Source organism: Streptomyces sp. NPDC056883 (assembly GCF_042788835.1).
Classification (GTDB): Bacteria; Actinomycetota; Actinomycetes; order Streptomycetales; family Streptomycetaceae; genus Streptomyces; species Streptomyces stoeckheimensis.
Genome location: NZ_JBHUBS010000001.1, coordinates 290390 through 344068, shown reverse-complemented (window position 1 = coordinate 344068; position 53679 = coordinate 290390). Strand labels below are relative to the sequence as shown.

At 69.2% G+C, this 53679-nt stretch carries 64 protein-coding genes and 1 pseudogene (2 of these 65 only partly in view); 17 read left to right on the top strand and 48 right to left on the bottom strand.

Annotation, left to right across the window (positions count from 1 at the left end; all coding sequences use genetic code 11):
- A protein-coding gene (locus ACFRU2_RS01725; protein ID WP_382966589.1) for an ATP-binding protein crosses the window boundary here: on the bottom strand, nt 1-260 show its 5' end (the start). Its footprint begins 1435 nt before the window's first position; 260 of the gene's 1695 nt are visible here — the first part of the coding sequence; it begins with the start codon at nt 258-260; its stop codon lies off the left edge, out of view.
- Between the two features lie 127 nt (nt 261-387).
- Here ACFRU2_RS01725 and ACFRU2_RS01720 point away from each other — a divergent pair, with 127 nt between their 5' ends.
- Both ACFRU2_RS01720 and ACFRU2_RS01715 read left to right on the top strand, forming a co-directional pair.
- Nucleotides 388-1740: a cation:dicarboxylate symporter family transporter gene (locus tag ACFRU2_RS01720; protein WP_382966588.1), complete on the top strand. Its 1353-nt coding sequence runs from the start codon at nt 388-390 to the stop codon at nt 1738-1740.
- Between the two features lie 228 nt (nt 1741-1968).
- Nucleotides 1969-3774 (top strand): S8 family serine peptidase, encoded by a 1806-nt coding sequence (locus ACFRU2_RS01715; protein WP_382966587.1) that lies wholly within the window; start codon nt 1969-1971, stop codon nt 3772-3774.
- Nucleotides 3775-3865: 91 nt separating this feature from the next.
- Here the strand turns inward: ACFRU2_RS01715 and ACFRU2_RS01710 are convergent, their stop codons facing one another.
- From ACFRU2_RS01710 to ACFRU2_RS01700, 3 genes are all read right to left on the bottom strand, one after another.
- A complete protein-coding gene (locus tag ACFRU2_RS01710) occupies nt 3866-4546 on the bottom strand; it encodes a (2Fe-2S)-binding protein (protein WP_382966586.1) in 681 nt (226 codons plus the stop codon).
- A gap of 89 nt (nt 4547-4635) precedes the next feature.
- The gene (locus tag ACFRU2_RS01705) at nt 4636-5688 is read right to left on the bottom strand and encodes an SIS domain-containing protein (RefSeq protein ID WP_382966585.1); all 1053 of its coding nucleotides are present in this window, start codon (nt 5686-5688) and stop codon (nt 4636-4638) included.
- Nucleotides 5689-5814: 126 nt separating this feature from the next.
- Nucleotides 5815-7065 (bottom strand): PTS transporter subunit EIIC, encoded by a 1251-nt coding sequence (locus tag ACFRU2_RS01700; RefSeq protein ID WP_382966584.1) that lies wholly within the window; start codon nt 7063-7065, stop codon nt 5815-5817.
- 175 nt (nt 7066-7240) lie between these two features.
- Between ACFRU2_RS01700 and ACFRU2_RS01695 the strand changes: the two genes are divergently transcribed.
- The gene (locus ACFRU2_RS01695; RefSeq protein WP_382966583.1) at nt 7241-8011 is read left to right on the top strand and encodes a GntR family transcriptional regulator; all 771 of its coding nucleotides are present in this window, start codon (nt 7241-7243) and stop codon (nt 8009-8011) included.
- 148 nt (nt 8012-8159) lie between these two features.
- Here ACFRU2_RS01695 and ACFRU2_RS01690 read toward each other — a convergent pair whose 3' ends face one another.
- Nucleotides 8160-8966, bottom strand: coding sequence for an alpha/beta fold hydrolase (locus ACFRU2_RS01690; protein WP_382966582.1), 807 nt, complete (start codon nt 8964-8966; stop codon nt 8160-8162).
- Between the two features lie 140 nt (nt 8967-9106).
- On the opposite strand from ACFRU2_RS01690, the gene ACFRU2_RS01685 reads away from it, so the two are divergent.
- Entirely contained in the window at nt 9107-9793 is a 687-nt protein-coding gene (locus ACFRU2_RS01685; RefSeq protein ID WP_243332231.1) for a GNAT family N-acetyltransferase, read from the top strand.
- Between the two features lie 76 nt (nt 9794-9869).
- Here ACFRU2_RS01685 and ACFRU2_RS01680 read toward each other — a convergent pair whose 3' ends face one another.
- Nucleotides 9870-10898: a TolB family protein gene (locus tag ACFRU2_RS01680; protein ID WP_382966581.1), complete on the bottom strand. Its 1029-nt coding sequence runs from the start codon at nt 10896-10898 to the stop codon at nt 9870-9872.
- A gap of 53 nt (nt 10899-10951) precedes the next feature.
- The gene (locus ACFRU2_RS01675) at nt 10952-11833 is read right to left on the bottom strand and encodes an alkaline phosphatase family protein (protein ID WP_382966580.1); all 882 of its coding nucleotides are present in this window, start codon (nt 11831-11833) and stop codon (nt 10952-10954) included.
- Nucleotides 11834-12095: 262 nt separating this feature from the next.
- Here ACFRU2_RS01675 and ACFRU2_RS01670 point away from each other — a divergent pair, with 262 nt between their 5' ends.
- A complete protein-coding gene (locus tag ACFRU2_RS01670; RefSeq protein WP_382966579.1) occupies nt 12096-13292 on the top strand; it encodes an alpha/beta hydrolase in 1197 nt (398 codons plus the stop codon).
- Here ACFRU2_RS01670 and ACFRU2_RS01665 read toward each other — a convergent pair.
- Entirely contained in the window at nt 13270-14769 is a 1500-nt protein-coding gene (locus ACFRU2_RS01665; RefSeq protein WP_382966578.1) for a carboxylesterase/lipase family protein, read from the bottom strand. The two genes, ACFRU2_RS01670 and ACFRU2_RS01665, sit on opposite strands and share 23 nt — an antisense overlap.
- Nucleotides 14770-14946: 177 nt before the next feature.
- Between ACFRU2_RS01665 and ACFRU2_RS01660 the strand changes: the two genes are divergently transcribed.
- Nucleotides 14947-15345, top strand: coding sequence for a hypothetical protein (locus tag ACFRU2_RS01660; RefSeq protein WP_382966577.1), 399 nt, complete (start codon nt 14947-14949; stop codon nt 15343-15345).
- A gap of 121 nt (nt 15346-15466) precedes the next feature.
- Entirely contained in the window at nt 15467-15751 is a 285-nt protein-coding gene (locus ACFRU2_RS01655; protein WP_382966576.1) for a chaplin, read from the top strand.
- 116 nt (nt 15752-15867) lie between these two features.
- On the opposite strand, the gene ACFRU2_RS01650 is transcribed toward ACFRU2_RS01655, so the two are convergent.
- The 5 genes from ACFRU2_RS01650 to ACFRU2_RS01630 all read right to left on the bottom strand — a co-directional run bounded on the left by ACFRU2_RS01650 (nt 15868) and on the right by ACFRU2_RS01630 (nt 19228).
- Nucleotides 15868-16731: a tyrosinase family protein gene (locus ACFRU2_RS01650; protein WP_382966575.1), complete on the bottom strand. Its 864-nt coding sequence runs from the start codon at nt 16729-16731 to the stop codon at nt 15868-15870.
- Nucleotides 16732-16737: 6 nt separating this feature from the next.
- A complete protein-coding gene (locus ACFRU2_RS01645) occupies nt 16738-17124 on the bottom strand; it encodes a tyrosinase cofactor (RefSeq protein ID WP_250738109.1) in 387 nt (128 codons plus the stop codon).
- Between the two features lie 72 nt (nt 17125-17196).
- Entirely contained in the window at nt 17197-17748 is a 552-nt protein-coding gene (locus ACFRU2_RS01640; RefSeq protein WP_382966574.1) for a GNAT family N-acetyltransferase, read from the bottom strand.
- A gap of 17 nt (nt 17749-17765) precedes the next feature.
- Complete coding sequence (locus ACFRU2_RS01635) at nt 17766-18377, bottom strand: trimeric intracellular cation channel family protein (protein WP_382966573.1); 612 nt, start codon at nt 18375-18377, stop codon at nt 17766-17768.
- Nucleotides 18378-18625: 248 nt separating this feature from the next.
- Complete coding sequence (locus ACFRU2_RS01630; RefSeq protein WP_382966572.1) at nt 18626-19228, bottom strand: sigma-70 family RNA polymerase sigma factor; 603 nt, start codon at nt 19226-19228, stop codon at nt 18626-18628.
- 87 nt (nt 19229-19315) lie between these two features.
- Here ACFRU2_RS01630 and ACFRU2_RS01625 point away from each other — a divergent pair, with 87 nt between their 5' ends.
- Entirely contained in the window at nt 19316-20143 is an 828-nt protein-coding gene (locus ACFRU2_RS01625; protein ID WP_382966571.1) for an alpha/beta fold hydrolase, read from the top strand.
- A gap of 30 nt (nt 20144-20173) precedes the next feature.
- Here the strand turns inward: ACFRU2_RS01625 and ACFRU2_RS01620 are convergent, their stop codons facing one another.
- Genes ACFRU2_RS01620 through ACFRU2_RS01610 form a run of 3 tightly spaced genes read right to left on the bottom strand, consistent with a single transcriptional unit; the run spans nt 20174 to nt 23522 of the window.
- Nucleotides 20174-21298, bottom strand: coding sequence for an acyl-CoA dehydrogenase family protein (locus tag ACFRU2_RS01620; RefSeq protein WP_382966570.1), 1125 nt, complete (start codon nt 21296-21298; stop codon nt 20174-20176).
- Nucleotides 21295-22527, bottom strand: a complete 1233-nt coding sequence (locus ACFRU2_RS01615) for an acyl-CoA dehydrogenase family protein (protein ID WP_382966569.1) — start codon at nt 22525-22527, stop codon at nt 21295-21297. Before ACFRU2_RS01615 ends, ACFRU2_RS01620 begins: the two co-directional genes overlap by 4 nt.
- Complete coding sequence (locus ACFRU2_RS01610; protein WP_382966568.1) at nt 22524-23522, bottom strand: NADPH:quinone oxidoreductase family protein; 999 nt, start codon at nt 23520-23522, stop codon at nt 22524-22526. Before ACFRU2_RS01610 ends, ACFRU2_RS01615 begins: the two co-directional genes overlap by 4 nt.
- A gap of 246 nt (nt 23523-23768) precedes the next feature.
- On the opposite strand from ACFRU2_RS01610, the gene ACFRU2_RS01605 reads away from it, so the two are divergent.
- The 4 genes from ACFRU2_RS01605 to ACFRU2_RS01590 all read left to right on the top strand — a co-directional run bounded on the left by ACFRU2_RS01605 (nt 23769) and on the right by ACFRU2_RS01590 (nt 27535).
- Nucleotides 23769-24926 carry a hypothetical protein gene (locus ACFRU2_RS01605; RefSeq protein WP_382966567.1) on the top strand — a complete coding sequence of 386 codons (1158 nt, stop codon included), beginning with the start codon at nt 23769-23771 and terminating at the stop codon, nt 24924-24926.
- Between the two features lie 63 nt (nt 24927-24989).
- Entirely contained in the window at nt 24990-25910 is a 921-nt protein-coding gene (locus tag ACFRU2_RS01600; protein ID WP_382966566.1) for an SDR family oxidoreductase, read from the top strand.
- A gap of 140 nt (nt 25911-26050) precedes the next feature.
- Nucleotides 26051-26653 (top strand): TetR family transcriptional regulator, encoded by a 603-nt coding sequence (locus ACFRU2_RS01595; protein ID WP_382966565.1) that lies wholly within the window; start codon nt 26051-26053, stop codon nt 26651-26653.
- Between the two features lie 78 nt (nt 26654-26731).
- Complete coding sequence (locus tag ACFRU2_RS01590) at nt 26732-27535, top strand: hypothetical protein (RefSeq protein ID WP_382966564.1); 804 nt, start codon at nt 26732-26734, stop codon at nt 27533-27535.
- Here the strand turns inward: ACFRU2_RS01590 and ACFRU2_RS01585 are convergent.
- The gene (locus ACFRU2_RS01585) at nt 27522-28355 is read right to left on the bottom strand and encodes an enoyl-CoA hydratase/isomerase family protein (RefSeq protein ID WP_382966563.1); all 834 of its coding nucleotides are present in this window, start codon (nt 28353-28355) and stop codon (nt 27522-27524) included. The genes ACFRU2_RS01590 and ACFRU2_RS01585 overlap by 14 nt on opposite strands.
- Nucleotides 28356-28378: 23 nt before the next feature.
- Entirely contained in the window at nt 28379-29143 is a 765-nt protein-coding gene (locus ACFRU2_RS01580; protein ID WP_382966562.1) for a PIG-L deacetylase family protein, read from the bottom strand.
- A gap of 18 nt (nt 29144-29161) precedes the next feature.
- Between ACFRU2_RS01580 and ACFRU2_RS01575 the strand changes: the two genes are divergently transcribed.
- Both ACFRU2_RS01575 and ACFRU2_RS01570 read left to right on the top strand, forming a co-directional pair.
- Nucleotides 29162-30055: an MBL fold metallo-hydrolase gene (locus ACFRU2_RS01575; protein ID WP_382966561.1), complete on the top strand. Its 894-nt coding sequence runs from the start codon at nt 29162-29164 to the stop codon at nt 30053-30055.
- An 8-nt stretch (nt 30056-30063) separates the two neighbouring features.
- Nucleotides 30064-30534, top strand: a complete 471-nt coding sequence (locus tag ACFRU2_RS01570) for a DUF3887 domain-containing protein (RefSeq protein ID WP_382966560.1) — start codon at nt 30064-30066, stop codon at nt 30532-30534.
- Nucleotides 30535-30556: 22 nt separating this feature from the next.
- Here ACFRU2_RS01570 and ACFRU2_RS01565 read toward each other — a convergent pair.
- Nucleotides 30557-31315, bottom strand: a pseudogene (locus ACFRU2_RS01565) (alpha/beta hydrolase); the annotation flags it as partial.
- Nucleotides 31316-31356: 41 nt separating this feature from the next.
- On the opposite strand from ACFRU2_RS01565, the gene ACFRU2_RS01560 reads away from it, so the two are divergent.
- Nucleotides 31357-32976 (top strand): recombinase family protein, encoded by a 1620-nt coding sequence (locus tag ACFRU2_RS01560; RefSeq protein ID WP_382966559.1) that lies wholly within the window; start codon nt 31357-31359, stop codon nt 32974-32976.
- A 52-nt stretch (nt 32977-33028) separates the two neighbouring features.
- Here the strand turns inward: ACFRU2_RS01560 and ACFRU2_RS01555 are convergent, their stop codons facing one another.
- From ACFRU2_RS01555 to ACFRU2_RS01515, 9 genes are all read right to left on the bottom strand, one after another.
- Nucleotides 33029-33868 carry an aminoglycoside phosphotransferase gene (locus ACFRU2_RS01555; RefSeq protein WP_382966558.1) on the bottom strand — a complete coding sequence of 280 codons (840 nt, stop codon included), beginning with the start codon at nt 33866-33868 and terminating at the stop codon, nt 33029-33031.
- A gap of 94 nt (nt 33869-33962) precedes the next feature.
- The gene (locus ACFRU2_RS01550; protein WP_382966557.1) at nt 33963-34388 is read right to left on the bottom strand and encodes an NUDIX hydrolase; all 426 of its coding nucleotides are present in this window, start codon (nt 34386-34388) and stop codon (nt 33963-33965) included.
- A 22-nt stretch (nt 34389-34410) separates the two neighbouring features.
- Nucleotides 34411-35202: an STM4013/SEN3800 family hydrolase gene (locus tag ACFRU2_RS01545; RefSeq protein ID WP_382966556.1), complete on the bottom strand. Its 792-nt coding sequence runs from the start codon at nt 35200-35202 to the stop codon at nt 34411-34413.
- Between the two features lie 2 nt (nt 35203-35204).
- Entirely contained in the window at nt 35205-35702 is a 498-nt protein-coding gene (locus ACFRU2_RS01540; protein WP_382966555.1) for a hypothetical protein, read from the bottom strand.
- Nucleotides 35695-36342 carry a dTMP kinase gene (locus ACFRU2_RS01535; RefSeq protein WP_382966554.1) on the bottom strand — a complete coding sequence of 216 codons (648 nt, stop codon included), beginning with the start codon at nt 36340-36342 and terminating at the stop codon, nt 35695-35697. Before ACFRU2_RS01535 ends, ACFRU2_RS01540 begins: the two co-directional genes overlap by 8 nt.
- Nucleotides 36339-37364, bottom strand: a complete 1026-nt coding sequence (locus tag ACFRU2_RS01530) for a radical SAM protein (RefSeq protein WP_382966553.1) — start codon at nt 37362-37364, stop codon at nt 36339-36341. The genes ACFRU2_RS01535 and ACFRU2_RS01530 overlap by 4 nt, the downstream gene beginning before the upstream one ends.
- Before the next feature lie 710 nt (nt 37365-38074).
- Nucleotides 38075-38518: a hypothetical protein gene (locus ACFRU2_RS01525; protein ID WP_382966552.1), complete on the bottom strand. Its 444-nt coding sequence runs from the start codon at nt 38516-38518 to the stop codon at nt 38075-38077.
- Nucleotides 38519-38523: 5 nt separating this feature from the next.
- Complete coding sequence (locus tag ACFRU2_RS01520; RefSeq protein ID WP_382966551.1) at nt 38524-38751, bottom strand: hypothetical protein; 228 nt, start codon at nt 38749-38751, stop codon at nt 38524-38526.
- Nucleotides 38748-38951, bottom strand: coding sequence for a hypothetical protein (locus tag ACFRU2_RS01515; RefSeq protein WP_382966550.1), 204 nt, complete (start codon nt 38949-38951; stop codon nt 38748-38750). Before ACFRU2_RS01515 ends, ACFRU2_RS01520 begins: the two co-directional genes overlap by 4 nt.
- A 170-nt stretch (nt 38952-39121) precedes the next feature.
- On the opposite strand from ACFRU2_RS01515, the gene ACFRU2_RS01510 reads away from it, so the two are divergent.
- Nucleotides 39122-40387: an XRE family transcriptional regulator gene (locus tag ACFRU2_RS01510; RefSeq protein WP_382966549.1), complete on the top strand. Its 1266-nt coding sequence runs from the start codon at nt 39122-39124 to the stop codon at nt 40385-40387.
- On the top strand, nt 40384-40917 hold the full coding sequence (locus ACFRU2_RS01505) for a GNAT family N-acetyltransferase (RefSeq protein WP_382966548.1): 534 nt from the start codon (nt 40384-40386) through the stop codon (nt 40915-40917). The genes ACFRU2_RS01510 and ACFRU2_RS01505 overlap by 4 nt, the downstream gene beginning before the upstream one ends.
- Before the next feature lie 154 nt (nt 40918-41071).
- On the opposite strand, the gene ACFRU2_RS01500 is transcribed toward ACFRU2_RS01505, so the two are convergent.
- From ACFRU2_RS01500 to ACFRU2_RS01405, 20 genes are all read right to left on the bottom strand, one after another.
- Entirely contained in the window at nt 41072-41260 is a 189-nt protein-coding gene (locus ACFRU2_RS01500) for a hypothetical protein (RefSeq protein ID WP_382966547.1), read from the bottom strand.
- Nucleotides 41261-41289: 29 nt separating this feature from the next.
- On the bottom strand, nt 41290-41508 hold the full coding sequence (locus ACFRU2_RS01495) for a hypothetical protein (protein ID WP_382966546.1): 219 nt from the start codon (nt 41506-41508) through the stop codon (nt 41290-41292).
- An 82-nt stretch (nt 41509-41590) separates the two neighbouring features.
- A complete protein-coding gene (locus tag ACFRU2_RS01490) occupies nt 41591-42478 on the bottom strand; it encodes an HNH endonuclease signature motif containing protein (RefSeq protein ID WP_382966545.1) in 888 nt (295 codons plus the stop codon).
- 159 nt (nt 42479-42637) lie between these two features.
- Nucleotides 42638-43006, bottom strand: a complete 369-nt coding sequence (locus ACFRU2_RS01485) for a histone-like nucleoid-structuring protein Lsr2 (protein WP_382966544.1) — start codon at nt 43004-43006, stop codon at nt 42638-42640.
- Between the two features lie 134 nt (nt 43007-43140).
- Nucleotides 43141-44073: an Ig-like domain-containing protein gene (locus ACFRU2_RS01480; RefSeq protein WP_382966543.1), complete on the bottom strand. Its 933-nt coding sequence runs from the start codon at nt 44071-44073 to the stop codon at nt 43141-43143.
- Nucleotides 44063-44488, bottom strand: coding sequence for a deoxycytidylate deaminase (locus ACFRU2_RS01475; protein ID WP_382966542.1), 426 nt, complete (start codon nt 44486-44488; stop codon nt 44063-44065). Before ACFRU2_RS01475 ends, ACFRU2_RS01480 begins: the two co-directional genes overlap by 11 nt.
- The gene (locus ACFRU2_RS01470; RefSeq protein ID WP_382966541.1) at nt 44485-44637 is read right to left on the bottom strand and encodes a hypothetical protein; all 153 of its coding nucleotides are present in this window, start codon (nt 44635-44637) and stop codon (nt 44485-44487) included. The genes ACFRU2_RS01475 and ACFRU2_RS01470 overlap by 4 nt, the downstream gene beginning before the upstream one ends.
- Nucleotides 44634-44900: a thioredoxin family protein gene (locus tag ACFRU2_RS01465; protein WP_382966540.1), complete on the bottom strand. Its 267-nt coding sequence runs from the start codon at nt 44898-44900 to the stop codon at nt 44634-44636. Before ACFRU2_RS01465 ends, ACFRU2_RS01470 begins: the two co-directional genes overlap by 4 nt.
- Before the next feature lie 12 nt (nt 44901-44912).
- A complete protein-coding gene (locus tag ACFRU2_RS01460; protein WP_382966539.1) occupies nt 44913-46667 on the bottom strand; it encodes a DNA polymerase in 1755 nt (584 codons plus the stop codon).
- 44 nt (nt 46668-46711) lie between these two features.
- Nucleotides 46712-46990, bottom strand: coding sequence for an endonuclease domain-containing protein (locus tag ACFRU2_RS01455; protein WP_382966538.1), 279 nt, complete (start codon nt 46988-46990; stop codon nt 46712-46714).
- A 396-nt stretch (nt 46991-47386) separates the two neighbouring features.
- Nucleotides 47387-47611, bottom strand: coding sequence for a hypothetical protein (locus ACFRU2_RS01450; protein ID WP_382966537.1), 225 nt, complete (start codon nt 47609-47611; stop codon nt 47387-47389).
- 2 nt (nt 47612-47613) lie between these two features.
- Nucleotides 47614-47790 carry a hypothetical protein gene (locus ACFRU2_RS01445; RefSeq protein WP_382966536.1) on the bottom strand — a complete coding sequence of 59 codons (177 nt, stop codon included), beginning with the start codon at nt 47788-47790 and terminating at the stop codon, nt 47614-47616.
- Entirely contained in the window at nt 47787-48011 is a 225-nt protein-coding gene (locus ACFRU2_RS01440; protein WP_382966535.1) for a hypothetical protein, read from the bottom strand. The genes ACFRU2_RS01445 and ACFRU2_RS01440 overlap by 4 nt, the downstream gene beginning before the upstream one ends.
- A 97-nt stretch (nt 48012-48108) precedes the next feature.
- Nucleotides 48109-48996 (bottom strand): LCP family protein, encoded by an 888-nt coding sequence (locus tag ACFRU2_RS01435; protein WP_382966534.1) that lies wholly within the window; start codon nt 48994-48996, stop codon nt 48109-48111.
- 35 nt (nt 48997-49031) lie between these two features.
- Entirely contained in the window at nt 49032-49166 is a 135-nt protein-coding gene (locus ACFRU2_RS01430; protein WP_382966533.1) for a hypothetical protein, read from the bottom strand.
- A 79-nt stretch (nt 49167-49245) separates the two neighbouring features.
- A complete protein-coding gene (gene thyX, locus ACFRU2_RS01425; RefSeq protein ID WP_382966532.1) occupies nt 49246-49941 on the bottom strand; it encodes an FAD-dependent thymidylate synthase in 696 nt (231 codons plus the stop codon).
- 65 nt (nt 49942-50006) lie between these two features.
- The gene (locus tag ACFRU2_RS01420) at nt 50007-50531 is read right to left on the bottom strand and encodes a hypothetical protein (protein WP_382966531.1); all 525 of its coding nucleotides are present in this window, start codon (nt 50529-50531) and stop codon (nt 50007-50009) included.
- A gap of 221 nt (nt 50532-50752) precedes the next feature.
- Nucleotides 50753-52774, bottom strand: a complete 2022-nt coding sequence (gene nrdJ / locus ACFRU2_RS01415) for a ribonucleoside-triphosphate reductase, adenosylcobalamin-dependent (protein ID WP_382966530.1) — start codon at nt 52772-52774, stop codon at nt 50753-50755.
- Nucleotides 52775-52858: 84 nt separating this feature from the next.
- On the bottom strand, nt 52859-53545 hold the full coding sequence (locus tag ACFRU2_RS01410; RefSeq protein ID WP_382966529.1) for a hypothetical protein: 687 nt from the start codon (nt 53543-53545) through the stop codon (nt 52859-52861).
- Nucleotides 53546-53647: 102 nt separating this feature from the next.
- Nucleotides 53648-53679: the 3' portion of a hypothetical protein gene (locus ACFRU2_RS01405; RefSeq protein ID WP_382966528.1), read on the bottom strand. 775 nt of this gene lie beyond the right edge of the window; 32 of the gene's 807 nt are visible here — the last part of the coding sequence; the start codon falls outside the window, past its right edge — the gene reads right to left on this strand; its stop codon occupies nt 53648-53650.

Below are 53679 nucleotides of genomic sequence, written 5' to 3'. Positions count from 1 at the left end.
TCGGGGACGGGCTCCCCTCCGGCTGCCCGCGCCCCCTCCTCCTCCTGCCGCTGTGCACGCGCCGCGTCCCGTACCGACGGGGAGTCCGCGACCGCGCGGGCCACTGCTCCGGCCTGGCGCCGGGCGGCCTCTTCGGCCTGGTCGCGGGCGGTCGCGTACGCGAAGACGGCGCAGCCGGCGACGACCGCGGCGACCAGCACCACCTGCATGGCGAAGAGCTGGCCGGCGAGGCTGCGCGGCGGCCGGGGAAAGCGGAACATGGCGCTCAGTGTGCACCCGGGCGTGAACTCAATGAACGCAAGGGTGACCGGGGTCACAGCGGCGGGCGATGGTCCTCCCGGGACGCCTTCGCCATCAGGGAGGCGAAGGGCACTACCAGGAGGCATCGTGGCCGCCAGGCGCGACAAGACGCATTATCTGTACATCGCCGTGATCGGCGCGGTGCTGCTCGGCATCGCCGTCGGGTTCGCCGCACCCGGGACGGCCGTGGAGCTCAAGCCGCTGGGCACCGGGTTCGTCAACCTCATCAAGATGATGATCTCGCCGGTCATCTTCTGCACGATCGTGCTGGGCATCGGCTCGGTGCGCAAGGCCGCCAAGGTCGGCGCGGTGGGCGGGCTCGCGCTCGGCTACTTCATGGTGATGTCCACGGTGGCACTGGCCATCGGGCTGCTGGTGGGCAACCTGCTGGAGCCGGGCAGCGGGCTGCACCTGACCGAGGCGGCCCGGCACGCGGGCGAGGCACAGGCCAAGGCCGGCGGCGCGGAGAGCACGCCGGAGTTCCTGCTGGGGATCATCCCGACCACGCTGGTGTCGGCCTTCACCGGGGGCGAGGTGCTGCAGACGCTGCTGGTGGCACTGCTCTGCGGGTTCGCGCTGCAGGCCATGGGCGCGGCGGGCGAGCCGGTGCTGCGCGGGGTCGGGCACCTGCAGAAGCTGGTGTTCCGCGTGCTCGCGATGATCATGTGGGTAGCGCCGGTGGGCGCGTTCGGCGCGATCGCGGCGGTGGTCGGGGCGACCGGGATGGACGCACTGAAGTCCCTCGCGGTCATCATGATCGGCTTCTACACGACCTGCCTGCTCTTCGTCTTCGTGATCCTGGGCACGCTGCTGCGGCTCTGTACGGGGATCAGCGTGTTCGCCCTGCTGCGCTACCTGGGCCGGGAGTTCCTGCTGATCCTGTCCACCTCCTCCTCGGAGTCGGCGCTGCCCCGGCTGATCGCGAAGATGGAACACGTGGGCGTCTCGCGGCCGGTGGCCGGCATCACGGTCCCCACGGGCTACTCCTTCAACCTGGACGGGACCGCGATCTATCTGACGATGTCCTCGCTCTTCGTCGCGGAGGCGATGGGCAAGCCCCTCGCCCTGGGCGAGCAGATCTCCCTGCTGCTGTTCATGATCATCGCCTCGAAGGGCGCGGCCGGGGTCACGGGTGCGGGCCTCGCCACGCTCGCCGGAGGACTCCAGTCGCACCGGCCTGAACTCGTCGACGGCGTCGGCCTGATCGTGGGCATCGACCGGTTCATGAGCGAGGCGCGGGCGCTGACGAACTTCGCGGGCAACGCGATCGCGACCGTGCTGATCGGCACCTGGACCAAGGAGTTCGACCGGGCCCGGGCCACCGAAGTGCTCGCGGGACGGCTGCCGTTCGACGAGAGCACGCTCACGGACGACGCGTACGAGCAGGCCGCGGCCGTACCGGCCCAGCCGGGCGTCACCAAGGACGGCGTACCCGTCTGACGGGAACGCTCCGCGGACCGGCCGGGCAGGGCTCGCCCCCACGGTGCCCAGCCCGGCCGGTCCCAACACCTCGGGCGGTAGTTGTTTTTCAGCCAAGATCAGTTGAACCGTCTAGCTGTAAAAGGTACTTCCATATCGGGGCACGCTTCTGACATCTTGCGTCCACCACTCGTTTCGTACGGCCCGGTAGGTGCCACCCGCACCGCAGGGCCGTCTTCGGAGGACGCATTGATACCCCACATATCCAGCCGACCTCGACGCACCCTCGTACTGGCGGCCGCCCTGGCCGCCCTGGCCTTCGGGGCACCGGCCGCGCTCGCCGGCACGGCGCCGGTCTCCCCGGCCGGTATCCCCGGCACCTCCGCCCCCGCCAAGGGCCAGGCCCCGGCGCCGACTTCCCAGAGTGCGACCTGGGCTGCCGGCACCCGCGCCTACGTGGTGATCACCGCTGCCGGTGACAGCTCCGCGGTCCGTTCCGCCGTCGCGGCGAACGGCGGCACGGTCTTCTCGTACTACGACCAGATCGGCGTGATCGTCGCCCACTCGACCTCCTCGACCTTCGCCGCCACCATGCGCGGTGTCAGCGGGGTCCAGCAGGTCGGCGCGACGCGCACCTCGGACGTACCGGCCGACGCCTACAACCCGGCGCTGCCCGCCAACCCGTCCCAGTCGACGACGCCCGCGGGCGAGCCCGTGCGCGCCGACATGAGCCAGATCAAGGCCGACCAGGCCTGGGCCGTGACCACCGGCTCCGCCTCCGTCAAGGTCGGCATCCTGGACACCGGCGTCGACGACCAGCACCAGGACCTGGCGCCGAACTTCAACGCCGCCGACTCCGCCTCCTGCGCCTACGGCAAGGCGGACACCCGGGTCGGTGCCTGGCGCGACGTGGACACCCACGGCACGCACGTGGCCGGCAGCGTGGCCGCCGCCAAGAACGGCAAGGGCGTCGTCGGCGTGGCCCCGGGCGTGAAGATCTCCTCGGTCCGCGTGGCCGAGCCGGGCACCTCGCTGTTCTTCGCCGAGAACACCATCTGCGCCTTCGTGTGGTCGGGCGACCACGGGTTCAAGGTCACCAACAACAGCTATTACACGGACCCGTGGCAGTTCAACTGCCCGGACAACATCGACCAGGCCGCGATCATCGAGGGCGTCAAGCGCGCCCAGGAGTACGCGGAGAGCAAGGGCTCGCTCCAGGTCGCCGCGGCGGGCAACGAGAACTACGACCTCGCCAACAAGACCACGGACTCGGCGAGCCCCAACGACTCGACGCCGACCACCCGGACCATCACCAACGCCTGCCTCGACATCCCGACCGAGCTCCCGGGCGTGGTCACGGTCGCCGCCAACGGCACCGGAACCACCAAGGCCTCGTTCTCCAACTTCGGCCAGGGCGTCATCGACGTCGCGGCGCCGGGCAGCAACGTCTACTCCACCGCTCCGGGCGGCGGTTACAGCACCAAGAGCGGTACCTCGATGGCCACCCCGCACGTCGCGGGCGTCGCGGCGCTGATCGCCAGTGCCAACCCGACCTTCACCCCGGCGCAGATCCGCACCGCGCTGGCCACCCAGGCCAACGACACCGCCTGCCCGTCGGACACCCGCTGCAAGGGGACCACGGCCAACAACGGGTTCTTCGGCGAGGGCCAGGTCGACGCGCTGAAGGCGGTCGGCGGCTCGACCCCGCCTCCCGGCAAGTACTTCGAGAACCTCACCGATGTCGCGATCGCCGACAACGCGACCGTGAACAGCTCCATCACCGTCAGCGGAGTGACCGGCAACGCGCCGGCCACCCTCAAGGTGGGCGTGGACATCAAGCACACCTACATCGGTGACCTCAAGGTCGACCTCGTGGCTCCGGACGGTTCCGTCTACGTCCTGAGCAACCGGGCCGGCGGCGGTACGGACAACATCATCCAGACCTTCACCGTCAACGCCTCCACCGAGGTCGCCAACGGTGTCTGGACGCTGCGCGTGAACGACAACGCCAACCAGGACACCGGCAAGATCGACGCCTGGAACCTGACCTTCTGATCTCCGGGCCCTCCGGCCTTCCGATCAGTGGCGCCACGGGGGCCATCGGGGAGCGGTACGCCGCACCCCGGTGGCCCCTGGTCCCGTCCGCCTACTTGGTCCGCAGTACGCAGTCCCCGCAGAGCCCGCCGCCCGGCACCTTGTAGTACAGGCAGCAGCTGCGGCGCACGAAGGCCACCCCGAGGCCGGGTTCGTGGACGAAGGTGCCGCTCCCGCCGAGCGGGCCGCCGTCGGCGAGCAGCCCGGCGGCTAGCTCGGCCGCCGCCTCCCCCGGCACCCGGTCCGTGAGCACCCGGACGGCGCCGACCAGCCCCGAGGCGGCATTGCCGCGCAGCACCAGCGGTGAGACGCCGAACCGCTCGCGCAGCGCCGTGTCGAGCACCGCGAGGTGGCCGAGCACGCTGTCCGCGAGGGCCCGCGCCGGGGTTTCCCCGGGGAATTCGGCGGGCTCGGGCAGCCACAGCTCCAGGGACCCCGCCCCAAGCAGCCGCCACCACAGGCGGCCGGGGCCGAGGTCCGGCACCCGCCCGGCGAGCACGGCGCAGCCGAGCCCGAGCGACCAGAGCCGCGAGGCGATCCCGAACTGCGCGGTCGAAGCCGCCACCCGGCCGGGTCCGCTCCCGATGCGCCGGCCGACTTCGCCGACGTAGGACCCGAGCCCCTCCCCGTAGAGCTCCTCGAGCGGGCGGAAGCCGGGCCCGGGCGGCTCTTTCCCGTAGGCCACGGTGAAGAAGGGGCCGACGGAGCCCAACTGCCGCAGTACGTCGTCCACCCCTGGCTCCGTCCCTCGTGAAGGGCCCCTCGTGCGAGGGGCCCTTCCGGTGATGATCTCAGGGTGGCCGGGGTGCCGGTGGCCCGGGCTCAGGCCTGGGTGAAGGCCGCGACCTCGAAGTCGGACATGTCGAGGCCGCCCTGCTTGGTGTCGTCGTTGGCGAAGACGAAGGACTCGATCGGAACGCCCCGCTCGGCGCTGAGCTGGGCCACCAGCTCCTGCAGGACCACCGTCTCCAGGACCACCCGGACCGCGTCAGCGACCTCGGGCAGGCGGACGACCGACAGGCTGTCCGCCGGCTCCACCTCGGCCGTGGTCATCAGCAGCGTGAGGTGGCCGGCGCCCGCCAGCGAGCGGGCCAGCTCGATCTCGCGGCCGTCGCCGTAGACGAGGTGCAGGGTGTTGCCCGCCGACTCCATCTCACCGTGGAGGTAGTTGCGGGTCGCCGAGTGGGCCGCGGTCATCCGCACCACCTCGCGCAGCAGCAGCGCGCCCTCCTCGGCGGAGGCCCGGGAGGCTCCGGCCGCCACGCCGTCGGAGGCGATGCAGCGGGCGCCGCGCTCCCGCAGGCCCGCCACGACGGCAGTGGCCTGCGAGTGGACCGCGGTGGTCTGCTCGGCGATCTCGCCCCACGGGTCGCCGTCACGGCCCGCGACGGCCCCGGCGATCAGGTCGAGGGCGACGAGGGTGCCGGTGTAGCCGATGGTCGAGGCGTACGAGTCGGGCTCGTTGCCGAGATCCACGGTGAGGTCGGCGAGGTCGCCGAGCGGCGAGGGGACCACGTTGAGCAGCGCGGTCTTCGTGATGCCGGGGGCGGCGCACTCGAAGGCGGCGATCGTCTCGGAGCTGCGGCCGCCCTGGGAGACGGCGATCAGGCAGTCGGTGTCGAAGCCGGCGGTGCCGGTCTCGATCTCGCTGGACAGCACGCGCTGGGTGACGATCCCGGCTTCGCGGAGCTGCTGTACGGGGACGGCGAGGGCGGCGTACGAGGCTCCGATGCCGGTGAACAGGGGGCGCTCGGCGCCGCGCAGTCCGGCGAGCTCCGGGGAGGCGAGCTGGGTGCGGACGCGGTCGGCGATCCGGGCGAGGGCTGCGCCCTGGTCGGCCTGGCCTTCGAGGAACGTGATGCGGGATCCGGACATGGTGGGGGTCCTTAGCGAAGTCTGGGGGTCGCGGGCCCCCGCCGGTACGGGCGGGCGGGGGCGGGCGATCGTGCGGGGCGGTCGGGCGGAACGGGGGCCGGCCTGCGGGAGCCGCCGGCCGGGGGCTCAGGAGGCGTCGGCCTTGGTGAGCGGCTTGCCTTCCTCGTCGCGTTCGCGGCCCGGGGTGGGGAGGTCGAACTTCACGATCGCCCAGCGGAAGAGCACGTAGTAGATGGCGGCGAAGGCCAGGCCGATCGGGATGAGCATCCAGGGCTTGGTGGCGATGCCGTAGTTCACGATGTAGTCGATGGCGCCGGAGGAGAAGCCGAAGCCGTCGCGGATGCCGAGGGCGTAGCAGACGGCCATCGAGACGCCGAAGAGGAAGGCGTGGATCGCGTAGAGCAGCGGGGCCACGAACATGAAGGCGAACTCGATGGGCTCGGTCACGCCGGTGACGAAGGAGGTCAGGGCGACGGAGATCATCATGCCCTTGACCATGGTCCGGTTCTCGGGGCGTGCGGCGTGCGCGATGGCCATGGCGGCGGCCGGGAGCGCGAACATGTAGATCGGGAAGCCGCCGGTCATGAACTGGCCCGCGGTCGGGTCGCCGGCGAGGAAGCGGGCGATGTCTCCGTGCACCTCGGTGCCGGTGGCCGGGTTGACGAAGCTGCCCGCCTCGAACCAGGGGAAGACCGAGAAGAAGTGGTGCATCCCGATCGGGATGAGGGCCCGGACGACGAGGCCGAAGAGGCCCGCGCCCCAGGCGCCGGTGCCGACGAGCCACTCGCCGAAGTGGAAGAACCAGCCGCCGACGGTCGGCCAGACCACTCCGAATACCACTCCCATGCCGACGCCCGCGAAGGCGCTGAGGATGGGCACGAGCCGGCGGCCGCCGAAGAAGCCGAGCCACTCGGGCAGCTTGGTCCGGCTGAAGCGCTGGTAGAGGAGGGCCGCGACCAGGCCCATCACGATGCCGCCGAGGACCTTGGCGTCGAGGGGCTCGCCGTCCACGCCCTTGGGGAAGGCGGGGCTGGCGAGTACGGCCTTGAAGACCAGGTAGCCGACCACGGCCGCCAGTGCGGTGGAGCCGTCCGACTTCTTGGCGAAGCCGACGGCCACGCCGATCGCGAAGAGCAGCGGCAGGTTGGCGAAGACGGTGTCACCGGCCGCCGCCAGGACCATCGCGAACTTCTGGATGAGCAGGGGGAAGTTCTCCCGGCCCAGCAGGTCGGCGCCGCCGAGCCGGGTCAGCAGGGCCGCGGCCGGCAGCGTGGCCACGGGCAGCATCAGGCTGCGGCCGATGCGCTGCATGACCGGCATGATCCGGCCCGGCTTCTTTCCGGCGGCCGGTGTGACCGCGGCGGTGGCCGTACTCATCTGGTGCTCCTCGTCGAGCGGGGTGGTGGGGACGACTCGAAGGTAACCAGTGGTTTTGGATTGGTCAACAGTGGTCCGCAGTGGTCTTTCACAAAACATCAACATGGGGCCTTAGGTCCCGTGAACACGCGGCCAGAAGCCCGATCGAGTGGTAGCGAGTGGTATTCTCGCTCCCATGACCGACGACGCTGCCATCGCCGACGCCACCTCCTCGCACACCCGCGCCGCGGACCCCCTCTGGGCCCAGGCCGCGGACCGCATCCGCGAGGAGATCGCCCGACGCGGCCTGTCCGAGGGCAGCAAGCTGCCGCCCGAGCGCGAGCTGTGCACCCGGCTGGACGTTTCCCGCGTCACCCTGCGCCGCGCGCTCGCGCGCCTGGTCGAACAGGGTCTGGTCACCGCCTCCCACGGGCGCGGCTGGTTCGTCGCGGCGCCGGTGGCTCCCGCGCCCGCCCGCGAATGGCCCAAGGACCTGGAGTCCTTCACCGCCACCGCTCGGCGCAAGCACATGCGCGCCAGCTCGGTGGTCCTGCGCCACGACACCGTCACCGCGTCCCTGGACGACGCCGACCGCCTCGACGTGCCCGCCGGCACCCCGCTGCTGCGCCTGGAGCGGGTCCGGCTGCTCAACGACGTCCGGATCGCCGTCGACCGGACCCTGGTCGTCGCCGAACTCGCGCCGGGCCTCGCCCGCACCGACTTCCGCGAGACCTCCCTCTTCGAGGAACTGCGCCGCTGGGGCGTCGAACCCGACCGCGCCGAGGCCACCATCGAAGCGCGCAACGCCGACGGGGAGCTGGCCGGCCACCTGGGCATCGCCGAGGGCGCGCCCGTACTCGTACTCGACCAGACGGTGTACACCAAGCAGCAGCGGCCGCTGCTGCTGTCCACGGTGGAGTACAGCGGGGACCGCTACCGGCTGCGCACCACCCTGCAGACAGACTGACACCGCCCGTCCGGGGCGCGGTAGCCCCGTTCGGCACCCTCCGGAGCCTCGTTCGGCACCCTCCGGGAACCCCGTTCGGCACCCGTCGGACAGCCGAAAGCCCCGGCCCGGGCGGTCGCCCGCCCGGGCCGGGGCTTTCGGGCGCCGGTCAGATTCCCGCGAGGAACTCCAGCAGTGCCCGGTTGAAGGCCTCCGGCTGTTCCACGCCCGGCAGGTGCCCGGCCCGCTCCACCACGGCGAGCACCGAGTGCGGGACCAGTGCGTGCAGGGACTCGGCCTCGGCGACCGGGGTGTAGACGTCGTCGCGGCCGACCACGATCAGGCAGGGCACCTCGGCCGGCAGCGCCGCGAGCACGGGGGCGTAGTCGGGCCGCTCGGCCCGCCCGCGCAGGGCGGCGGCCGCACCCTCGGGGTCGGTGGCGTACATCATCCCGGTGACCTCGGCCGCGGCCTCCGGCATCCCGGTCACGTTGTACGGCGCGAGCATCTTGTCGATGACCTCGTCGGTATAGGGCTTCATTCCCTCCGCGAGGAGCCGCTCGGCAAGGTTCCGGCGGAAGGTTTTGCCGTCTTCCGTTTCCGGCGGAGCGGAAGTGTCGGAGAGGACGAGGGCCCGCACCCGGCCCGGGTGGCGCAACCGCATCTCCATGGCGATCTGGCCGCCCATGGACACTCCGCCGACGACCGCCTGTTCGACGCCCAGACGGTCGAGCAGACCGGCGAGATCATCGGCGAAGTCCGCGAGCAGCGTTTTGCCCGGCAGCACCGGACTTTTCCCGTATCCCCGCAGGTCAGGGGTGATCACCCGGTAACCGGCCGTGGTCAGTGCGGCCGTCTGGGGGGCCCACATCGAGTGGCTGAACGGATGTCCGTGGATCAGGATTACGGGGGCTCCGTCGCGGGGACCCAAGTCCTCGAAAAAGAGTGTCACGCCATTGCCAATTTGGGGGTTCATGAGAGGACCCTAAGGGGCTACATTGAGCCACTCGCGTTCACCTGACAGCCCGTTGCCTTTCACCCGTGTTTTGCACGGGGGGCGACGTCAGGGACGCAGACTGTGCAACCACCCCACCGCCCAGAAGGACCGAAGGCTCCGTGCCCGTACCCGTACTCCTCGCCGGCCGCTCCGTGCGGCTTGAGCCCCTCGCCCCCCACCACACCGAGGCCTTGGCCCTGGCCGGGGCCGAGGATCGTACGACTTACGCCTTCACTCCCGTACCTCACGGGTTGCAGGCGTCACACGAGTACATCGACCGTGCCCTCGCCGATCAGGCGGCGGGTCGATCGCTCCCGTTCGCGGTGGTCAGAGCCACCGACGATCGGGTGGTCGGTTCGACCCGGTTCCTGGAACTCGATTACTGGCAGGGGCCGCTGGTGTGGCCCGCCGTGCCGGGGGTCCCGTTCGGCGATCCGGCTACGGCGATCCCCGATGCCGCCGAGATCGGCAATACCTGGCTGTCCCCCGCGGCCCAGGGCACCGGCATCAACACCGAGGCGAAGCTGCTCATGCTCCGCCATGCCTTCGAGACCTGGGGGGTCCGGCGGATCTCGCTGCGCGCGGACGCCCGCAACGGACGCTCGCGCGCCGCGATGGAACGGCTCGGGTTCACCAGCGAGGGGGTCCGCCGGGCCCATTCGCGGGGCCTGGACGGCGCCGTGCGCAGTACGGCCTTCTACTCGATCCTCGACGAGGAGTGGCCGACCGTGCGGTCGGTCATCGAGCTGCGGCTGTCGGCCGCGGCGCAGCGCAAGCGGCGCCGCAAGACGCTCATCCCGGCGTAACGGTCCTGCTCCGAGGTCCCGCAGGCCCCGGCCCCGGCCCCGGCCCCGCCCCCTGCCCCGCCCCCTCTTCCCGGTGTCAGCCGAGGAAGGCGGGGGCGAGGGCCGAGGTCATCAGCCGGGCCGGGGCCCCGCCGCCGTCGGCGGGCAGGGAGTACAGGTCGGCGCCGAAGTCCCCGGGCAGCGAGTAGACGACGGTCTTGTCGTCGGTCCACACCACCTGGTCGTCGACGCTGCGCTCCTCGGCGAGCGGAGCCTCGGCCATCGTGGCGAGGTCCAGGACGTACAGCCGCCACGGCGCGTCCGGCGACAGGCCCGGCACCCGCTTCTTGAACACCAGCCGGGTCCCGTCGGGTGACAGGGACGGGCATTCCAGGTTCTCGCGCAGCGTGGTCACCGTGCGCGCCGCGAGGTCGCCGCGGACCAGGTGGGTCTGGCCGCCGGTGGCCAGCGTCGCGTAGAAGGTCCGTTCGTCGGCGGCGAAGGTGACCCCCCAGAAGTTGACGTCCGCGTTGCGGTAGGTCTTGCCGTCCTTCTGGATGGTGAAGTCCTCCAGCGAGGCGTCGTACGTCCCGCTGCGCAGGTCCAGCAGGGAGGTCCGGGTCGAGAAGTTCGTACCGGCGTACGAATCCCCGCCCACGAAGACCGTCCAGGCGACCAGGTGACCGCCGGGCGAGACCCTGGCGCGGGTCGGGATGCCCGCCAGCGGGCGGGTGGCGACCTCCTTCAGCCGGGCGTCGAGGACCACCGCCTTGTAGCCGTCCTGCACCCCGCCCTTGTCGGCCTGGAGGCAGACCCCCGTGCCGGCGGCCGCGTGGAAACGCAGGCAGCTGACCCCGGAGGCGGTACGCGGACCTTCGGGCGCGCCGGCCGCCGCCGTGGCGAGCTCGTCGCGGTGCGGCCCCCAGGCCATGTTCCGGAAGACGATCCGCCGGCCGCCGTCACCCGCGGCGAGGGAGACCTCGCCGCGGGTGATGGGCGGCCCGCCGGCCTGGACCCGGTTCTTCTCCTCGGCGCGCGAGGAGGCCCGTACGACGGCGAGCGCACCGATGGAGGCGAGCAGCACGACGGCGGAGACGAGGATCAGGATCCGGCGCTGGAGGGGCATGGGTGGCGGCCCTTTCGGAGGCTACGGGGAGAGGCGCGACGGTCGGGGTGCGGTCAGGACGTCCAGATCCCCGTGATGTCCTTGGCGGTGGCCGCGTTCCCGGCGTGGGTGGTCAGGCCGGACAGCCCCTCCAGGGTGCGCAGCACGTCGTAGTGGTTGTAGGTGGTGGAGGTACTGGAGCCGGGGGTCACGGACTGGCCGTAGAGCACGGTCGGGATCTTGTTCCCGGCCAGCCGGTTGTCCTCGTCGAAGGTGACCACGAGCAGGCTGTTGTGGGTCTTGGCCCAGTCCGCGTAGGCCTTGACCTTGTTCTTGAGCCAGGTGTCGCCGGTGCCGACGGAGCAGTCGTGCATGTCGTTGCAGAGGTCCGGGACGACGAAGGACACCCGGGGCAGGGTGGTGAAGTCCGAGGGGAACTGGGTCATGGTCTTCGCCGTGGAGGTGGGCACGTTGGAGAACGCGAACCAGGGGTTGTGCTTGCGCGCGTACTTGCCGCTGGAGCAGGTGGTGGAACCCTGGCCGGGCAGCCCCTCGTTGTAGCTGGCCCAGGTCTTGCCCGCGGCGATCAGCTCGGAGGCCAGGTTGGGCGCGGAGCTGAAGCCCGGCGTGTAGCAGCTGTCGCCGGTCACGCCCTGGTTCGAGCCCGAGAAGAGCTGCATGTAGTTGGGCTGGCTCGGGTGCGTGATGCCGTACGACTGGGTGAGGTTGGCTCCCCCGGCCTTCAGGGAGTTGATGTACGGGGCGCTGGAGCTTCCGATGACCTGACCGTAGGCGTGGTTCTCGAAGACCACGACGACTATGTGGTCGGGTGCGGGCAGCCCGGCCGCGTGCGCGGGCTGGGCGGCGCCGATGCCGGCCCACAGCGCGGTGCCCGCGGCGGTGAGGCCCAGGGCGGCGGCGAGGGCGGTCTTGCGGCGGGACCGTAAAAGCGACATGCCGAACACGGAAGTTACCTCCGGGCAGGGGGGCTGGGGGCGGCGCGGAGGTACCGTACCGAGCGGCATGTGCAGAGGCCAGGGCTACTCGGCGAACAGATCGGGAACTCCGCACAGCCTTTTCGCGCCGGGCAACGCGCTCCCCTTCGGAACACCAAGAGACGTAAAAATCGGGAACCCTCGAGCACGTACGCTCATCTTTCGAACGAAAGCAGTCCAACCCCGCCCCCACGGGGCAGCACCAGCCGGAGAGCCACCGCACATGTCGCACGCACCCGACGGACAGCAGCAGCCGTACCGACCCGCGGAGCCGTACCGACCCGCGGAGCCGTACGGACCCGCGGGAACGTACGGACCCGCGGAGCCGTACCGGCCCGAGGAGCCGCGCCGGCCGTCCCGGGTCCGGCGGTGGGTGATCGCGGGTGCCTCCGTCCTCGCGCTCGCGGCCGTCGCCTCGCTCGTGATGAGCCACTACGAGATACCGCCCTTCACCGACAAGGGCGACTCCGTCTCCTTCGGGCAGCTGCCGCCGTCCGGTTCCGCCGGGGGCGACACCGGTGGAGCGGCGGTCACCCCGCCGCCGAACTCGAAGATGTCGATGCCCACCGGCCCGGCGGCGGACTTCAAGAACTCGATGACCCTGCCCGACGGCACGCACGTCGCCGTCACCACGATCACCGGCAAGAAGTCCGGGTTCAAGGGCAAGGTCTGGGTGTGGGCGCCCAAGGAGTACAACGACCCGAAGTTCGCCAAGAGCGGCTTCCCGGTCATGATCGCGCTGCCCGGCGGTGCCGGTTACCCGAACAACTACTGGATGGGCACCGACCTGGGCCTCCAGACCAGCATCAGCAAGTGGTACTCCGAGGGCAAGAGCAAGCCCTTCATCCTGGCCATGCCGGTGCTGAACCCGGGCCCGGACGACAAGGGCGTCTACTGGGACGGCTCCGACATCCCGGGCCAGCCCAAGATGGGCACCTGGCTGACCGAGGACGTCCCGGACCTGATGCGGGAGAACTTCCGCACGGTCAAGTCCCGTGACGGCTGGGCCTACATGGGCTCTTCCACCGGCGGCTTCGCCAGCCTGAAGGCCGTGCTGAAGCACCCGGACAAGTTCAAGGCCGCGATCTGCTCCGGCCCCGACATCGTCCCCGACTCCTCCCTGTGGACCGGCCACGACAAGGAGAAGGCGGAGAACAACCCCGAGCTGCTCGCCAAGGCGCTGATCGACAAGAAGGGCAGCCCGGACGTCTACCTGGCGTTCCAGGTCGGCACCAACGAGAGCAACAAGAACACCCTGCCGAACGTGCAGAAGTTCATCGCCGCCTACGGCAAGGGGCCGATCCACACCGAACTGAAGATCATCCAGGGCGGCCAGCACAACGCCAAGACCTACGTGCCCAACATGGGCGAGGGGCCGATCCAGTTCATCAGCAAGGTCATGGAAGGACCCGTCGAGTAGTCACCGCGCCCACGCGCACCGGCTCCGTGCCCTCCGGATCCCCGCGCCCCGGCCCGCCGAACACCTTCGGCGGGCCGTCGCCGTTCCAGGGCGCCCAGCCCGGGTCCCCGTCGACGGCGAAGCGCACCCAGGCCGCGTGCATCTCCCGGGCCAGCTCCTGCGGGGCGTCCGGCCCCGCCAGATGGGAGGCCTCGGGTACGTGGAGGGTGTCGAAGACGAAGCCCAGCTCCAGGGCGTGACAGGACCCGAGGCCCGGGATCCCGGAAGGCCACGCGAACTCGTACACGAAGCTCGGCGCGCTCCGCCCGGCCGCGCCCGCCAGCGCGCGCAGCGGATCGCGCAGCAGCCGGTCGGTGAGCAGGTGGCCGAGGAGGTCGGCCGGTCCCGCGCCGGGCCGCTCGGCGCGCAGGGCCCGTACGGCGGCCCGGTCCTTGCCGGAGCGAATCCGGCCCAGGGCCACGGACAGCGGCCCCAGCCGGTCCAGTAGCCGCATCGTGCCGGTCGGGGCCAGCCAGAGCCGGTACTCCTCGGCGGTCCAGCCCAGCAGCAGCGGTACGTCGCCCCGCGCGGCCGCCGCTCCGAGCGGATCGGGCGGCAGCGTCCCGGGGTCCGCGACCAGGCCGAAGGCGGGGCCGCCGAGCAGCGGAGAGGAGCGGCGCAGTACGGCCGCCTGGGCCGCGAGCAGATCGGGCAGGGCCGCCCCGGCGAAGGCTTCGGCGGTGGCGGGGACCTTGAGCAGCGCGGCCATCCGCCGGACCATGGTGCGCACCCGGTCCCGCGGCAGCACCTCGGGGGCGCCGCTCTGCAGGACGGCCTGCCGGAAGAGGCCCGCGGCGCGGGGTGCGGCGAGCAGGGCGCCGATGCTGATGGCGCCGGCGGACTCGCCGAAGACGGTGACGCGGCCGGGGTCGCCGCCGAAGGCCGCGATGTTGTCCCGCACCCAGGCCAGGGCGGCGATCTGGTCGAGCAGCCCGCGGTTGGCGGGGGCGTCGGGGAAGAGGCCGTAACCGAGGACGCCCAGGCGGTAGTTGACGGAGACGAGCACCACGCCGTCGCGGGCGAAGGCGGAGCCGTCGTAGACGGGCACGGCCGAGGAGCCGCGGGTGAGGGCGCCGCCGTGGATCCACACCATGACGGGCAGCGGGGCCGACGGAGCCGGGTCCGGGGTCCACACGTTGAGGTTCAGGCAGTCGTCACCGGGGACCTCGGGGTCCGCCAGCAGCGCGGCGAACGCCTCGGGGTAGGGCACCTTGGGCGCGGTGGGGCCGTACGCCCCCGCGTCGCGCACGCCGTCCCAGGCCTCGGGCGGCTCCGGCGCGGCGAACCGGCGGGCCCCGACGGGCGGGGCGGCGTAGGGGATGCCCCGGAAGACGGTGATGCCGCCCGGCCCGGTCCTGCCCTCGACGACGCCGAAGGCGGTCCGGACCCGGGGGCGGGGACGGTCCGGGTCCGGGGTCCCGCTCGCCGCTGCGGCCATCACGTCCTCCTGGGGTCGGGGCTCCCGGCCGGGGCTCCCGGGATCGGGATCCACGGCCCCGGATCCCCCGGGGCCGCTGAATGCGGTGTTCCGCACGGCGCCGGTCGCACGGTCGCACAGGCATGCGCGGGGTGACAAGGCGTGACCCCTCCCCGGGCGCGCCGGGTTGGGCGGAGCATGCGATCCCTGTCTCTCCCCCACCCCATTCGGAGCCTCGTCCGGGCCGGATCGGTCCCCGTCCTGCTGCTCGCGGCCACGGCCACGGCCGGAGCGGCGGCCGGCGGCAGCGCGTACGCGGCCGACGGCCCGACCACCGCCCTCGGCACCCCGACGGCCGTCGGGCCCGCCTTCCAGTACCTCGGCACGGACGACCGCCCGCACGGCATCGACTCCCCCAAGGGCTGCGTGGAAGCCCTGGGCGGCGGCGGGCGGGCGGTGACGAACAAGACCCGCCGCTCGGTGGCCCTGTACCGGGAGCCGGGCTGCGTGGGCACACCGGTGGAGGTGCTGGCGCCGGGCACGGTCATGCCGGTGCGCCCGTACTTCTCCTCCGCACGCTTCTCGGCCGGCTCGTAGCGATCCGAGATCACCAGCGGCCCATCGGCCGTGACCCTTGGGCGCTCCCCGCGTTGTATGCCATGTCAAACGCCGCAGCTTCTCTTCTCTGCGGCACCCCATTCCTCTCTAGGAGATCTTGATGTCGCGTATCGCGAAGGCATTCGTCATCACCGCTGCCGCCGGTAGCGCCCTGGCTGCCGGTGCAGGTCTGGCGGCTGCCGACGCCGGTGCGAACGGTGCGGCGGTCGGCTCCCCCGGTGTCCTGTCGGGCAACCTGCTCCAGGTTCCGGTGCACGTCCCGGTCAACGTCTGCGGCAACACCGTCAACGTGATCGGCCTGCTGAACCCGGCGTTCGGCAACACCTGCATCAACGCCTCGGGCCACGACGGCGACCACCACACCGAGGGCAACTACGGCGGCTGAATCGCCTGGTGACCCGAAGGGCCCCCGCCTTCCGGCGGGGGCCCTTCCTCGTGTTCTGGGGTCCTGGTGGCCGCCTGGTTTCCCCGTGTGCCCGGCTGCGGCCTGCTCGCCGGGGCTCATTCGTAGCGGTAGATCCCCTGGTGGCCGAGCATCTCGCGCGGGGTGACGTCCCACGGCGGCATCGGCTCGTCCAGGGCGATCACCCGGCCGCGCTGGAGGTCACCGAGTGCGAGCGGGGCGGCGGGCAGGTAACCGGAGGCCGGGTGCCGCTGCTGCCAGCGGTCCCAGAGCAGGTCCACGAAGGCGTGGTGCAGCCAGAAGGCGGGGTCGTTGGGGGCCGTGCCGCCGGTCATGTGGCCGCCGATCCACTGGTGCACCTTGTTGTGGTTGCGCCACTTCTCGCTCTTCGGGGCGGCCCAGCCCTCCAGCTTGTTGCGGAAGCCGCCGCGCCCGGCCGTCGAGTCCCAGGGGGAGCTGTCGTACAGCGGGTCGTCGATCGCCCACTGGAGCTCGGCCGGGGTCGGCAGGCTGATCGGGTTCTGCGGCCGGCCCAGGTTGCGGGTGAGGAAGGCGGCCTCCGTGATGCCCACCGTGACCGTCCAGTTGCCCTGGCCGTAGGCGAACGGGCCGGTCATCACCTGGCGGTCGCTCGCGCGGCCGGTCCCGCCGAGGAAGTCCTCGGCCCACAGGGAGGAGGCCGGGCTGTTGTCGGTGGTCCAGTCCCAGTACGGGATGGTGACGCCCGGGTCGACGGTCTGGAGTTGCCGTTCGAACTCCAGCAGGTAGCGCCGGTGCCAGGGGAAGAAGGACGGCGACATGTGCCCGACGCGCAGCTTGCGGTCCCGGTCGGGGACGAAGTACTTGTCGTGGGTGCGGACGAACGCGTCGTAGGTGCCGTTGCGCTTGAGCTCGAGCACGGCCGCGGTGAAGCGCTTCTTCTGCGCACTGGTCAGGTTCTTCTGGTTCTGCCGGGTGTACACGCCCTGCTACTCCTGTCCCCCGTGGTGCGCGGCGGCGAACGCCAATTGTGTGGTGCCCAGTTCGTCCACGGCCGCGCGGGCCAGCTCCAGCGGGGTCGCGTAGGACTGGAAGTGGTTGATCCCGCTCAGGTACGTGCCGTCGGAACGGCGCATGACGTGCAGGGCACGGCCGTCGATGCGGACGGAGGTCCCCGCCGGGTCGACGGCGATGTGCCGCCCGCGGTACGTCTCCTCGCCCGCCGGGGTCAGCGGTGCCGGTGTGAGCGTCTGCCGGGGACGGCGGGCCCGCAGTACGGGGGCCAGCGCCGCGGCGGTGCCGGCGAACACGGCCGCGGTGAAGGCCGTACGGAGGACCGCGCGGCGGGTGAGTGGTGCGGCGAGTGCTGCGTACATACGGTCTCCCTCGCTCGGTGGCCGGTGGCTACGGGTCTAACGCGGCGCGGCGGGCGAGGTCACCGGGAGCACCTACTCCTGTTCGGTGTGTTTGTAGTAGAGGGTGGTCGCCACGAGGCGGCCGGCCGGGTCGGTGGCGTAGTCGGGGATGGAGCCGGCCTCGGTCCATCCGGCGGCGCGGTACACCCGCTCGGCCGCACTGCCGCTCTCGGTGTCGAGGAACAGCAGCAGCACCCCGGCGCGGGCCGCGGCGGCTTCGGCTTCGGCGAGGAGCGCGCGGCCGGTGCCGCGGCCGCGGGCCCCGGGGTGGACCATGAGCTTGCGCACCTCGGCGCGGTGACGGCCGTTGGGCTTGGTTTCCCGGCTCCAGCTGACGGTGCCGTCGACCCGGCCGTCCGGCCCCCGGGACACCCACAGGGCGAGCGAGCCCTCTTCGACGGCGGGGCGCAGGGAGTCCCACCAGGCGGCGGCCTCCCGGTGGTCGAGGTCGGCGAGGAAGCCGATGGAGGAGCCGCCGCGCACGACGGCGAGGAGCAGGGCGGCGAGCTCCTCGCGGTGTGCGGTCAGGGCGGCGGCGTCGTCGATCCGGGTGAGGGACGGGAGGGAGGCGAGGGAGGGGTCCATCCGACCGAGGATAGGGATCAGGCGGTGGTGCGCTGGAGCCGGGGCAGGTGCAGATCGCGGAAGATCGCGGTCATGCGCAGGGCGAAGACGAGGCCCGCCGACACGACGATGTTGCCGGTGTCCGGAACGCCGGCCCAGTGCAGGCCTAGGTAGGACAGCGCCCCGGCGAGGGCGGCGGTCGCGTACACCTCTTCGCGGAGCAGCAGCGGCGGGAACTCCCCGCAGAGCACGTCGCGGACGACCTCGCCGGTGACGCCCGTCAGGACGGCCAGGATGAGCACGGCGACGGGGGTGACGTGCGCGTCGATGGCGGCGCGGGCGCCGATCACGGTGACCACGGCGAGGCCGACGGCGTCGACGACCATGAGCGTGCGGTGCGGGAGCTCGCGGCGGCGCAGGTAGAGCATGGTGGCGACGGCGACGGACCCGATGAGGACGAGCAGCACCCAGTCGTGGGTCCAGTAGAGCGGGTGTCGGCCGAGGATGAGGTCGCGCAGGGTCCCGCCGGAGATGCTGGCCGCGAAGGCCAGCACGAGCCCGCCGAAGGGGTCCATGTTGGCCCGGTGGGCGGCCAGGACGCCGGAGGCGGCGAAGGCGGCGATGCCGAGGAGGTAGAGGGCGTGCAGCATGGCGCCTCCTTCGAGGGGCGGGGTCCGGGCGGGGCCGGACGGCGGGTGGGCGGCAGCGGGCACCGGGCAGCGCACGGCGGGGCCGGCCGGACCCGAGCGGTACGAGGGATCCCGTAGAGCGTGCCGGATCAACCCGGGCGCGCGCATCGGCCGTTCGGCCAGGGCGGCGGTGCGGAGGCCGCCGCGCGGCCGCCCGTGCCGCCCGTGCCGCCCTGGCCGCCCTGGCCGCCCGTGCCATGACCGTCCCGTCAGGCGCCGCCGCCGAGCCGGTCGCGCTGGATCCGGTGGGCGAGGGTGCGGCGCACGGAGGCCGGGGTGTCCGCGGTGGCTCCCGAGGGGACGTCGAGGCCGCGGCTGATCGCGTCGTAGGCCTCCCGGTGGCTGCCGGGCAGGTCCTCCCGGTGCAGCCTCAGGTCCTCCTCGACGAGGCGTCGCAGCTCGTCCACGTCCCGGGGCGTGAAGCGCTTCTTCCCGCGGGCGATGGCATCGACGTGGCGGGCGCAGCGCGCGGTGTCCGGGTACGCCTCGGCGATCTCCTCGGCCAGGCCCCACAGGCGCCCTTCGAGCCACGGCGCGTCGCCCTGGTCGAGGGCGAGTCCCATCGGCGGGAGCGGGTCCTCCTCCTTGTACTTCGCCACCTGCTTCGACACGGCGGGCTGACTCATGGCGGTGAGCTGGGCGATCTTGTCCTGCGTCCAGCCGAGACCGGTGAACACCTTGATCATCTCGGTGCGCAGTTTGCGCATCTCCTCGCCCGCGCGGATGACCTCGTTCATCTCCGCCAGCATCCGCCCGGCCTGCTCCTCCGTCAGCGACTCGGGGATCCGGCGCGCACCTTCTTCACCTGTCATAGCTCGGTTATACACCGGAACCGCGCTCCGGAGGGATGCAGTCATAACCAGGTTGTACAACCTGGTTATGACTGGCAGGCTGTGCCCATGCCCACCTTCTGCGCACCCGATGGAACCCGGCTCGCCTACCGCACGATCGGCGACGGCGACCCGCTCCTCTGCATCCCCGGAGGCCCTACGGACTCCCGCTACCTCGGAGACCTCGGCGGCCTGTCCCGCCACCGCCGGCTGATCCTCCTCGACCCCCGCGGCACCGGCCGGTCGGCGGTGCCCGAGGACACCGCCTCCTACCGCTGCGACCGGCTCGTCGAGGACGTGGAGGCGCTGCGCGAACACCTCGGGCTCGCCCGGACCGACCTGCTCGGCCACTCCGCCGGGGCGAACGTCGCGATGGGGTACGCGGCCCGGTACCCCCGGAGCATCGGCAAGCTCGCCCTGATCGGCCCGAGCACCCGGGCCGTCGGGATCGAGATCACCGGCGCGACGCGGCTCGAACTGGCGCGGCTGCGCAAGGACGAGCCGTGGTTCCCGGCCGCGTTCGCCGCCCTGGAGGCCGTCTCCGCGGGCACGGGCAGCGACTGGGACGCCGTCACCCCCTTCTTCTGCGGCCGCTGGGACGACGCGGCACGGGAGCACCACGCCGCCGGCCTGCCGGTCAACCGGGAGGCCGTCGCCCACTTCGGCGCCGACGGCGCCTTCGCCCCGGAGGCCACCCGGGCGGCGCTCGCGTCCTTCGGGGCACCCGTCCTGCTGCTCACCGGGGAGTTCGACCTGAACAGTCCCCCGCGCTCGACGGCCGAGCTCGCGGCGCTGTTCCCCGACGCCACGCTCTCGGTGCAGGCCGGAGCGGGCCATTACCCCTGGGTCGACGATGCCGGACGGTTCGCGGCGGCCGTCGCGGCGTTCCTGGGGTAACGACCCGCTGGGTGGCGACCCGCCCGCCGCCTACGGGGCCGGAAGCTCCGCGAAGTCCGCGACCAGGCCGCGGTGGTGGCCGGCCGTGCCCAAGGCGAGGGAGTCGGCCTTGGCCCGCTTGAGGTACAGGTGCGCCGGGTGCTCCCAGGTCATGCCGATGCCCCCGTGGAGCTGCACGCACTCCTCGGCGGCCCGGACGGCCACGCCCGAGCAGTAGGCCTGGGCCACCGCCACCGTGAGCGGCGCATCGGCGGCACCGGTCGCGAGGGCGTCGGCCGCGGCCCGAGCCGCCGCGCGGGCGGAGGCCACGTCCAGCCACAGCCGGGCGAGACGGTGCTTGAGGGCCTGGAAGGAGCCGAGGGTGCGGTTGAACTGGTGGCGGGTGCGCAGGTACGCCACCGTCTCCGTCAGGCACCACTCGGCGATCCCGAGCTGTTCCGAAGCGAGCAGCCCGGCCCCCGAGAGCAGGGCCCCGGCGATGGCCGCGCGGGCGGTGGCCGGGTCGGCGAGCCGGGTTCCGGCGGCTCCGTCGAGGTGGACGGTGGCCAGGGGGCGGGTCAGGTCCAGCGCCACCAGCGGGATCCGCGAGACCCCCGCCGCGTCGGCCGGTACGGCGTACAGCCCGGTGTCGGCGAGGACCAGCAGCACGTCCGCGCAGACGGCGTCGGCGACGGAGCCGACGCTCCCGGCGAGCGAGCCCGCGCCGGAGTCCCGTACCGGCGCCGGAAGGGGCGCGCCCGGGGCCAGGGTCAGGGGCAGCGCGGGCACGCAGACGCGGCGGCCCGCCGCGAGCTCCCGCAGGAGGTCCGCGGACTCCGCGCTCTCGCAGCCGAGCAGGATCTCCGTCGCGAGGACCGAGCTCGTGAGGTACGGGACCGGCGCCGCGGCCCGGCCGAGCTCCTCCAGCACCACGGCCGCCTCGCGGTGGCCCGCCCCCTGCCCGCCCAGCTTCTCCGGTACGAGCAGTCCCGCCGCGCCGATCCCGGCGGCGAGCACCCGCCACAGTTCGGGGTCGTGGGGCTCGGCCCCCTCGATCCGGGCGAGGACGGCCGCGGAGTCGCAGCGGGCGGCGAGCAGGGACCGTACCGCCGTGCGGAGTTCCTCCTCGGTCTCGGAGTACAGCAGGTCCAGCGGAGCCGCGGCGGGAGAGCTCATCGGGCCAGGTCCTTCCAGGCGAGGTCCTTGTCGTCGCGCGGCTCGGGGGGCAGACCGAGGACGCGTTCGGCGACGATGTTGAGGAGGATTTCGCTGGTGCCGCCCTCGATGCTGTTGCCCTTGGCGCGCAGGTAGCGGTAGCCGGCGTCGCGGCCGGTGAAATCGACGATCTCGGGGCGGCGGAGGGTCCAGTCCTCGTACAGCAGGCCCTCTTCGCCGAGGAGTTCCACCTCCAGTCCGCTGATCTCCTGGTTGAGGCGGGCGAAGGTCAGCTTCATGCCCGAGCCCTCGGGCCCGGGCTGGCCCTGGGCGAGCTGCTGGCGCAGCCGCTCTCCGGTCAGCCGGGCTACCTCGGCTTCGACCCACAGCTCCAGCAGCCGCTGGTGCAGGGCGGGGGTCCGCAGTTCCGGCCGCTCGCGCCAGGCGGCGGCGACCGGGGCGATCATTCCGCCCTCGCGCGGGATCCGCATGCCGCCGATGGAGACGCGTTCGTTCATCAGGGTGGTGCGGGCCACCGCCCAGCCCTGGCCGACCTCGCCGAGGCGGTGGGCGTCGGGGATCCGGACGCCGGTCAGGAAGACCTCGTTGAACTCGGCCTCGCCGGTGATCTGGCGCAGCGGCCGCACCTCGACGCCGGGCGCGGTCATATCGCACAGGAAGTAGGTGATGCCCTGGTGCTTGGGCAGCGCCGGGTCGGTGCGGGCGATCAGGATGGCCCAGCGGGCGGTGTGGGCGCTGGAGGTCCACACCTTCTGACCGTCCACCACCCAGTCCCCGCCGTCCCCGACACCGTCTCCGCCCTCAGCGTCGGCCCCGCCCTCGCGGACCGCGCGGGTGCCGAGGGCGGCCAGGTCGGAGCCGGCGCCGGGCTCGCTGAAGAGCTGGCACCAGACTTCCTCGCCGAGCCACAGCGGGCGCAGGAAGCGCCGCTTCTGCTCCTCGGTGCCGTAGGCGAGGATCGTGGGCGCGGCCATGCCGAGGCCGATGCCGATCCGGCGCGGGTCGTTGTCGGGGGCTCCGGCCGCCTCCAGCTCGGCGTCCACGACGGCCTGCAGGGAGCGGGGCGCACCGAGGCCGCCGAGGCCTACGGGGTAGTGCACCCAGGCGAGTCCGGCGTCGAAGCGGGCGCTCAGGAACGCCGCGCGGTCGGTGGTGGCGGGCGGGTGCGCGGCGAGCAGTTCCCGTACGCGGGCGAGCAGCTGGTCGGCGGTGGGCGCGGCGGCGGTCATCGGGAGCCCCCTGCGGGGGTGGCGGGCAGCGTGGCGTCCAGGGCCGGTACGACGACCAGCCGGCCGGTGGTGGTCCCGTCGGCGAGGCGTTGCACGGCGTCCGCGGCTCCGGCGAGCGGCACCCGCTCGCTGACCAGCGGCTTGATGGAGCCGTCGGCGGCGAGCCGGGTGAGCTCGGCGTGGCAGGCGGCGATCGCGGCCGGGTCCTTGGCGGCGTACAGGCCCCAGTGGAGGCCGAGGATCGCGTAGTTCTTGACGAGGGCGTGGTTCAGCGCGGGCGCGGGGATGGTGCCGCTCGCGAAGCCGACCACGATGATCCGGCCCTCGAAGGCCACGCACTTGGCCGAGGCGGTGTAGGCCTCGCCGCCGACCGGGTCGTAGACCACGTCGGCGCCGCGGCCGCCGGTGAACTCCTTGACGCGGGCCACCAGTTCCTCGCTGGTGCGGTCGATGACGAGATCGCAGCCGAGCTCCTCGGCGGCGCGCACCTTGGCCTTGCCGCCGACGACGCCGATGACGGTGGCTCCGGCGGCCTTGCCGAGCTGGACGGCGGCGCTGCCGACCCCGCCGGCGGCGGCGTGCACGAGGAGGATCTCGCCGGGCTGGATCCGGGCCCGGCGGTGCAGGCCGAACCAGCCCGTCTGGTAGCCGATGTGCAGGGCGGCCGCCTCGGCGTCGTCGAGTGTGTCCGGGGCGGGGAGCAGGGCGCGCGCGGGGGCGGTGACGTACTCGGCGAAACCGCCGTGCGGCAGGCTCGGGTTGGCGATGACGCGGCGGCCGTCGTCGGTCTCGCCGCAGATCTCGACGCCGGGGGTGAAGGGGAGCGGCGGGCGGATCTGGTACTGGCCTCGCACGAGCAGCGCGTCGGGGAAGTTGACGTTGGCGGCGAGCACCTTGAGCCTCACCTCGCCCTCGCCGGGCACCGGTTCGGGAACCTCTTCGAGGCACATGGCCTCGCGGGGCTCGCCGGGTGTGTGTACTCGCCATGCCTGCATCCGGGGCCTCCAGCCGCCGACGGGAACCACGCCTCGCGGGCATACTAAGCGGTCGCTTGCACTCATGGGAACCAGTGGGAGTCGACGGGAACGAGGCCGTCCGCAACGACGTGCGCCGATCCGGTCCCATCCCGCCCGCTTTCGGGCAACATATGACACGGGCACGTCACGAACAGGCACGACTGACGGGCACGGGGACCCCGCCGTCGGGGCGGGGCGCTGCACACATCCTGGGGGAAGCACCACATGAGCAGAGGCATGTCCGCGGCCACAGCCGCCGTCATCCTGGCGGGCCTCGTCACGGCAACCGGTCCGGCCTCGGCCGCAACGGTCCCCGCCGCGCCCGCCGCGTGCGTGCCGGACGTGGTCAGACTGCCGGCCCTGCCCTCCGGCCCCTGGACCTCCGGGGCCGTGAACGGCTTCGGGGCGAACGGCCTCGCCGTCGGCGAGAGCCGCGGACTCCCGGCGTACTGGACCGCGGACCGCGCGGTCCACGCCGTCCCGCTGCCGGCCGGGTTCGAGAACGGCAGCGTCACGGCCGTCAACGCCAAGGGCCTGATGGTCGGCACGCTGAAGCGCTCCTCGGACTCCGCCGGAGCCGCCTTCACCTACCGTGCGGGGGACGCGGCGGTACGGCTGCTGACCGGGGCCGCCTCCGGCTCCGGCCTGTCGGACGTCAACGACGCGGGCCGGATCGTCGGCATGGAGGGCGGCGTCCCGAAGGAGTGGGCGAACGGCACCGTGGTCCGCGTACTGCCGGTGCCCGAGGACGCGCACCCCAGCACCCGGATCGTGGCGGTGGACGGCATCAACAAGCGCGGGGACGTACTCGGAACCGCCCACACGGAGTACCTGGACGTGGAGAACGACCAGGTCGTCAGCAAGACCTTCCCGGTGGTCTGGCCGGCCGGCGGCGGATACCCGCCCTACAGCCTGCCCGTCTGGAACGAGACGGACTGGACGACGGGCACCCGGGCGAGCGGCATCGACGACAAGGGCCGCGTCGTCGGCTACGAAGCGGAGAACTACCACGGGCTGCGGCGCCGGACCCCGGCCGTCTGGAAGAAGCCCTACGACGCGCCGCCCGCCAACCCCGGACTGGTCACCGGCTACGAGAACCTGACCCTCGAGGGCATCAGCCCGACCACGAACGTGACGGTCGGCACCGCCGTCACCTTCGTCGAGGGCTACGCCCGGTACGTGCAGGCGGCCTACTGGCCGGGCACGGGCGCCCCGCTCGTGCTGCCGAACCCGGCCGGCGTGGGAGCCGACGTGAACACCGAGGCCCGCACCGTCTCGGACGACGACCGGGTGGGCGGCTCCTTCCGCGATCTGCTCACCTTGACGGACAGCGCGACGATCTGGACCTGCGCGAGCAAGCAGGCGTACCTGCCGCAGGGGTAGAGGGTTGCGCGGCCGGTGTTACGGCCATGGCGCTCTGAGCGTGCGCACGCTATCGATGGCCGCATGAAAAACATCGATGGCCGACCGGAAGACCCGCTGCGCGGCCTGCCCGCGCCCCCGCCGCTCGGTGCGGCCGCCCTGCCGCCCGGTACGTTCACCGGCCGGGCGGTGCTCGTGACCGGCGGCGGGACCGGGCTGGGCAAGGCCATCGCCACCGAGTTCGCGCGGCTCGGCGCGGATCTGGTCATCGCCGGCCGCCGGATCGAGCAGCTGAAGTCCGCCCAGGAAGAGCTGGCGGCCGTCCCCGGGGCGGGCCGGGTGACGGCCGCCGTCTGCGACATCCGCGACCCCGAGCGGGTCGCCGAGGTCTTCGACGCGGCCGCGGCGGCCTTCGGCGGGGTACCGGACGTGCTCGTCAACAACGCAGCCGCCAACTTCCCCTGCCCGGCCGAGGACTTGTCCCCCAACGCCTGGCGGGCGGTGGTCGACATCACCCTGACCGGCACCTGGTTCGTGACCCGGGAGTTCGGCCGCCGCCACCTCGCCGCGGGCAGCGCCGGTTCCATCGTGAACATCGGCGCCTCGTACGCCTGGACCGGCGGGCCCGGCTATGCGCACAGTGCCGCCGCCAAGGCGGGGGTGAAGAACCTCGTCGAGACCCTCGCCGTCGAGTGGGGACCGTACGGCATCCAGATCAACGGCCTGGTCCCGGGGTTGTTCCCGCACGCGGACATGACGGAGGACATCCGGGGCGGTCTGGAGCGGGCCGCCCCGGACGACAAGGACACCAGACAGCCCGCCCTGCGGGTCGGCGCACCGCGCGAACTGGGCTGGGCCGCCACCTTCCTGGCCTCGCCCTACGCCCGCTTCATCACCGGCCACACCCTCGTGGTGGACGGCGCGAACTGGCAGCGCCGCTCGCTCGTGAACCCCGAGGTCATACCAGTCCGCGACCAGTTGGGGCGGGGGCCGTTCACCCCGTGACGTGCCGGGCGGCGTGGACGCACGCGCCCTCCGGCGCGCCTGACGGCCCCATACGTCATTTCGGCGCGACGCGCCATGGTGCGATCGTGTGACACATGGACCCCGTCTACAGCCCTCGTCCACCCCATGGAGGTGTCGCGGTGAGCACGGTGAGCACGGGCCGCCCGTCCTTGACTGCACGGCGCCGGGAGGCCACGTGGTACGAGATCGCGGAGGCGGCCGCCGACCTGTTCTCCGAGCGGGGGTTCGAGGCCACCACCGTCGACGACGTCGCGCGGGCGGCCGGCATCTCGCTGCGCACCTTCTACCGGTACTGCCCGACGAAGGAGGACGCGCTGACCCCGGTCCTGACCGCCGGCGTCTCCACCCTGGTCGAGGAACTCGCCCTGCGCCCCGCGTCGGAGCCCCTCACCGAAGCGGTCCAGGCGGCCTTCACCACGGCCACGGCGGGCACCCGCTACGAGGGGCCCGGCCAGACGGCCCGCCTGATCCAGGTGATGGGCGGCGTCCCGGAGATCCGCCTGCGCTGGCTCGCGGCCGCCCGTGCGATGCAGGACCGGCTGGTGCCGGTCCTCGCGGTGCGCACGGGACGCCCGGAATCCTCCCTGGAGACCCGCGTCCTGGCGGCCGTCCTCATCGACGCGGTCACCGTCGCCCTCGAGCACTGGGCCTCCGAAGGCGGCCGGGAACCCCTCCCGGCGGTCTCGGCGCGCGCTCTGGCCCTCCTGCGCCTGGAGGAGTAGCGCCGCGGCGGGGCCCCGGGGGCCAGCGGCGCACGGGCGGTGCCCCGGTTGTCAGTGGTCCGGTGCACCATGGACCGCATGTCCCACGCTGATCTGACCCTTGACCAGTGGCGCTCGTTCGCGCTGCCGGACGTCCACCGGTTCGCCCGGGAAGCCGCCGCCCTGGCGGGTGCCCGGGTGAGCCTGATCGATGCCGTCCCGCACCTCGGCGGCCCGCTCCACCGCGTGTTCGTCGAGCGGGAGGGGCGGGAGTTCGCCCTGATACCCGGGGGAAGCGTCCGGCTCGGGTTCGATCTGGACGCCTGGGAGCCGACGCCGGAGCAGACCGCCGACTTCGAGCAGAGCCTGGCCGAGGAGTACGGCTACGGCCCCGATCTCACGTCCCACCTGGCCGAGTTGCTGAGCCCTCCCCGGACCGTCAACCTCCCGACGGTGTTCATGGCCGTGGAGAACGAGCCGCTCGACGAACCCCCCGCCGGCATGCCCGCGGTCCTCGCGGGGCGCGGCCTGCGGATGCCCGGCGCCGACGAGTGGGAACACGCCTGCGGGGCCGGGGCGCGCACCCTCTTCCGGTGGGGCGACACCTGCCCGATCAGCGAACCCTCCTACGGCAGCGGCACGTTCGCTCCGCGGTGCGAGCCCAACGCCTTCGGCCTGCGCATCGCCTACGACTCCTACGCCGCCGAGCTGAGCGGCGACCGCGGCGCCGTCCACGGCGGAGACGGCGGCGAGTCCGTGTGCGGCGGGTACGGGGACCTGTGGGCCTGGCTGACGCTGGCCACGGCGAACCGCAACCCGGCGATGGCCGAGTTCGTGTACGGCCCGGAGGGCGAGTCCGCCTGGGAGGCCTTCTCCGTCCGGCCGGTGCTCACCCTCCCGTGAAGTGCGGGGGACGGCGCTGCGACTTGGCGGTGTAACCCTCGCGGGAGTCCTCCGAGGTGAGGGTGAGGGCCGCCGTCATCGCCACGCGGTCGAGGGCCGCGGGCAGGGCGGCGTCCGCGTACGAGTCGATCGCGCGCTTGATGCCCTGGACGGCGAGCGGGGCGTTGGCCGCGATCTCCGCCGCGAGCGAGCGGGCGACCGCCTCCAACTCCTCGGCGGGGACCACCTGCTGGACGAGGTTCAGGCGCTCCGCCGTCCGGGCGTCGATGCGGCGGCCGGTCAGGGCCAGGAACTTGGCCCAGCCGGCGCCCGCCTCGCGGGCGATCCGCAGGTCGCCGCCCGCGTCCACCGCCACCCCCAACTGGGCCTCGGGCAGGGCGAAGACGGCGTCCTGCGCGGCGATGCGGACGTCCGCCATCAGGGCCAGTTCGAAGCCGAAGCCCAGGCAGTACCCCTGCACGGCCGCCACCACCGGCTGCGGGAGCCGGGCCAGGACCGCGAAGCGTTCGTGGACCCAGCGGATGCCCTCGTAGTAGTTGCGGTTGCGCTCGGCCGCCGAGCCGCCGGTGATCGCTCCGCCCGGGGCCGTCACGTCGATGCCCGCGCAGAACGCCCGGCCCTCGGCCCGCAGCAGGACCACCCGTACGGCGGGATCGAATCGGATCCGGTCCGCGAGCAGGCCCAGTTGGCGCGTGGACTCCCAGCTCCAGCCGTTGAGCTTCTCCGGCCGGCAGAGGGTGAGCTCCGCGATCCCGTCCGCGACGTCCAGACGGATCCGTTCCTCACCCTCCGCGATCTCCGTGCTGATGGTGTCGATCACGCGGACACCATAGGGGCCTCGGCCTAACGCGGGAAGACCTCGAAGGCCACTGCCGGACGGCCGCCGAAACGGGCAGCCGCCTGCTGGGCGTTGCCCGTCAGGAAGGCGCGTACGTACGTCTCCGGGTCCTCGTCCGTCAGCGCGGCGATGTACGCCTTGTGCTCCATCAGGGACTGCACCGAACGCTCCAGGCCGGGGCCCGCATCGGCCGCGTGCGTGGGCGTCGTGGTGCCGGACACCGCCACCCAGCGCACCCCGTTCCACGGCTCCAGGCCCTGTTCCGTGAGGAGCTCGGGGAAGATCCAGCGGTTGCCCGCGTCGCCCGCCGCGTCCAGGGTGGCCCGGCCGACGGCCTTGTGGTCAGGGGTGTTCCAGTAGCCGCCGCCCTCGGCCCCGCCCCAGGTGTCGCGGTGGTTCATCGTGATCACCAGCTCGGGGCGGTGGCGCCGGATGGCCGCCGCGATGTCCCGGCGCAGGTCCAGGCCGTACTCGAGGACCCCGTCGCGGTGGTCGAGGAACTCCACCGTGGGCACGCCGACGACGGCCGCGCTCGCACGCTGCTCCGCCTCGCGCAGGGGGGCGCACGCGGCGGGGTCGATGGTGTCGATGCCGGCCTCGCCGCGCGTGGCGAGCAGGTAGACGACCTCGCGGCCGCCGTCCGTCCAGTCCGCGATGGCCGCCGCGCAGCCGTACTCCAAGTCATCCGGGTGCGCCACCACGGCCAGCGCACGCTGCCAGTCGGTGGGCATGGGCTCCAACGGGGCGGGCCCGTCCAGTCGTTCGTTCATACGTCGCACAATAGGCGAATGGAGACACAGGGGCAGGTGGTGGCCCTGCTCGACGCCACCGGGTCGTTCTTCGAGCCCGCGGTCACGGCGTTCCCGGGCGCGGACGCCGCCGCCTGGGAGCGGGCCGCGCTGCTGGATCCGGGCGCGGCCGGGCCGGACGGCTCCTGGCGGCTGGACTTCCGGTGCTTCGCCGTGTCCCGGCCGGGCGGCCGCTGGGTGCTGATCGACGCGGGGGTCGGCCCGGCACAGGGCCCGGCGGCCGGCTGGGCCCCGGTACCGGGCCGGCTGCCCGCCGCGCTCGGGGAGGCCGGGATCGCCCCGGCCGACGTGGAGGCGGTGGTCCTGACCCACCTGCACGAGGACCACACGGGCTGGACGCAGGACGCGGCCGGCCGGCCGTTCTTCCCCGACGCGCGGTACCTCGTACAGAGTGCGGAAGTGGCGGCCCTGGACCGGGCGGATCCCGTGTGGGACTGGACGGTGGCCCCGCTGCGGGCCACCGGACAGTTCCACGAGGTGGCCGGCGAGCACCGGCTCGCTCCCGGCATCACCCTGCTGCCGACGCCCGGGCACACGCCCGGCCACCAGTCGGTGCTGGTGGAAGGGGTGACCGGGCCGGGACGCGGCCGCGGGCGCCGGGGCCGGAACGTGCTGGTCACCGGCGACGTACTGGTCCACGCGGTGCAGCTGGCCGATCCGGCGGTCCCGTACTCCCACGAACGCGACCGCGCCGCCGCCCGCGCCTCGCGGGAGGAGCTGCTGGACCTGGCCGTACGCCGCCGGGCCCTGCTGGCCACCGCGCACCTGACCCGGGCCTTCGTGGAGCCGCCCCCACCGGACCCCGAGGCCCCCCGGCACGCCCGGCGCCCCCGCGCGCGCAGCCGACATGCGACCGCTGGGGAGGCGCCCTAGCATGAAGGATGGCGTTCATCCGGTTCGTGCGACTGGCGCCCGCGGCCGTACTGGCCTGCGGTGCCCTGCTCCTGACGAACGGCTCCCCTCCCGCCGCGGCCCAGGTCCGCGCCCCCGCGGAGGTCACGGCCCCGGCCGTCACGGCCCTTCCGGGGCGGGCCGATGACGAGCAGCTCGCCCTCGACACCCTCGACGAGGTCGTACGGGGCGACTTCGCCGCCGTCTCGGCCCGCTTCGACGCGACGCTCCGCCACCAGGCGTCTCCCGAGGCCCTCGCGCAGGCGTGGAAGGACTACCAGGAGCAGTACGGGCCCTACCGGTCGCACGGCGACCCCCGGCAGGTCACGTCCGTCCACGGATCCGTGGTGAACGTGCCCCTCCACATGGAGAAGGGGACCGGAGAGTTCCGCATCACCGTCAACGAAGGCGGACACCTCATCGGGCTGTACTTCCTCCGCACGGGCATCCCGGTCCCGTAACTCCCGCGGATTCAGGGCAGGGTCAGACCTCGTCGCGCACGAGAGCCAGCAGCCGGTCCAGGACGCGCGGGCCTCCGGCGCGGACCCCGTCGTGCTCGAACTCGTCCGTCACCCAGGTCTTCAGGCCGCGGATCGCCCGGGCGGTGGCCAGGGAGTGCGCGGTGTCCACGTACATGTCGTCGTGGTAGACGGCCGCGGCCACCGGCACCGCGTTGACGGCGAGCTGCGCCCGGTCGTACAGCGGGGTCCAGCCGGTGCGCGCCACCAGCAGCTCGGCGGTCTCGCGCAGCGGGGCGAGCGCCGGATCGCAGTCGAAGTGCCAGGGGTGGATGGTCTCACCGGTGAAGTACAGCGGCTGCGTGTCCGCGAGGGTCTTCGCGGCGTCGAAGCGCGGGTGCCCGGAGCGGACCTGCTCGGCGGCCCAGCCGATGGGCGCGCGCCTGTCCTGGGCGTAGATCGCCTCGTGGAGCAGGGCGTAGAGCGGGTGCCCGGCGAAGGAGAGCTGGGCGTGCACGGCCTCCAGGAAGGCGTCGGACAGGGCGGGTCCGTCCGGGGTGGGGACGAAGGCGTCCTCCAGCAGGTAGTGCAGCTGGTGGCTGCCGTCGGACACGCCGAGGAGCAGGCCGAGGGACTGGAAGGCCTCGGCCGTCAGCAGGTATCCGCCGGGGAGTTCGGCCGGGCGCTCGACGAGGTGGGCGGCGATGCGGCGGGCCCGCTCCACGTCCATGGGGTAGCGGGCGTAGTGCGCCCGGTTCTTGCGCTCGATGCGGGGGTAGGTCGCCCCGTTTGACAGAACGCAAAACCCAAGGTCAGGATAGGTGTATGGACTCGACCGACACTGTCGGAGTCCTGTTTCTGGAGCGCGTCAGCGCCTTCCAGGGGGCGGAGAAGACAGACTCCATCGAAGCCCAGGATCAGACTCTCTTCGCGCGCCTGCAACAGGAGCAGGCCAAGGGCCGCAAGGTCCGGCACGCTGGCACGGCGATCGACAAGGGTGTCTCGGGCGCGATCGACTTCGGGGACCGCGACGGCATGGGGCCGTGGACGGCCGACCTCTTTCACACGTGGGATGAAATCTGGGTCACCAAGCTCGACCGGTCGTCCCGTGACCAGGAAGACTTCTTGATCTTCAACTTCCGGCTGCGCAAGGCTGGCAAGAAGATGGTCATCCTGAACGACCCGTCCTTCGCGTTCAACACTCCGATGGACGTCGCCATGGCGGCCATGAAGTCGATGACCCCGGAGGAAGAGCGCCGGGCGATCATCGAGCGCCTACAGGACTCGCACGACCGAAGGAAGCAGACAGCAGCCTTCCAGGCGAACATCCCTCCTTACGGATACACCACCGAGTATCGAGTGATCGACACTCCGCAGGGGCCGAAGAAGCGCAAGGTCCTCGTGCCGTTCCCTCACATGGTGAAGATCGTCAAGCTCATGCGCGAGTGGTACATGACCGACGACGAGATGACCGAGTCTGAGGTAGTCAGACGCTTGAACGACATGGGTGAGCTGACGTCTGGGGACTGGGTCCGCGTTCATAACGGACGGAAGCCCGGCGAGAGGATCAACCCCAAAGAAGGCGTCGAATACCTTCCCGAGATGTGGCAGCGCCACTCGGTCGTTCGCATCCTCACCAGCCTTCACCTACTCGGCGTGAAGATGACAGGAAGCGGGACGAAGGCAGATCCACGACGCCCCCTCTACAACCCGGATGGCACATACTTCCGCCCCTACGAGGCGATCCTCACCGACGAGGAATTCGAGTCGCTTCAAGCAGTTCTCGGAGCGCGCAGCAGCCGAACGACGGGGAACGCATCACGCGGCCATCCGTCACGGCTCAAGGGCGTGAACTGGTGCATCATCTGTCACCGGCAGGCTCGCATTCAGCGGAACCGGAAGCGGGGCAAGGTGTACGAGTACTACCGCTGCACGGGAAACTCAGCCAGGCAGATTCCTCCGTGCTCCAAAGTCGCCATGCCGGCCGATCGTGTGGAGACCTACCTCTCCGCGACCTTCCTGGAAGAAGAAGGCGAGAGCAGGGACCGCAAGCGGCACTGGGACCCCGGCGAGGATCACACCGCACGCATCAAGGAACTCAACGTCGCTGTCGCGAACCTCGGTGAAACCGTCGCCAAGGTTCCGGCCGGTCCGGCGCAGGACATTCTGATCCGGCAGCTCACTGAGCACAACGATGAACTCGTGGCCCTGTCCAAGCTGCCTCAGCGTGCTCCGGGATGGGTCTACGAGGAGGACGGTAAGACTTTCGGAGAGCTGTGGCCCTCGATGGACTGGGAGGCTCGCCGGAAGCTGCTCATCAAGCGCGGCGTGAAGTTCTACATCGGTGCGGGTGGCGAGTGGGGTATCGAGGTTCCCCCGTACTGGCCGGGTGAGGAGCCCGTGATCCAGGGAGAGGTTCTCTCGTCTGCCAACCAGCTCACCTAAGCGGAAGAACCCCCGGCTCCGGCCGGGGGTTCTCCGTGTCTCTGGCTTCGGATCAGCCGTTATCCCTCTCCCCCGGGGCGTAGATGTCCGGGAAGATCGGAGGCTGGGAACGGCTCGCCACCCAGGCCCGTGCAGCGTTGAGCATCTCCTTCGTCCACGGCGCCGAGTCGTTGGCGGTGATCTCTTCCCACACACTGACCGTGGCCTCTGCGAAGGCGTCCACGGCCACGCCGTCCGCTTCGTTGAACGCGGGCACCTGACGGGCCCACTCTTCAGCTTCTTCCGGGCTGTGCCCGGCCTTGATCAGCCAGACCACCCAGAGAGCGGGGTCAATCCACGGGGCCCCGGTCGATGCCCACGCCCAATCGACAAGGCGGGCGGTTCCATCCGACTTCACGAGCACGTTCGCGGGGAACCAGTCCGTGTGCAGAAGAGCGTCCCCGGCGAACCAGTCCGAGGTGGTGGTGTGGTGCTGCATGCGATCAGCCATGCTGCGCAGCTCAACGTCAGGTGCCTCCACCTGCGAGAGGTTCACGAGCAGCTCAACCACGAGGGGGAGATCGGCGGAGCCGGGTGCGTAGTCAGCGTGCCGGCCTTCTACGTTCTCGAAGGCGTTCAGGTCCCAGCCAGCGCCCTTGAGCCTCCACAGCAGCGCGGGCGCGATGCCTTCAACGTACGGAGCGATGTCGGCTTCTCGGCGCTGCGTCCAGATCCGGCGGTGATCACGCCGTAAGCCCTTCACGAAGATGCTGCCGTGGCGGGTGTGGACGTGAGCGGCGATCTCGCTGTTCAGCCCGCCCTCGGCGTTCTCGTACTCGGTGATCTTTCCGATACGGGCTTCGATCAGCGCTCGGGCATCAGCGGGGATCACCTTGTGGCGGTGAGTGGTCATGCGGGGAAGGCTCCTAGAAGGGCGGGGCCCAGGCCCAGGGTTCATGAGAAGAACCCCCGGCCTGAGCCGGGGGTTCTCTCTGTTCCCGACCGTGCTACGCGCGGCCTGCCAGCATGAGCGCCAGGGGGCCGGCGGGGAGAAGGAACTGTCCCTCCGCAGCGGCCTGGATGGCGTCCTGCATCGGCCACCAGGACAGCTTGAAGTCCGCCTCAGACGGTTCGAGCTGCTGGGCACCCAGGGTGAGGTCATGCGCCTCGAAGAGGTGAACGCGCGCCGTGCTCCCGAGGGTGATGGCGTACGAACCGAGGCTCCTCCAGGAATCCGCGGTGACTCCCGCTTCCTCCTGGAGTTCCCGACGAGCGCACTCCTCAGGGGTCTCGTCCCCTTCGACCCGTCCCCCTGGGAGGAACAAGTACTCGCCGCCGTGGCGGGGGAACTCCGCGTTCAGAATCGCAACAAGGCCGTCCTGGTCCACGGCCACGATGACGGCCGCGTCCGGGGTGTTGTCCGTGTGGTCCATATCGATTGAGAGTAGACCCGATTCACCGAGTGAATGCCGCGAACGGAACATTCATAACCTCAGGGCGGGCAGTCCCCCTCCCCCAGAATCCGTCCTCCCCGAACGAGTCGCCGTGGTCGGCGCAGAGGATGATCAGCCACCGCTGGTTCTGGGTGAGCGTGGTGATCAGCCGTCCCAGGTGCTCGTCCGCGTAGGCGAGTGCTGCGGCCTGTGAGAGGACGCTGTCCGTGCTCTCACCGAGGTAATGCCCATGGGGTACGTGCGTGGCCGACACGTTGACGAAGAGGAAGAGCGGGCGGCCTGCATGCCCTTCCGCGACGCTCAGCGCCTGGTCGACTTGATGCCGGGTGGAGTCCGGTTCCGGCGAGCAGAACTCCGGGCGCCAGTGGTCCTCGTCGAACATCGCGGGGAGCACCCCGCCGAGCGGCGTCTCCCGGGAGAAGTAGGTGACGCCTCCGATGCACACGGTGCGGTACCCGTGCTGTCCGAGGCCGACCAACAGGTTCGGCGCGTCGAAGACGAAGGTCTCGGGGGGCACCTTCTTGAAGGCCGGCGGGCGGCACTCCCACAGGCGTGTGGGCTGCTCCGGCTGTGGCAGCTTGGGCAGGAACCCGGAGAAGTACGCCGTGTGAGCCGGGAGGGTGAACGATCCCGGGGTCTGGCGCAGCTCCCACCCGCCTGCGGGGAGGAGGCCGGCCAGCACCGGGGTCAGCCCTTCGTCCAGAGCCTGGCGGGCCACGTCGTACCGGAGGGAGTCCAAGGTGACGAAGAGGATGTTCGTCTCGGTCTCGATGATCTCCGCCGCGTTGATCACTTCTACCTCCACATCACACCCGGGTAGGGCTCGATGGTTCCTCGGGCGTGCTCGTTGACCGGGATGGGTACCTGGTCCTCGCTGATCATCTGGCGGATCAGGATGAGGCCGGACTCGTCGGTCAGCGGCTTCCCTTCCTTCCCGTACAGCGTGATCGTGACGACCTGGGCCCCGTCGTCCCCGGAGTCCGTCTTCACGCGCATCCCCGGAACACCGCCCAGGGCGGTCATGGCGGTCAGCAGCTCGTCTTCCTTGGCGATGCCGTGGTCGTAGACCTTGCAGGCGTAGTGCCTGGCGTTGATGGCTCCCCTGCACATGCGGTCGAAGAACTCGCTGCTGGCCTCGTGCCCGTCGTGGGCGACGACGAGCTGATTCGCCCGGGTCACCACGACGAAGCAGGAGGCCAGCCACCAGGCGACCCCGGAGTGGATCTGCTCAGGGACGCGGCCGGATGCCCCTCCGTCGCGGACGACCGCATCGACGTCGATGGGGTTAAGCACGGATGGTCTCCATGTGGGCTGTGATGGCGTGCACGAGGTCGTTCGGGGTGAGCCCGTCCGTTTCGAGCATGACCGCGGTGGGGTCCTGGGCGGCGACCGCGTCGAAGCTCTCCACGAGGCTCTTGAAGCGCCCGGGGATGCCGAAGAGGTCAGCGTCGTCCTGCTTGTAGTCCGGCTTCTGTTCCAGGCGGTTCCGGAGGGTCTCCTCCGTGCACCGCAGGTAGAACGTCACGTCCGGCACCACCAGGTAGGGCCTGAACGGGAAGAGCAGCCGATCCACCTCGGAGGTCCCCGCACCCTGGATGGCGGCCTGGCAGGCGACGACGGAGGACGTGTACCGGTCCGCGATCACGGGGCCGTTGGTTAGGGCCTCGCGGGCACGGTCGGAGACGTGCAGCAGTCCCGACAGGTAGAACGCGAACTGGGGCAGCGGCTTCAGGGCGCCGGCTTCCCGCGACCACTCGTCGTGCGGCGCGTCCAGGGTGTGTATGACGGTCCCGTTCCACCGCCGGGCCAGCAGCTTGGCCAGGGTGGACTTGCCGAAGCCCGAGGGCGATTCGAGGGCGATGAAGACCTCGGCGCGGTCCTCGTCGTAGGTCAGGGGCTCGAAGGCGCTGGGGAGCTGGATGGCGTCGATCACAGGGTTCCCTCCGTGAAGGCGGTGACGTGCTTGGCCACGACTTCGGCCAGGTACTCCGGGTCATTCAGGTGGTCCTTGAGGTCCAGCCGGAGGTCGTCTCGCAGCAGGCAGGGCTGGAGGCCGCCGCCGTGGTCGACTCGCAGAGACCAGAAGCCCTCCACGCACTTCGACCGCAGGGGGCAGGTTCCGCACTGGCCGACGTGGTGGCGGCCCAGGTCCCGGTGGATGACGTCGATCTTGACGCCGTCCACGTTGAACACGCGTCGCCCCTGGCCGACGCCGGCCACCTCGATCCGCTCGTCCGTCGTCAGGGTCCGCAGGTGGCGGATCACGTCGTCTGCGGAGACAGCGTTGCCCACGATTCCGGCGTTGAAGTCGGTGTTCACGAGTTCGATGAACTGGACCGGCATCCGGCGGTTGAGGGCGAAGTCGAGGATGCCCCGGATTTCAGGGGCGTTCGTCGTGAGGAGGAGACAGTTCAGTCCGACCTCCTTGAAGACCTCGCGGGCGGCCTCGATGCCGTCGAGGACGAGGGCGATCTCGAAGCGGGTCTGCGCGATGGTCCGGAAGGTCTCGTCGGAGAAGTAGTGGAGGGAGACCTTGACCTTGTCCAGCCGGGTCTTGGCGAGCCACGACTGATGCCGTCGAACGTGGGTGCCGTTCGTGATCAGGGTGTACGAGCCGTCCGGGCCGAGCGGCGGGAGTCCGGACAGAACCGGGCGGGCCATCGGAGACGTGAGCGGCTCGCCTCCGGTGAAGTAGAACCGATCCATGCCCCTGTCGGCCAACGCCCCGATGATCGTGATGTAGTCCGTGGCCGCGAGTTCGCGGGGGCGCGGCTGCTGGGTGCGGTCCTTCTTCGTGAGCGGGGGCGGCGTGTCCCCCTCGTTGTGGCAGAAGAAGCAGGCCAGGTCACACCTGGGCGTGAGCGAGATTCGAGCCTGCCCTCGGAGGGCGTTGAAGTTCCGCAGGGCAGTCCAGTCGACTACCGGTGGGTCGTAAGGGGAGAGCGTGATCGTCACAGCAACCTCCGCACTTGTGGCTTGCCCGCCCGTTTGGGGCGGGAGTAGGTGGGGGCCCGGCTACTCGGGAGCGACCACACATGCAGCCGGGCCCAGCTCCCTTCCTGGCTCGGGGGGAAGGCCAGAAGCTCTCGGGAGCGCGTCCCGCGCGGGTAACGGCTGATCGCCGCGCGGGAGATCTAGAGATTCTTGATCCAGGAGGCACACAGGAGGACACCGAGGATGAAGCTGGTGAGAAAGATGATCAGTCGGTACACCACATCTCCGGGGTCTCCGATAGGTCCGCCTGCTGTCGGGGAGCGATGGTGCGGAAAGGCCGGCGGCGGGCGGCACGGTCGTCTACGGGGACCCCGGAGAGGGAGCACCGGTCGATGAGCGTGTAGCCCGTGTGGTCAGCTATGCGACCTCTGGTCACCACGGCGAGCCGACCACAGCCAGTCCCGGGGCATCTCAACGCGTAGAGCCGTTGAGTATCCGGGTCACGGAATACCTGGTGTGGGTATCCGAGATCAGCTACCGAGGGTGTGATGAGGACGATCAGAACCATGGCTTCCGTCTGAGATTGAAGCCTCGCCCCGGCCGGGGAGATGGATGGAGTGATCACGGCCGGGGCGAGGTGCTTTCGGTACTGACCGATTCGGTCGCCGACAACCGGACCGGTCAGGTCTGCCCCCATCCCGGACCCGTTCCTGACGTCCGGGACAGGGAATCTATGCGGCGACGCGCGCCAGGGGGCGGTAAACCTTGCCGTGCATGGCCATTACCCAGGGGGCATGGGTTCGGAAGATCAGCACCCGCTCGGATCGTCCGCTCGGGGCCCTCATGTCGTGCACCCGGTGGTACCCGCCGTCCAGTGGGATCAGGTCTCCGACACGAACATCGGTGGGCGGGCACTCGATCGCCTCGAAGCCGATCGGGACTTTCGGCCTCGCCGGCCCCGGGCCTTTGGCCCCACCGCGGCCCCGATTCCGGGCCTCGCCGGAGGAGGTGTCCTTCACACAGACCGTCTCCATGGCGGGCCACACGAAGCCGTTGCTGTTCTCCAGCTCCAGAACTCCTCGGTGGACCACCTTCACGACGCCCCGCTCGCCGCGCTCGGTGTCCGTGACCCGGTCCCCCTTGCGGAAGCGGGGCTCCCTCTCGCGCTGACTCAACCCTCTCACCTCTTTCTCACCGGAGGCTCGTGGTTCCCGATGACGCGGACCGGGCGGTCACCGACGATGACCTTCTCCTCGTCCTCGCTGGCGTAGTGGCAGAGGCGGGCTTCGGTGGTCCAGCTCGTGTCCCCCGGCGGGCGTACCAGGGTCAGAACCTCACCGTTCACCGCGTCCACACGACCGACTCGACTCAGAGCGTCCACAACCACGTCCCCTTCCACGAAGGTCACCTCGTGCTCCAGTTGGTGAGAATGTGGGTCAGGCGCTCCATGTCACGAGTGGTCATGCTGGTGAAGCGCCAACATCCGGGAATCCTGGGGTCCTCGAACAGGGCGACGCTCGGCAGGTCGTTGGTCACGAACGCGGCCTTCAGGTCGGCCGCAGCTCGCTCACCCTTCCTCAGCTCCTCGTCCATCGCCATGGTTCTCACTTCTCACCTCCGTTGATCACCTCTGGCCTTGTGTGCAACAGATTGGACCGCCGACTGCCTTAGCGACAGGAAGAGTTGAGGGCGAGGCCGTTGAGGTCGACCGGAAAACTTTGCGCCGCGATTACTCGCCCCCTGGCCTGCTCCGTGGTGTCCCGACTACTTTGTGCAACATGGGAGAGAACGCCGAACTGAAGGCGGCACTGGCCAAACTCGGTTTCAAGCAGGAGGAGTTAGCAGGTCAGATGAACACTGCGCTCCAGCAGCTGACCGGCAGGACCGGCAACTTCTCGGACCGCACGGTGAGGAACCTGCTGAACGGCTCGACCAGCCGCCCTGTCGGCAAGACACGGATTGCTTTGGAGTCCGTTTTCGGACGCCCGATCGCGGAACTAGGGTTTAGACCACCTAGCTCCGAAGCACTTCGGGAGGACTCCGTGCTCCGTCGCCGCTTTGTCACCGCAACCACCAGCATCGTCGCCGCCAGCGCAATTCCGGCCACTTCCTCCGCGTCGCCCAAGCGGATCGGGACGCAAGATGTCGAGCGGCTCCAGGAGCGGTTCGCAGAGATCATTGCTAGTGATCACCGGCATGGTGGTCAGCGAGACATCGAGGTCAAGGCCGCTGCCATGTCCGGCGAGGCTCTAGACCTCCAGGAGTCGGGGAGCGCCAGTCAGCGAGTCCGTAGTCACCTGTACGGGACTGCTGCTGCCTTCCGAAGCTCCGCTATGTGGGCCGCGATCGACGGCCGCAGGTACGACGCCGCTATCGCGCACATGCAAGCAGCTCAACACCTGGCCGAGATGTCCGGGGACTCCGCCATCAAGTTCCGGATCTGGTCACACGCCGGCACCATGTACCGACACATGGGGCGCCATGTCGACGCGGCCGCCGCGAACCAGGTCGCCAGGAACCTGGACCTCACCCGACGCGACCCCATGTTTGCCTCGCTCGGGCTCGCTCGCCAAGGTGCAATCCACGGCGCCGCTGGCGACAAGAACGCGACCCGCAGAGCCTTCCACGACGCCCAGGTCGCCATGGACCGAGCCGACCCGTTGGCTTACCGGCCGGTCTGGATGAACGCCTTCTTCGACCAGGCCGAGCTTCACTCCCTCGCCCTCTCCGCATACCTGGCCCTGGGCGACCACGCCCGAGCCGAGTACCACGCCCATCAGTGCCTGGCGAGCCTGCGCCCCCACATGGCCCGCTCGAAGGCCATCTCCACGACTCGACTCGCGCGAGCGCAGTTGGAGCAGGGCGACCTGGAGCCTGCGGTCGTGACCGCAATGTCGGTGTCCCGCGACGCAGCGATGCAGCACCCTCGGGTAGCGGGGATGCTCCACGTCTTCGGGAAGCGGCTCCAAACCCTGGCACCGGCAAGCACCGAAGCCACCACCTGGACTCAGTACGCACTCGACACCCGGAAGGCCGGCCTATGACGAGCACGCTCACCCTCCAGCGGTACACCGAGCTGGGGGCCGTGAAGAAGACGTTCCTGGACCTGTGGGCGGAGGTCCGAGCACCGCTGCTGCACCTGCCGAACTATGCCGTGAGTACCGTCTCTGAGCGTCTCGATCGGCACGCTACGGACGAAGGCTTCGAGGTCGTGATCGGCTACGACGGAGACGAGCCGGTGGGATACGCCTACGGCAACCACGCTGGGCCAGACGACAGGTACTGGGCTCGGATCACTCCCTTCCCTGATGACCTGTCACTCCGCGGCAGCGGCTTCGCCCTCAAGGAGCTGGGCGTTCGACCTGCATGGCGAGGAACCGGCGCCGCCAAGCGCATCCACGATCACCTCCTCGCGGGCCGCGAGGAGAAGTACGTGAGCCTGATGGTGAACCCGGAGGCTGGCGATGGAAAGGTTCAGCGCATCTACGAGTCGTGGAACTACACCCCGATCGGCACGAGCCAGCCATCCCCGGATTCCCCCGTCCTCCTGGCCATGGTCCGGAACACGAGCTGACCTGGTAGTTTCACCGGGTCCGACACGGCCCGCAGTACACGGGTTGGACACCACGAAGAGCCCCCTCCGGCAGCTGTCGGCGGGGGCTCTTCACGTTTCCGGGCAGGACCAAAGCCCTACGGCCGGCGAGGCCGAAAGGCCTACCGCGGTGCGCCTATCGCAGGCTTGAGACGCCGTCTCCGAGGGAGTAGAAGAAGTCGCGCTCGTCACCCACACCGTCATGCGACGGGGTGAGGTAGCTGGAGAGTTCCTCACGAGGTTCGGCGGCCTGGGCCGTGCCGGTCATGGTCAGCGCGGCGCCTACGAGGGCTACCGCTGCGAGGACACGCTTCATGGTGGTCATGAGCTGCCAACGATCTTTCCCTCAGCCGGTCACGGAGGTGCGTCCGCCCAGGTCTCAGGGCCTCCCCCGCGCCATTCGAAGAGGGAGGCGTCAGTGAGGTCTACGGCCTCCGGGTCCGGGTGGCCGGCTTCCCGCAAGAACTCGACCACGTCACTCGCCTGGTAGGCCGTGCCGAGGATCTGACCGTCGTACCGGACCTTGCGCCACCCTCGCTCGTCGGGAGGGTAGACGACCACTCGTCGCTCCATGCCCTCAGCCTCTGCGACAGCTGTCGGGGCCGCACCTCGGCACCCTTGCTCGCGATCCAGATTTGGCACGCGTGTTCGATTCTCAGGTATCTCGCCCGAGCTTCTCCCGCGTCTGCTTGGCGAGGTCGACAAACCCGTCCAGCCACTCCTGAGTCACGTGGTCTTCCCAGATCGGCAAGTGCAGCGCCGATACCCAGGGGCCGAAGACGCGGCCCCCCGAGCCAAGGTTCCCGAACGCTCTGAACCTGACGGGCGCGTACACCTTCACCCGCTGCATCACGAGCCGGATGCCGTTGCAAACCGTGTCGGGGTCGGCCAGCCAGACACCGTTTGCCTGCGGCTCCAGACGGCGCGGCGGCCGGTGCAAGCGATGCATTGCAGGGAAGCCGTAGACGAACGGGGCCGGACCGTCGACATCGATCTCGACACCCACGCTGTCGACGTCAAAGCCGATGGCTCCCACGTTGGAGATCCGCACGCCCATGAAGCGCTGCTCGGAGTCGGCATTGAGAAGCTTGAACGACGGGACGTTTTCGATCTTGGAGACGATGTTCTCGCCCCCAGCAGAGATGACGCCGACCGCCTCGGCCTCCGCCCTCGGCGTGGTGAGCAGCAAGAAGATCTGCTCGGCCTGGTTCTCGGTGAGGCCGGCGCTCCGGCCCTGGGCGGCCTGTCGCCGCTTCCAATCGAGCAACTCGTCGACGGGGTAGTCATCCTCGAAGTCATCGATCCAACCGTGATGCTTCGGGCACAGCAGAAGGAGGTTCTCCTCCGAGTTCACGCCCTCGAAGTCCGCGTCGTACCGAGGGCCGCCGATGCTCTCCGCTCGGATGTGTGCGATCTGCGCGGTGACGCTGAGCTTCCCACGATGCTCCTGAATCAGCAGCTCCTCGCACTCTGGGTAGGCGCAGTGCGACGCACGCCCGAACAGCAGCTTGCAGAGCTTCGGCGAAGGCTTGAAATGGCTCACGGAGCCGACGATAGGGGCTGCCGCCGACATCGACCGCAGATTCCCGAATCGGGCTACACTCAAGATTAACTGACGGATCGTCAGATTCATTCGAACGACAACCAACCACCCGAGGTGCGCCGAAGGGCCGCCCCGGAGGGCGGCCCCGCAGCGGGACTTCTACTTCTCGTCGTCCTGGAGCTTGCCAGCGGTCTTGGCCTTCTCGTACGCCGACTTGATGGCGCCGGGGATCTTGCCTCGCGAGTTGACTTCCAGACCCACGCGCGCCGCGTACTTGCGAACCTTCGCGTCCTCACTGTCACCGGCAGCAGCAGGCTTCCGGATCTTCTTGCCCTCCAGACCGATCGCTTCGGCCTTCTCCACGAGCTTCTTGGTCGCCTCGGCGTAGGCAGCCTGCGCCTTGTCGAAGGAGGTCGCCAGGTCGGACAGCTCCTTCTTGTCCTTGGCTTCCAGCTCAACCGCACCGGAGTACTCGATGTCACCGATCTCGATGGACAGCTTGGTGATGGTGACTTCCTTGAGAGCCATCTCGGCACTCCTTCTTCTAGGTGATGATCAGAGACTACACATGACATCCAGGGAGAAGCAACCTGCTTGAACAAACAAGAAAACCCCCGCCCATCCATGACGGATGGGCGGGGTTTCATGTTTAGAACTGCATCTCACTTGAGCCATCGAGACCAGTCAAGATTCCAAGAGTTCAAGCCGTTGTCAGGCTTGATCTGGCGGTCCGGTGAGTTCACGACACGCACCACGTCACCGACCATGCTGTTCTCATAGAACCACTTCGCGATGGTGTCCTCGTTGGCACTGCCAGGCTTCACGTCCGGTAGGCCGATGCATCCAGCCGACGTGTTGGCCTTACCGAACACATTCTTGCCCTTCCAGTAGTTCCCGTGGAGGAAGGTGCCCGATCGAGACAACCGGAGGGCGTGCGGTACGTCGGGGATGTCGTAGGCCGGCGTCCCGTCATCCTTGTTGATACCGACCGTGCGCGCATCCATGTGGACCTGGCTCCGCATCTCGGAGACAACCATGTCGCCGTTGTACGTCGGGTGCTCGCTGCTGCCTGCGGTGATGGGGATGGTCTTCAGTACCTGACCATCGCGCTTCAAGGTCAGTGTCTTGGTCGCAACGTCAACGGTGGCGATCTGCTGCCGCTTGATCGTGAACTTCAGCGGCTTGGGCCCGAGGCCCTCCACTGTGATGGCGCTGCCCGCGATCCAGTAGAACTCGGGGCGGAAGTCGAGGCGGTAGGCGGAAAACCAGTACCCGCGGACTTCCTGCCCCGCATCGGAGGTGACCTTGACGGCCTGGCGCACCTCCTTCTGGTTGGGCACAGGTTTCGCGAAGGTCAGCGACACCGGCATCCCCATGCCGTACGAGCCCCCATCCCGGACGCTCAGGGCGTGCTTGGGTATGAGGACCGGGTCCGGAGTCGGAGTGCCGGCCGGAGGCGATGACGGGGTTGGCTGCTGCGACACCGAGGGCGGATCGGAAGTCTTCTTCGCGGGCTCACCCCCATGGCTGGGGAGGCAGGCGGCGAGGGCCGGCGCGGCGACCAAGGCGGCCACGAGGAGCTTTTTACGCAGCACGGTACGTCCTTTCCAGCAGTCCGAAGTGACCGGGCCAGACGGCCCGTGCGATACCCGAAGACGCAAGAAGCTTCGAGCAGTCCTTGCAGGGTTCGCGGGTGATGTAGAGCGTCGCCCCCTGGCAATCCGCCCAGCTCGCATGCAGGAGAGCGTTAGCCTCCGCATGAGTCTCGATGCAGTCCTCGTAACCCGAGCCCGACGGCTGTTCCGAGCAGCAGCGCGCACACTCGCCCGCGAGGCATGACGGTCCACCTGGAGGGGAGCCGTTGTACCCGGTTGCCCGGATGCGCCGATCAGCTCCGACGAGTACCGCGCCAACCTGTGAGCGAAGGCAGTCGCCTCGCACAGACACCGCCTGCGCGATGCCGATGAAGTATGCGTCCCAGCCTGGACGCGAACTAACCCTGAATTTCACGCATCCACCCTGTGTTCGGACACCTCGCAGAGGTACGGGTTCAGGTTCTTCTTGATGAAGGCTTCCGCCTTCGCTTCCGAGGAGAAGACACCCACGACCGGAGGGGAGCAGCATCCGCACTGCTCCCCCAGCACAACCCAGATGGTCACTTGGTCGCCTCGATGAAGTCTCCGATGGCGGACGCGGTGAACTTGCCGACGAGCCGCTCGATCTCCTTGTCGTTCTCGTCTATCGCCATGAAGGTGGGGACCATCGACACGTCGTATACGTCGAACATCGAGTCACCCTCGGCTTCCTGGAACACCACGTCGTCCACGCTCACGTCCTTCTCGATGGCGACGCGATGGATGGTGGGCTTGGCGAACTTGCACGGGCCACAGGTGGTCGAGGTGAAGAGAAGGTAGTTGGTCATGCAGAAAGCTCCTTAGTGTTTGGTGTCTTCAAGGTCGTACAGGCTGCCCCACGAGTCCCTGCCGATCTCGGGGTCAGTCGGGATCTCAAGTCCCTTGATGGTCTCCGCCATCAGGTCAGCGATGATCTTCGCTGCGACTTCCGCCTTCTCGATCGGCACCGAGAAGAGCACCTCGTCGTGGATCGGCAGAAGCATGTAGGGGGTGATCCCCTTGCGGTGCATGCGGACCAGTGCGCGACAGGTGATGTCACGACTTCCGGACTGGATGAAGTAGTTGGCTCCGGAGTACGCCCGCGACTTATCTACGTAGAGGCGTCGCCCGGACGGTGTGGTGATGTAGCCGTTCCGGCGCGCTTCCTTCGTCTTGTCGTCCATGAAGCGCTTCACGCCGGGGAAGGTCTCCATGAAGCCGTCCATGACGCTCTCGGCAACGTCATCGGAGACTCCGGCCTGCTCGACCAGTGCGGCTTTGCCGCCGCCGAACACGATCAGGAAGTTCCCCATCTTGCCGATCTTGCGACTCACGCCCGCAGCGTCAGCCGTGATCTGATGGAGGTCTTCGCCTTCTCGGAACGCCTTGAGCATTCGCCTGTCGCCGGAGTGTGCGGCCAGGAAGCGCAGCTCCATGTTGGAGTAGTCCACGGAGATGATGCAGTGGCCTTCGTCGGCCAGGAAGCAGTTCCGGATCTCCGCGTCACCTGCGGGCAGCGTCTGCGCCGGCACGCCAACGATGCTCATCCGAGCCGTCCTGGCCTGGATGCTGTTGATGCCCGGGTGGATGTACCCCTTGCTGTCCACGAGGTCGAGGAAGGACTTCAGCCACGTGTTCCGCTTCTTGCGCGCGCTCTTGGCCTGCTCGATGGCGAGGGCCAGGAGGTCACCCTTCTTGACCAGCTCACCGAGAAACTTCTTGTCAATCTTCCGCTTGCCGCTCGGCGTCCGATCCTTGGCGAAGACGCCCCGCGCCTCGAAGGCGTCAGCAGCCTGTTCGGTGGACCACGGGTTCTCACAGCCGAGTTCACGAGCGATCTGTGTCCACTCCAGCTCATCCGCGTACAGCTTCTCGGAGAGTCGGACCGTGTACTCCACGTCCAGGCGCACACCGCGCCGAGACATGTACGAACAGATCTCGGCAACCTCGTGCTCGAACTCGATGAGGCTCCTGGCCCCGTTCGCGATCTTCCGCAGGAGTATTCGACCAAGCCGGAACGCGAGGATCGGATCGAGCGCGGAGTACGTCAGATAGATCCCGTTGCCCCAGGGGACGGCCTTGAAGACCTCACCCTTCTTGACTCCGAGGTCCCGGGCGAGCTTGCCCATGCTGGCCTTGATGGAGGCCGCGGTGCCCCTGTCGATGTAGTGCTTGGTCAGGGATTCAAGGCCGTGGCCGGTGCCTCCCTCAGCCTCACCACGGCTGTCTACGAGGTGAGCCAGGATCTTCGTGTCGAGGACGGCCGGCCAGAGATCTTCCATCCGCAGGTCAGTCGTCGCATCGAGGACCAGGAGGTCATACGTGGCGTTCTGGAGGATCAGCCGGCCTTCACGCCGGATCACGTCCCGGATGGCCCCCACGGCGGCGCCCAGTAGCTCTGCACCCAGCTCTACGGGCACCACGTAGGCTTCCCGGTCGGTCCCGAACTGGACCAGTCGGAGCTTGAAGTCGTCAGCCCACCAGTCGAGTCCGGATGTCTCACTGTCGAGCCCGAAAGTCTTCCCGGAACGAATCCAGTTCACAAACTCGGGGATGTCTGCCTCTGACTCCAGCACGTTGAACTGACAGACATCCCCAGCGACTTTGAAGCAAGCCCTGATCAAACCGTACGCCTCTTCCTGTTTATGTAGTCGTTGAGCACCTCCCAGGTCTGCAAGGAGGAGGGGAGATTCTCGTAGCGCCCGAGCATGAGGTTGCATTCAGAGCACAGGGCCCCTCTCACGCACACACCGCACTTCTTGCCGTTACCTCCGGGACAGCAGGCGTGATCGTGGTCCAGCACGAACACACTTCGCATCGTTCCCGGGTTCTTACTGCCGCAGATCGCACATCCGAAGCCTTGGCCGATGAGGATGATCAGCCGGTCGAATCGGTTCATGCCGTACGGCTTAGTCGCATCGCAGTCTCGGCACGAGTCCTTGTAGCCATCCGCCTGTCTCCGAGACAGGGAAAAGAAGGAGGGGTCTCGATAAGTGCGGCACTGGGAGCAACGGCGAGTGTTCCCCCTCCATGCAGCACGGTGACCGAGCCTCCGCAGCACCTGTCCCCGGTTCTTCTGAACGCTGTGCGCGTTGCAAAGTCCGTTACTTCTGGGGCCAGATGACCGTCGCGGGCGGTCGCACATCCAACCTTCACCGCTTGCCACACAGGTCTCAACCAGCATTCGATCCCCCTCGCCAAACTTCCAAACTTCAAAACTTGCACGGGGACCTCGCCTGCTCACCCCCCAACCCCATCATTGCCGCCAGTTTCCATGGATGTCAAGTCATGGATGTTAAGTAAGAGGCCGCTTTCGGCGGAACCGACCCTGCTCGTCGCGCTCCGGGAAGCGCCGCTCCAGGTCCACGTACTCAAGGGCGGCGATCTCAAGCTCTTCCTCAAGCTCCTTGATGAGTGCCCAGTTGTTCGCGTTGGCGTTTTCCAGCAGAGCCACGGTCTTGGCCTGCTGTGTGAGCTGCGAGCGAAGTGACTCGATGGTTCGCGTCTTGGAGCCGAACATGACTAGAACTCCTCGGTGATGGGGTGGATGTGTACGGCGCGGGTGTGGCGCCGGTTGATGTGGTGGGTGACCTCGTCGTCGTAGATGACGACCAGTTCACCTTCGTAGTCGATGAGGCCCTCGAACTCGTCGATGTCTCCGTCCGCGTACTCCACGAAGATGAGGTGTTCTGCTGTCACTTTCCTGCTCCCTTGGTCATCGTGTTGTGGAAGTCCATGGCGATCTCTTCAGCCGCTTCGTAGCTGAAGCCCACCGAGCGGGCATGCTTCTTCAGCTCTCCCGCCTTGGTCACGGACTTCGAGTAGAGGTTCACGACCTCGTTCATCTGGGCATCGATGGCGTTGAATCCGCACTCTTCGAGGTAGTTCATGAACTCCTCGGGGTCGGGGAGGGTGCTCATCGCTTGATTCCCTTCTGTGCCGCGACGAAGATCGCCGCACCGAGAGTTACCAGGATCATGATGTTGATCCCGATGATGAGTCCGTAGAAAAAATCCACTAGCCGGACACCTTCCTGTCGTGCTTGATCCTGTCGAAGAGGGCTGCTGCCCCTGTGCTGTCCCAGAGCACGGCGGAACCCGCCTGCGTTTCGTAGCCCATGTCGGCTACGGGGATGGTGGCTCGGTAGATGGTTCCGGTGAACGAGGCCGCGAAGCGCGCAAGCTCCCACGGTTCCAAGTCCTTGTCGAAAACCACAGATTCCAGAGCGGGCCCCAGAACGCCCAGAACATTGGTCGGTCCTACCTCCTTGGCTATCGCCTTCAAGAACTCCTGCTGGTTGGCGTTGCGCCCCAGGTCTCCGGTCGGCTCCTGGTAGCGCTGCCGCACGTACGCGAGGGCCTGGGCGCCGGTTAGCCGCTGGGTGCCGGCCGCGAAGTTGGCGCCGCTGTTCCGGTCCTTGATGGGCTTCTTGATGTCCATCTCCACGCCGCCCAACGCGTCGACCACGTCAGCGAAGCCCTTGAACCCGATCTCCGCGTAGTGATCGATCCGGATGCCGGTGTTGTGCTCGATGGTTCGGGTGAGCAGCGACCCGCCGCCCCAGGCATAGGCGGCGTTCAGCTTGTTCTGCGAGGCCGGGTAGCGCTTCCCGGACGCCCCGATGAAGGCCGGAATCGTCACCCAGGAGTCACGGGGAAGGGACAGTAGTGTCGTGCCGTACTGGCCCTGGTGGACGACCAACATGGTGTCCGTCCGCTTGCCCTCCGCAGAGCCTGTACGAAGGCGCTTCATCTCCTGCTCGGACAGACCTTCTCGGGAGTCGGAGCCCACGAGGAGGAAGTTCCTGCCCTCGCCGGCCGAAGGTCGGTCAGAGGCTGTCAGGTCCACCTCGCGCTCCATGCCCTGGTCGATGTGCCGATACGTGGCGGCTGGCACGAGAAGCACTACGACGAGCACTCCCCCAGCGATGAACCGTGGCTTCACTTGGCCATCACGCACCTCGCGGGAAGGTCTCCCATTCGGGAGAACGACCACAGCGAGCACGGCCCTGCGAAGTGGAGCCACAGGCCGCCGACGATGGCGACGACCAGGGCGACCGCGTTGACAGCCTTCACTGCTCGTCCTCCCAGGGGAAGTCATCGGTGCAGAACTGCCCCCCGCAGGGGCAGTGGTCGAGGTCTTCGATCCACGCGATCACGGCGCCACCCGCCCGTGGGCGTCGAAATGCTCAAAGGCGATCGGGCAGACCTGCCGGGCCTTGGCGTCCATCTGCTGTGCAACGTCCTCGATCTCCTTGAGCGGGAACGTGGGCACCTTGGAGTCCACGTGCGCCCACCGCAGGGAGAGGAAGTTGAGGAGCGATCGGAGGTTCATCGTCACGTAGAAGCTCGTGTAGAGGGACATCGGGAGAACATTCCGGGCCACCTCGCGGGCTATACCTCGGTCGAGCATGTGCTCGTAGGAGTCCCACGCTTCAACCGCAATGCGCTTGTGCTCGCCCTCGGCGGTGCGCTGCTGCTGGTAGTCGCCGGGCTCGAAGGTGTAGGCGCCGGGCTTGCCGATCTGCCGCAGCGCCCTGTCAGGGGCCGGCGTGTAGAACACGGGCTCCATCACCTTGTAACGGCCCGAGACCTCGTTGAACGAGGCAATGCGGTGCCTCATGAACTCGCGGGCCACGAAGACGGGGCACTCGATTCGGAACTGGTAGGTCACCGACTCGAAAGGACTGCCATGCCTGTCCCGCATCAACATGTTGAGGAGGCCGCGGTTAGCTGTGGGGTTGCCGCTGGTGCCGGAGGAAACTCGGGCGCTTCGAGCGATGGTCTCGTCTGAGCCCATGTGGTCCACCAGCTCAACGGTCATGGTGGATCGGAAATCGATGGTCTGCACTGCTTGCCTTCCGGGTGATGGGGGCCCGGCCCGTGTAGCCGGGCCCCATGCATCAGGTGCTGGTGTTACTTGGCGGCGAAGGAGCCGCTCTTCTGGCGCCACAGCGGCGGGCACTGGTCGCCCTTGGGGGTGCCCTGCGGGGCTCCGCAGAACTGGGCGGCCCAGGAACCGCCGTCCTTGAAGTTCCGGCGACCGTGGTCGCAGGTGTACTCGTCGCCACCGGAGGCAGCGGCCGGCGCCTGGCGCTGGACCTGGCCGTTCTGGAAGGTCGGCTTACCGGCCGCCTTGACCGGGCCCTTGTACTGGGCTCGGGTGTACTCGGCCGCCTTGGCGGTGAGGTCGATCAGGCCGACTTCCTGCATGGCCACCAGGAGGTCACGGCCGCGCTCGGCAGTCTCCTGAGCACTGGCTCCGTACACGCAGGGGGTGAGCCACTCGCCGCTCATCTGGTCAGCGGCCTTGAGGGTGAAGCCGATCTTGAACGGGTTGGGGGTGGTGGCGGTAGCGATGGGGGCCTCCTTGGTGTTGATGTGGTCGTTGCTCGGGGCGGTCGGGGCGTCAGCTGCGAACGGGTCGTTCTCGAAAGGCATTTCATTCTCCATGGATGTCAAGTGGACTGCCGAAGAATGGGGCGCTCACACGCGCCCCTCACTATGATTATCGCTTGCGTATTCCATGGATGTCAAGTTCGCATCCTCGAAACACAACTCGCAGACGAATTCCTCAGCGTCTTCGAATCGGGGATACAACTCATCAACTTCAACACCGCACTGCATGCAGTCAAAGTCGTCATTCCATTCGCTCATCGGCACTAGATCGGGCACGCCCCCGACGCACAGACCTCGTCGTAACCCGTGTCCGCGTCAGCCTTTCCGTCCGTCTTGGAGACGAGCGAGAGGTACTGCTCTTCCTCGATCCGCTCATACGGGGCCTGGTCGCGAGAGACCTCCGGGAAGATGGTCGTGCCCTTGAGCAAGTCGGCGTACTCGGTGAGCGCGTCGCCCAGGTCTTCCACGCTGATGGTCTTCGGGTCGAGGTTGACCGTCATCGAGACGGCGTTGTCGGCCCACAGCTTCTGGTACAGCTCCTGGACGTTGAGCGTCTCCCGCAGGGTGATCTCATCGACCGACTGAACGTCGGGGTAGTCGACGGCCAGCGGGTCAACGGTCGGGATCTGCACGACCATGGTGTTGGCCGCGTAGATGCACGGCTCGACCTTGTAGCCCTTGGCCTTGTACTCCTCCACCTGCTGAACCTCGGACGGCTCGACCGTCGAGAAGCGAATCCGTCGGATGAAGTGCCGCGCGAAGATTGGATGTACGCCTTCACCGGAAGAGCCGGCGAGCTTGGCCACGGTGCCCGTGGGTGCGATGGTTCGCCGCTTCACCGGGATGGGGATGCGGAGCTGGTGGCAGTAGGCCGTGGCCTCGCGGTCGACCTCCTTAGCCATGGTCCGGAGCATCATTTCCACGCCGAAGTGGTTCGGGCTCTCGGAGTACGGGACACCGAGCTTGGCGAGGTAGTCGGCGAAGCCGAAGTGGCCCACTCCAACGCGGCGCATCCGGTCGATAGCCTTGCGGGACTTGTCGTCAGCGACCCGGGCATGGGTTGCCCGGATCAGGTACCGGATCATGAGCCTGTGGGCTTTGGCCAGGCCGTCAGCGTCGATGTGCCCCTTGCTATCCACGAAGCTCCCGAGGTTCACGTGGCCGAGGCAGCAGGGCTCCCACTGGCTCAGCGTGATCTCCCCACAGGGGTTGGTGCAGTACGTACCGTCAGGCTCACCTTCCGCGGAGTAGGAGGAGTTCCAGAAGCCGGGCTCGCCGTTGGCGTGCATGCCGGCCGCCATCTCGTCCATCACCCGCTGGGCGTGGTCGTGGAGGATGTGGCGCTTGTTCTTGAGGGCCGCCGAGAACTCGTGGTCGGTCTCGACGCTGATGTTCGTCGTCCAGTGCTTCGACATGTCGGCCTTGCAGCGAATGAAGCGGAAGATGTCCGCATCAGCCCAGTGCATGATGGCCATGCGTGCGGAGCGGCGCACACCACCCGAGACGACGCACTGAGCGATCTCGTGGTCGATCTCCATCGCGTCGAGCCCGGACAGCGGTCGAAGGAAGTTCCCGGCACCTTCGAGCACCAGGCCGACGTTGCGCATCATCGACGCGAAGGGCAGGGGGCCGGAGGCGGACCCGCCGAACTTCCGAAGGGGGGCTCCCTTCTTGCGGACACGAGACACGTCGTAGACACGGCTTCGGTGGGCGGTCTCGGGGTTGTGGGCGGTGTCGATCAGGTCGCGAAGAGCGTCAGCCCAGCCCTCGCGGGAGTCCTGGACTGCGTAGGCGCCATCCCAGTCGTAGGCGTACTCGGTGCTGATGAGACCGGCTTCGAGCATGTCGAAGTAGTCGGGATGCTGGGGGTCGCACACGACGTGCACTCGGACGGGGACGGCGACGGCCGGCATGTCCTTGAGGTATCGCGAGCTGTAGTTCGCTCCGACGCCTCCGCCCTCCATGAGACGGGAGAATAGGAAGGTGAAGTGCTCCGCGGGCTCGTCCGAAATCCAGCCGCTCGCCCAGCAGTTGTTGAGCGCGTAGTCGCTCACGCCGGAGGACTTGATGTGCCGCCCAGCAGGGAGAACGCGGAAGTCCGTCATGAAGTCGATGAGGTCCTGACGCTCACCCTCGTACTGGTACTTCTCGTCCACCAGGGCGAGGTTTCCGTCGACCACACGCTGTACGGTCTGCGGCCAGGTCTCCTTGGAACCGTCCGGCAGGGTGCGGCTGTAGGTGCGGGTGAAGACGGTCTGAGCGGTCTCGGTCTTGAAGTGCGTCATTCTGCGGTGTCCTCTTCCTGGTACTTCTTCTGCTGGAGTTCGTAGTCGTCGGGGTCTTTCAGGTCACCCCACGGGGTAAGAAAGTCATCCATCGTAGTTGTTTCCCGTGATGACTCGGGCGCTCGCGTTGGACATCACCGACCGCGAACCGGTGCCGCTGTAGGCGGCGGTCGACGTGGCTCGGTAGCCGTTCATGTGCATCGTGAGGGCGTCAACTGCCCTTGTGAGTCGCATGCGTTCGGCGTTGGTGAAGTTCGTCTCGCCTGCCACGTACTTCCGGACGATGACCATGCGATGGTCTCGGGAGAGCTTGGCGAACCCCTTATCGAGGTCCACCTTGTCCGTGTAGTTCACCCGCTCCACGTGATCCTTCTTGGACTTGCGTCCCGTGGACAGGGTGTTGACCTGAGCATCGAAGATGCTGCCCGACTTCTCCTCGGTGGGGATGACGCCCTGAGCGAGGAGCCGGCGGACGTAGTCCGGGGTGTACGTGAAGTTCCCGTGGGCCTGGCGGTGGGCGTTGATCTCCTGGGCTGCGATCTGCGAGGCCATCAGCAGCATGCCCTTGAAGGCGATCCGCTTGTCCTTGTCGTAGGCGTCGAGCATCTTGCGTGCCGATCGCTCCGAGTCCACGAAGCGCTCCATGATGGACTGGCTGATGTCCTCCGGGTCTACGAGACCGGCGTACTTCCGGGCGGTCATCCCGCCAACCTTGGTGGCGTCGATGAAGAGCTTGTCCCACTCGTCGGCGGTGATCACGATGTCATTCATTGCGGTGAGCTTCTCCGTGGATGTCAAGTCTGTTGGGTAAAAATTGGCGCCCCAGGCGCTCTCACCGCTCACTTTCACTATGCGGTGCCAGTTCCATGGATGTCAAGTTGCGGAGCTGACGAAGCGGCCCAGCG

Bases quoted from the DNA above. Each gene is read 5' to 3' on its own strand.
- ACFRU2_RS01420 (WP_382966531.1), bottom strand. From the start codon at position 50,531: ATGCCTTTCGAGAACGACCCGTTCGCAGCTGACGCCCCGACCGCCCCG.
- ACFRU2_RS01575 (WP_382966561.1), top strand. From the start codon at position 29,162: ATGGAGACACAGGGGCAGGTGGTGGCCCTGCTCGACGCCACCGGGTCG.
- ACFRU2_RS01645 (WP_250738109.1), bottom strand. From the start codon at position 17,124: ATGTACGCAGCACTCGCCGCACCACTCACCCGCCGCGCGGTCCTCCGT.
- ACFRU2_RS01590 (WP_382966564.1), top strand. From the start codon at position 26,732: ATGTCCCACGCTGATCTGACCCTTGACCAGTGGCGCTCGTTCGCGCTG.
- ACFRU2_RS01700 (WP_382966584.1), bottom strand. From the start codon at position 7,065: ATGAGTACGGCCACCGCCGCGGTCACACCGGCCGCCGGAAAGAAGCCG.
- ACFRU2_RS01510 (WP_382966549.1), top strand. From the start codon at position 39,122: ATGGGAGAGAACGCCGAACTGAAGGCGGCACTGGCCAAACTCGGTTTC.
- ACFRU2_RS01640 (WP_382966574.1), bottom strand. From the start codon at position 17,748: ATGGACCCCTCCCTCGCCTCCCTCCCGTCCCTCACCCGGATCGACGAC.
- ACFRU2_RS01485 (WP_382966544.1), bottom strand. From the start codon at position 43,006: ATGGCTCTCAAGGAAGTCACCATCACCAAGCTGTCCATCGAGATCGGT.
- ACFRU2_RS01695 (WP_382966583.1), top strand. From the start codon at position 7,241: ATGACCGACGACGCTGCCATCGCCGACGCCACCTCCTCGCACACCCGC.
- ACFRU2_RS01705 (WP_382966585.1), bottom strand. From the start codon at position 5,688: ATGTCCGGATCCCGCATCACGTTCCTCGAAGGCCAGGCCGACCAGGGC.
- ACFRU2_RS01570 (WP_382966560.1), top strand. From the start codon at position 30,064: ATGGCGTTCATCCGGTTCGTGCGACTGGCGCCCGCGGCCGTACTGGCC.
- ACFRU2_RS01655 (WP_382966576.1), top strand. From the start codon at position 15,467: ATGTCGCGTATCGCGAAGGCATTCGTCATCACCGCTGCCGCCGGTAGC.
- ACFRU2_RS01670 (WP_382966579.1), top strand. From the start codon at position 12,096: ATGTCGCACGCACCCGACGGACAGCAGCAGCCGTACCGACCCGCGGAG.
- ACFRU2_RS01455 (WP_382966538.1), bottom strand. From the start codon at position 46,990: ATGAACCGATTCGACCGGCTGATCATCCTCATCGGCCAAGGCTTCGGA.
- ACFRU2_RS01440 (WP_382966535.1), bottom strand. From the start codon at position 48,011: ATGAGCACCCTCCCCGACCCCGAGGAGTTCATGAACTACCTCGAAGAG.
- ACFRU2_RS01465 (WP_382966540.1), bottom strand. From the start codon at position 44,900: ATGACCAACTACCTTCTCTTCACCTCGACCACCTGTGGCCCGTGCAAG.
- ACFRU2_RS01450 (WP_382966537.1), bottom strand. From the start codon at position 47,611: ATGTTCGGCTCCAAGACGCGAACCATCGAGTCACTTCGCTCGCAGCTC.
- ACFRU2_RS01605 (WP_382966567.1), top strand. From the start codon at position 23,769: ATGAGCAGAGGCATGTCCGCGGCCACAGCCGCCGTCATCCTGGCGGGC.
- ACFRU2_RS01630 (WP_382966572.1), bottom strand. From the start codon at position 19,228: ATGACAGGTGAAGAAGGTGCGCGCCGGATCCCCGAGTCGCTGACGGAG.
- ACFRU2_RS01610 (WP_382966568.1), bottom strand. From the start codon at position 23,522: ATGCAGGCATGGCGAGTACACACACCCGGCGAGCCCCGCGAGGCCATG.
- nrdJ (WP_382966530.1), bottom strand. From the start codon at position 52,774: ATGACGCACTTCAAGACCGAGACCGCTCAGACCGTCTTCACCCGCACC.
- ACFRU2_RS01560 (WP_382966559.1), top strand. From the start codon at position 31,357: ATGGACTCGACCGACACTGTCGGAGTCCTGTTTCTGGAGCGCGTCAGC.
- ACFRU2_RS01580 (WP_382966562.1), bottom strand. From the start codon at position 29,143: ATGAACGAACGACTGGACGGGCCCGCCCCGTTGGAGCCCATGCCCACC.
- ACFRU2_RS01495 (WP_382966546.1), bottom strand. From the start codon at position 41,508: ATGGAGCGACGAGTGGTCGTCTACCCTCCCGACGAGCGAGGGTGGCGC.
- ACFRU2_RS01660 (WP_382966577.1), top strand. From the start codon at position 14,947: ATGCGATCCCTGTCTCTCCCCCACCCCATTCGGAGCCTCGTCCGGGCC.
- ACFRU2_RS01555 (WP_382966558.1), bottom strand. From the start codon at position 33,868: ATGACCACTCACCGCCACAAGGTGATCCCCGCTGATGCCCGAGCGCTG.
- ACFRU2_RS01600 (WP_382966566.1), top strand. From the start codon at position 24,990: ATGAAAAACATCGATGGCCGACCGGAAGACCCGCTGCGCGGCCTGCCC.
- ACFRU2_RS01620 (WP_382966570.1), bottom strand. From the start codon at position 21,298: ATGAGCTCTCCCGCCGCGGCTCCGCTGGACCTGCTGTACTCCGAGACC.
- ACFRU2_RS01505 (WP_382966548.1), top strand. From the start codon at position 40,384: ATGACGAGCACGCTCACCCTCCAGCGGTACACCGAGCTGGGGGCCGTG.
- ACFRU2_RS01690 (WP_382966582.1), bottom strand. From the start codon at position 8,966: ATGAACCCCCAAATTGGCAATGGCGTGACACTCTTTTTCGAGGACTTG.
- ACFRU2_RS01635 (WP_382966573.1), bottom strand. From the start codon at position 18,377: ATGCTGCACGCCCTCTACCTCCTCGGCATCGCCGCCTTCGCCGCCTCC.
- ACFRU2_RS01625 (WP_382966571.1), top strand. From the start codon at position 19,316: ATGCCCACCTTCTGCGCACCCGATGGAACCCGGCTCGCCTACCGCACG.
- ACFRU2_RS01500 (WP_382966547.1), bottom strand. From the start codon at position 41,260: ATGACCACCATGAAGCGTGTCCTCGCAGCGGTAGCCCTCGTAGGCGCC.
- ACFRU2_RS01550 (WP_382966557.1), bottom strand. From the start codon at position 34,388: ATGGACCACACGGACAACACCCCGGACGCGGCCGTCATCGTGGCCGTG.
- ACFRU2_RS01675 (WP_382966580.1), bottom strand. From the start codon at position 11,833: ATGTCGCTTTTACGGTCCCGCCGCAAGACCGCCCTCGCCGCCGCCCTG.
- ACFRU2_RS01410 (WP_382966529.1), bottom strand. From the start codon at position 53,545: ATGAATGACATCGTGATCACCGCCGACGAGTGGGACAAGCTCTTCATC.
- ACFRU2_RS01680 (WP_382966581.1), bottom strand. From the start codon at position 10,898: ATGCCCCTCCAGCGCCGGATCCTGATCCTCGTCTCCGCCGTCGTGCTG.
- ACFRU2_RS01615 (WP_382966569.1), bottom strand. From the start codon at position 22,527: ATGACCGCCGCCGCGCCCACCGCCGACCAGCTGCTCGCCCGCGTACGG.
- ACFRU2_RS01665 (WP_382966578.1), bottom strand. From the start codon at position 14,769: ATGGCCGCAGCGGCGAGCGGGACCCCGGACCCGGACCGTCCCCGCCCC.